We start from the raw sequence: 57671 nt of genomic DNA on the forward strand, positions 1-57671 counted from the left end.
TGGTACAGCGGTCGTCGTTTTCCCCAGAGTGACCAGCACATGATGCAGTTACTGGATGACCGGGAATTGCACATGGCGATCAGTTTTAACCCGGCTGAAGCCGCTGCGGCAGTGAATCGTGGCAGTCTTGTCCATTCCGTTTCCAGTCACGCTTTTCAACAGGGGGCGTTGACCAATATCCATTTTCTCGCCATTCCCTATAACAGCAGCGCAAAAGAGGGCGCACAGGTGGTCATTAACTTTCTGATGTCGCCACAGGCTCAGCAACGCAAGGCTGATTTGGCGGTATGGGGTGATCCACCGGTTCTGCAATCGTCATTGCTGGATGTCAGCCCTGAAGCAACGGCACGGTTTGATGCCATTCCCGAGCCGCATTTCAGCTGGCATGGCGCACTGGTGGATGGCTGGCTAAAACGGTATGGGTACCAGTGATGTCAGACGTTAACCGATCTGTTTTTTCAGTTCAGGCAGTATTAAAAGCAGGCACGTTTATGGTAGTGCTGTGCTGTCTGGTGCCTCTGTTTGCGGGTGTTGCCGGTCTTGTTCTGCCCGCAATGGGTTATTATCCGGCACTGGGCTTTGACGCCTTTTCAACGACAATGTTACACCAGGTGTGGCAACAGCTGTTTGGCTGGCCCGGGTTGTCACAATCGGTCTGGCTGAGCCTGTTTACCGGGCTGACGGCTACGTTTCTGGCACTGGTGATTACTCTCACCCTCATAAGCCTGCTGTGGGGCGGGCGCTTCTGGAACTGGGTTACGTTGTACATTGCGCCAGCACTGGCGTTGCCGCATGTGGCTTTTGCCATTGGTCTGGGCTTTCTGATTGCTCCCAGCGGCTGGCTGGTCAGGGTCATGGTTCCTTTCACGGGCTGGAGTGAACCGCCACTGTGGCTAACGGTGAATGACCCGCAGGGATTTTCACTGATTCTGATGCTGCTGATTAAAAGCGTGCCTTTTCTGCTGCTAATGTGCGTGGGTATTCTTCAGCAGTTACAGCCTCAAAGACAGCTGATGATGGCGCAAAGCCTGGGGTATGACCGGATTCAGGCGTGGTGGAAAGTGCTGGTGCCACAACTGTATAAGCAATTAAAACTGCCTTTATATGCAGTGCTGGTTTACGGCGTGACCGTTGTCGATGCCACCCTGATTATCGGTCCCCAGTTACCGGCACCACTGGCTGTACTGGTATTGCGCTGGTTCCAGAATCCTGACCTGAACTTTCGACTGTTAGCCAGTGCTGGTGCGATATTACTGCTGCTGGTAACGCTGGGCGGTTTGTTTTTCTGGGCAATGGTTGAACGCCTGCTGGCACCTGTTGCACACCGGGTGTGGCTCAATGGGCGCAAGCAGGTTCGGCACCCGGTACTCTGGCTGGCGTTTTCAACCCTGCCGGTTCTTGCACTGTTATCGATTGGAGCAAACAGTGTTTTGTTGATCTGGTCGTTTGCAGGGCGATGGCGTTTTCCCGATATTTTGCCTTCTGTCACTACGTTGCAATACTGGCAACATCATTTCGCTATGCTGGCTGATCCGTTGCTGCTGGCCCTGAAACTGGGACTGGTCAGCAGTCTTACGGCGGTAGTCGCCAGTCTGGTGACGCTGGAATATCAAAACCATCGAGGACGCTTCTGGCCCCTGATGCTGCCCTGTATCGCCCTTTTGATTCCACAGATGACGCTGTTTGCCGGTTTGCCTGCGGCAGGTGAATCGCTGTTTGGGGCAGGCATTTACCATTACCCTTTTCTTCTGGTCAGCTTTGGGCACCTGTTGATGGTCTTTCCCTATGTTTATCTGGGCTTGCATGGTGCTTTCAGGACGTTTGATGATCGCTATCAGACGGTTGCCCTGACATTTGGTGTGTCCCGGTCGCGTGCCTGGTGGCAGGTGAAGTGGCCGATGCTGAAACCAGCGATTATTTCCGCATGGGCCGTAGGCTTTTCTGTCAGTGTCGTTCAATATCTACCCACGTTATTATTAGGGGGTGGTCGTGTTTTGACTGTTACAACAGAAGCGGTTGCTGTTGGTGCCGGTTATGACCGTCGTCTGGCTGCCATTTATGGGTTGGCTCAGGCGCTATTGCCACTGCTTGGCTTTCTGTTTGCCCGTTTCATTAACCGTAAAAAACAATGGCAGGGATGATCAGGTATGAACCTTGAACTGAAGCAGGTCGTTATTGGTCTGGACAACCGGAAGCTGTTTGAACCAGTCTGCCTGACGGTGTCTGCTGGCGAGGTCTTCAGCCTGATGGGACCCAGCGGCTGTGGAAAATCGACCCTGCTGTCGTTTGTTGCCGGAACACTGGGTGAGCAGTTTGATGCCAGTGGCGATGTATTGCTGAACAACCAGTCTCTGCGAGCTGAACCTGTGGAAAACAGAAGGGTGGGCATTCTGTTTCAGGATCCTCTGCTGTTTCCTCATATGACGGTAGTGGAAAATTTGATGTTTGCGGCTTCCGCAGGCAGTCTGGCTGAAAAGCGGCAGCAGACCCTGACGTCACTTGCCGACATTGGGCTGGAACATTGTGCTGACTTTTATCCACGACAGTTGTCTGGCGGTCAGGCGGCCAGAGTCAGCCTGATGCGGACACTGGCGGCAAAACCCCGGGCGTTATTGCTGGACGAACCCTTTTCGAAACTCGACCGTGAGACCCGGGAGCATTTCCGGACACTGGTTTTTACTACCGTTGCCCGACGCAACATACCCGCTATTCTTGTCACCCACGATGAAGACGATGTTGCTGACAGAAACAGGGTTTTGCGTTTAAACAATTAAACGATACGTTTTTAGAGGCACAGTTAGAGATATGCTAGATCGCTGGAGTTCTGCGCTGGTCAGACCTGCGTTACACATTGTTGCCACAAGGCTGAATACCTTTGGTGTTACGCCCAACCAGATAACGGTGTCAGGCTTTTTTATTGGCCTTCTGGCTCTGCCTGCCCTGGCTGTTCACAGTTATATGCTGGCACTGCTGTTTATTTGCATAAACCGGACGATGGACGGGCTGGATGGTTCGCTGGCACGCATACAGGGAACAACCGATGTGGGTGGCTTTCTGGACATTGTGCTGGACTTTATATTTTATGCGGCCATTATCGCTGGTTTTGCGCTGGCTTCACCGGATACCAATGCGTTAATGGCCTGCATGTTATTGTTCGGTTTTATGGCAACGGGCAGTAGTTTTCTGGCATTTGCCGCCATTGCTGCCAAGCAGAATATTGATAACCCGGTTTACCGGAATAAATCCATGTATTATCTGGGTGGGCTGGCGGAAGGCACCGAAACCATCCTTTTCTTTATTGCCATGTGCCTGCTGCCGGGTTATTTCCCCCAGATTGCCATGGTGTTCACCATACTGTGTGTGATAACCGCAGTGACCCGTGTGCTGGCAGGTGTGCATACTTTCCGGCAGGTTCCTTGTCAGAATAAATAACAGGCTGGTTAGTGATTGCCACCCCCCGTCAGTGTTTTACTCATTGGCAGTAGCAGAGACAGTACTTATGGGGGAATTGGGTATGATGCAATCAATCAGGCAGGAAGATATTTGCCGGGATCTGTGGAGCGAATCCGGTAACTCAGGTTTTAGCGATGAGCTTGAGGGAACGTTCAGCGCCAGAAAGGTAGTTGTTGGCAGAGATGGAAACCGTCATTTCGGTCTTTTCGATAATGTCGATTCAAAAACCGCCAGCGGAGCCCTTAAAAAATTCGGCAAAATAAAAACCATGAAGCAGATCGGGGTTTATATAAAAGAGCTACTTAAAACAAGAAGCTTCAGGCAGGCCCGGATTGCTGTGAAAGACTGTCGCCTATCCGCAGTGAATAGTTCGATAGAAGTGTCCTCAAAAAAACTTAAGGACAGGAAAACTGAGGCTTTTGCAGCTTATTGCCACATCAACGGTACGCCTGATGATGGAACAGAGGCACCCATAAAGGCATTAGAGCGTCTCAGAAACATGGTTGAAACAGTGAACCAGCTAGACGTCGATCATGGGGTAGTCGATGAGACTGTTCAGAAGTACGAACACTATTTGCAGGCCAGAAAAGAGATGGACGAGCTGCTGGCAGCCAGGACCTTGCTGGAGAGTTCAATAAAAGAATAACGCGAAGACCGACTTTTTTGACTTTTGATGAGGCATGACTACACCAAAATCTGAGTATTTGCAGATTGGCAAAAGTCCGGTGACAGCCATGCCTGAAGAAGAGTTTATCATCAATGTTTATTGTCTGGTCGATGATTTGTTCAAAAAGCTTTTCCCTGACCCCATACGCAACCGTGGTTTTGAACCGCAGACACCTTTTAAGAAAAACATGAAAGACAAGCGTCCTAAACAGTTTGTACGACTGATCATGAGAGTAAGGCGCAGGGTTGAAACGGTCATCGGGCAGTTAGCGCATTATTTCGATATGGAATATAGCGGCTGTCGTAACATGTTGCACATGACTGCAAGGATGGCTCGCAAGCTGCTTGCTTACAATGTGGGCGTATTTCTTAATGTACAGGCGAGCAAACCTGCTACCCAGTTTGAGAACTTGATAGCAGCCTGAAAAAAAGATGTATGACTATGGCAGGCGAGCTGAGGAATCAATAACTTACTGGACGACCGCAAAGTTTAAATTCTTGTCCATTTAGTTAAAAGTCGGTCTTCGCGTGCAGTTCACCATGACCTATACAAGCTGCTCCAATAACGGGATCAGCTTGCGTTTCCGTTTATGCACAACCATTAAATGCTGAAGGTAGGTTTGCCACTCTTCGCTCTGGTTCTGTAAGAGGCAGAGTTCCTTAACATGCTTGAGTATATCGACAGCACCCGGATAGGCATCGACCCTGGTTATGCCAATAGCGTCCTCAGCTTGTTGTTTGGCAAAGGCTTTTACCCACTCTGGCCTTTCCCGCTTCAGAGTTTCAAGCATATCCATTGAGCTCTGTTCAATGCGATCAAACCAGAACCCTCGCTTTTCCAGACTGCCACAGGCCATGTCATATTCGCCTGCGTAAATCATGACGTCCTCACAGTTATAACCAGACTGGCAATGACCCAGATAACGAGAACGAATATCAGGCCATAGCTCAGAAGCAGTATGCTTTTCCCTGCGTTTAAACAGTGATAGGTTCGGGGATGCCTGCATGGCCAGATCTGTCGCTTCAAAAAAAGGTTTTTCTTCGCTGGTATCATCAGGGTTTAAATGCTCTGACAGCCATTTATAGCAATGCCCGGTTCGGTAACGATCAAGGGCTGGTTTTTTCAGGGCAAACTCAGCCACTTGTAAAGCCTCTGTCCGGTGGTGCTCAAACAGAGACTGAATCAGAGTAAGGCAGTCATCAAGGTTGTCCAGGTACTCTGGGTATTGCTCCATGACCTGAGCAACTTTTCCCTGTTTTACCAGGTTCAGCAGGTATTCTTTGTGGAATCCGAAACGATTTGCCAGATCAAGGTAATCCTGATGCTGTCCCCAGCGGTCATAAATCTCGAGGTAGGTCGGGATAAGAAACTCAACATTCTCTGATTCAAACGTCCAGTAGTCCTCCAGTACCCGTAAAGTGTGATCCAGCCGGTATCCCTCATCACCCAGATAGTCTTCAGCCTCACCACCACAGGCATCAGCCGGGCTGGCAAGGTTTTCTATTTCTGCGCACAATTTGTCGATTTCCGGCTCTTTTAGCTCAGCCATTAAAACCGCTTTCGCCAGATATTGGTCCATAAACATAACAAAGGTTGAATAGTCCTCAACCTCTTTAGGCGGGTCTTCCCAGTGCCGATTGAACCAGTATTCATCCTCAGGCTCTTGCCAGTCCTTAATGAACATCCGTGTTAACGTCATCAGAAAATCAAGACCCTGCCGGTACTGTTCATCTTGCCAGAATGACTCCAGCATGCTGACAACGCCGTCTGTTTGATGGTTCACAATGCTGTTGATGTACAGCTGAAAGTGAATTTCGGGCTTTATATCTTGCTGATCGGAGGTTTTCCTGAGATGCAGGGCGACAAAACGACGAATGTCCTTCAGGGACAATGTTCCGTTATCAACCTGTTGTTCTATAAACTCAGCCAGAACCTCTTTTTTAAGCGGTTCCAGTAATGTACGCACAGTATCCATTGGTCTATCGTTCACTCTTTCAGTCATTCCGGAAGGGCAAAATGTCATGATGGTAAATATCGAGCTGACTCCTTACGAAGGCGAACCCGATTGCAAAGAACGTTTACGCAGTATGGCAAAAGACCTGACCACACACAGAAAGAGTGTTCGTGTCGATAGTGATGATGAAGTTAACCGCATCACAACAGTATTTGAATTTCGGGATATGCCTCAGGGAACAGCTGTAAGCCAGATACACAAAGCGTTAAAGCATGCCGTTTGGGAAGGCTGGGAGGATTTTTGTATCAGTTTTGGTGGGAGATAATTCCCCCTGTAAAAGGTATTTCATATGTAATACATTAGATGGAAAGCCCACTCCGTAGTAGAAATGCTCAGACAAACTCATTTTACAAAAGCGGACGAGTATTATAAAAACGAGTGTTTTAAACGCTGCTTTAGCAGGGATGAGGAGTTAAACCTGTTGGAACCTCTTGTTCAGATAGAAGAAGTACTCACAGAACTAAAGCAGGGTTACAGCGGTGTTTTCCGCTGCCTTGGAGCTGATCAGCAGTATTACTACGTCAAGGGTCATAATGTGGGCAGGGATGATCAGGCTCGGGAATGGATCTGTGGCAAGCTTGCCCAGGCCTTTGGGCTGCCAATAGCAGATTTCTGCCTGGCTGAAATCGATGAGTGTTTGCATCAGTACCTACCGGACTCAATGAAAAAAATTGGTAGTGGCGTCTGCTTTGCCTCACGAGAAGTGAAGCATGCTGAGTGGTTGCAGCCGAACTTAATTGCTCACAAAGTGTCAGCTGAGTTGCAAAGCGACTTGCTTGTATTTGACTGGTGGGTAAAAAATGGTGACAGAAATTATGGGAACCCTAATCTGCTTTGGGTCTCTAATGAAGAAAAGCTTGCGGTAATTGATCACAATCTTGCGTTTGATTCCGAAGTCACCGAAGAATCATTCTTCGAGCACCATATATTTTCTGAGGCAAAGCACAGGATTTTTACTGATTTGGCACATATTGCCGAGTATCGCGATAAGATAGCGCAGGCAATATCAGAATTTCAGCCTGCTGTTGATGTTATTAAGGAGGTCTGGCCCTGGCGCGATCTTGAGGAGACACGCCCCTTTGAGCTAGACTCTGCCGCCCTTTTAGCCATACTTGAAGAGTATAAGAACAATGACTTTTGGAGCATGAAATGAATAAGTACGCTTGCCGGTACGCCATAGTACAGTTCATGCCCTACCCCGAAACAGGAGAGTTTGCGAATGTAGGGGTAGTGCTGGCTATTCCCCAGAAAAATATATTTGCTTTCAGGCTTGAAACCAGTAAAACCACCCGATTAACACACTTTTTTAACCATCTGGAACGAAATGTGTACCTGAGCGCCATAAAGGGGCTGGAAGAAGAGTTAGGCTATTACGTACAAGCAATAAGAGATGCTCAAATAACGGCACAGGTAGCTTTTGACAGCCTGGTAAGGCCTCTGGAAACCATTCTGAGGTTCAGTGACGAGCGAGTTAAAATGGTTAATACATTCGACCAGGTTGAAGATGGTCTTTTTGGTCGTTTTGTCATGCACGATTTTGCTAAAGCTCCTGACTATGAGGGCGAGCTACAGCGTAAGATTGGTCAGATGCTGCGAGAAATAAACCTGGAGCATAAATTTAAAAAGCGAACCCTGGGTACTGATGCTTACAGAGTCACAATGCCTTTAGTCCAGAAAAAAGAGGCCAGGTACCGGGCGGTGCAGCCTTTGTTCTTTAACCAGAACAAACCTCAGGCGATCATTGAGCACGGGAACAGGTGGGCCAGCAAACTGGACACCCTGAAGGATTTTGGAGCCCTACCTGAAGAAATTTTGATCCCGGTTAAAAAACCGCTCAAAAAGAGCAGCGACTTTAACCTTGCCTGGAAACTGGTGGAGAAAAAGCTAAAAAATTTCGGTGACCTGATTCAGGCTGGCGATATTGGCATCATAAAATCTTTTGCAAAATCCTGACCCTTCCTCTTCACATGAAGGGGAAACCCCGACTTTTTACCCCGGCCTCGCAATGGTACAAATGTACGGAATAAATGCTTTTGTATTCCGGAGCCGGGGATGTCGAACTTTTCTTTCTTGGATGTTGTTGCTGACCAGTGGGGTGAGCTGCAGGAACTTGCCCAGCAAGCAGAAAGCCAGATCCGGTTAAACCCAAGAGGCGCCTGTTTTTTTGCCCGCTACGCACTTGAGAGAACCGTGCGGGAAATGTACCGCATTGATAAGTGGCTGAAAAAGCCGTACGAAAGCACTCTTAGAATTACAACACCTGATCGATCGACGCTCAGGGCGTTTATCCATCGAAAGCGCTCTGGTCAACAAAGAGATTGCCGGGCGTTACTACCAGGAAGCGGCACTAAAGAACATTGCCACCACCTTCGAGACTCATAATCAGCGCAAATCACTGCTGGTTATGGCCACCGGAACCGGCAAAACCCGTACCTCGATAGCTCTGGTTGAAAAAGTCAAAAAAGTCGGTCTTCGCGTAGGAATAATGATTTTTAACACACAACCACTTCTGTCTGCCCCTGTTTCAGCTGATCCATCAGTGGAGCAGGTGGCTGCACATCGGTAAACAGTGTATCAATGTCTTCTACATGCCCCAGCCGGATCATGGCAGTGCGACCAAACTTGCTGTGGTCTGCGATGGTAAAGGTTTTCTGGGCATTTTCCATCATCGCCTGAGCAACACGTACTTCGTGGTAGTCAAAATCCAGTAATGTACCGTCCAGGTCAATGCCGCTGATGCCGGTGATGGCAAAGTCCATGCGGAACTGACTGATAAAATCCCGGGTGGCCTCTCCCATAATGCCACCATCGCGATTACGGACTTCGCCACCGGCAATGATGACCGTGAAATCATCCCGAGCCAGAAGAATAGAGGCGACGTGCAAATTATTGGTGACAACTTTCAGGTGGTTGTGGTTCAGAAGCGCTCGGGCGACGGATTCAGTGGAAGTGCCAATATCAATAAAAAGCGAAGAACCGTCAGGAATGCGTTTAACCAGCTCGCTGGCAATGCGGTCTTTTTCTGAACTCAGCTGCTTCTTTCGTTCGCTGTACTGAGTGTTTTCAGTGCTGCTGTTGGTCAGTCCGGCGCCGCCATGGTGACGACTGATTTGTCCGAGCCGGTCCAGCTCATTCAAATCCCGTCGTATGGTTTGTGGCGTCACGCTGAAATGCTGAACCAATCCTTCCGTGGTAACAAAGCCTTCCTGCTTTATCAGGTTAATGATCATTTCATGACGGCGGCTTTGTGGCAGTTGGGTAGAAGGTCGGTTGGTTTTCTCGGCATCCATAAGCATTTAATACATGGTCAATGGCAGAAATAATAAACATAAAAGGTCAGCAGACCTGAAAGCATAAAAAAAGCGGGTTTCTAATACTGCTTTTGAAAGCCCGCTTCAGGATCATACTGTCACCATTGATCCTTTTGTTTGGCTCAGGTCAAAGATTGAGCCAAAAGCGTCAATGGATGTAAAACGGTGTGACCTGTATTCATTTCAACCTGCATTTTGCAGGACTCACAGTCGGTAACGACATAATCCACGCCCAGTGCTTCAATCTGGTCAAAAATACCCTGACCAATGCTTTGGGAAGTGTTGTAGTTCTCTTTCTTGAAGCCATAGGTGCCGGACATTCCGCAGCACTTCTGGTCCAGCATAATCACTTCCAGCCCCGGAATGCTGCTCAGCAGTTCCATGGTATGAATCACACCACCGGCTTTAATCAGGTGACATGGGCTGTGATACGCCACGCGCAGCTTCAAAGGCTTCATATCCGGTTGATTGCCCCGGGCAAACTCACGGGCGATAAAGGCTGCGGCAAAGAAAATCCGGTCTTTCACATCGCTGTTATCGACATCCAGCACTTCCGGATATTCATCCCGCAGTGTCATGGTGCAGCTTGGCTCGGTGGCAATCACACATTCGGTTTCTGTGAGTGACCGGGCGAACTGGTTCATATTCAGCTCAGCGTTTTTACGAGCCTTGTCAAAGAAGCCGTTGGCGATCAAAGGCACACCACAGCATTTCTCTTTTTTCATCAGGCTGACGCCAATGTTCATGGCGTTGAGAACGCTGACCAGATGCTTACCCACGGTTGGGTCGTTGTAGTTGGTAAAGCAGCCATGGAAGAAGCTGATTTTCCGTTTGAATTGTTCCTGAGTGCCAGATTGTTTATTAAACCAGCTGCGGAAAGTCTGACCTGTGTACTTTGGCAGTGTACGACGTTCGTCAATTCCCAGGGTTTTATCCAGCAGTTTTTTCACCGGCTTCAGTTTTGTCACCGTATTGACGATGGGCGCTGCCGGTGAAGACAGGCTGCCCATCAGGTCGGTGTGACTCAGCATGAACTCCCTCGGCCCTTTCTTAAAACCACCATGCTTTGCTTTTGCCAGCTGAATAACGGTACCGACGTGAACACCGGAAGGGCAGGCCACCTCGCAGCGCTTGCAATTAGTGCAGTGCTTCAGGGCTTCGTCGTACAGTTCCGGGTTTTTGATTCGCAGTCGCTCACCATCCGGCCCCGCCTGTTTTGGACCCGGATAATCGGGATTAGCTTCTGCCACCGGGCAACGGGTGGTACACGCAGTACACTTGATGCAGTTGTCAAAACTGGTATTAATAAGATTTAACATAACTGCCTCTTACTTCGCTGTCCCGGATGAGTCGCTTCTATGCGCAATAATCTGGTTCGCGGCAAACCATCCCGTACTGATGGCAACACCACCGGCGCTGGCTTCGGCTACCGGGTTGAAACCGCCCAGTACACCACCGGCGCAGTACAGGTTAGTGATTGCGTTGCCGTTCTGATAAGGATTGAACCGTTCGCTGGTTTCAATACCAAAGTAACTGAACCCATGTTGACTGCCATTGAGGAACCGTTCGTTTGACCATTGTTCACGCTGACCGGTTTCCACGACATCCAGGTTGAACGTTTTATCGGTCAGGCTGGACGGATTGCTGTCGAGACCACGGCTGAAAAAGCTGCCGGTTGCCAGAACAAAATGATCAGCCTCCAGCGGCATAGAAGGGTTTAGTCGTGTTTTGATTGAACGCAGCTGATTGTTGTCAAAATAACCCGACAGAACTTCATCGCCCTCCAGCAGCAAGCCTCCGAGTTCACGATAACGCTGCCTCAGGGCGCTCGCCATTCGCATGCCCGGCAGGGAAGGGGGCAGGGTGGCAAGCTCGCAGACAGGCAGTCCGGTATGAGCTTCAAGCTGGCTGATCAGTTCGTTGCCGTTTTCAACCGCCAGTACCGATGGCAGAACCACCAGGTCAGCGTTGCCCGCTGCTTTCTGGATTGCTGACGCAAAAATAGTCAGGCCTTTTGGCTGGCTGAACAGATCACGCTTAAGCAGGCGAGCCATTTCCAGAGAACGCAGTTCGTAGGCATTTCTGGCATCAATTTTGATGGTTTCGGCACTAATGTCTGCCACGGTAAATTCAACACCGGTAAATTCAGGATGCTTTTTCATACCTGCCGCCACCAGTGCTGGCTGAAAATCGCGGAAGCCTGCAATGTTAATAATGGCGACACGACGCAGACCTGCCGCTGGCGCTGCAATAGACAGTGCTTTAGTACCCGGCTGGCTCAGCCAGGCCGGACGAATGGCACCCAGAGCGGTTAAGCGACTGTGGTTTTGTTGTCCATGGCTGGACATCTGGATACCGGCTTTAGCCATTTGCTCAGTAAAAAAGTGCAGGCTCTGTTTAACCTGAGCAGCACCCAGCTTCCGGTAGGGATGGTCTGATGGCAGATGACTGATCTCTTCAAATGGGTATTGCACCAGTGAGTTATTTTGACGAATACCCAGAACATCAATTGAACCGGAAGCGAAGGTCAGGGCGCTGTCACCGGCGCTGATGAGGGCTGTTTTCAGACCCGCTTCGGCACAGCGGATAGCGCTGGTCAGCCCGGCGAGGCCGCCGCCAATAATAATGCTGTTGTATTTCATACGGCCTCCACAGCGACGTGGTCGTTTTGTTCTGAGACAGGGGTTGGAAGGGATTGCAGCTGGTTATAACCCAGAAGATTGTCGTATACCCAATAGCTGAAGTCAGCTTCACGCATGGCATCACCCCAGAGAATGGGTCGAACACCTTTCCAGCGTTCCTGCAGAAACTCTCCAATACTGTCCAGAGCATTTTCTGAGTTGTCAGCGTGTGTCATTTCGCTGACGATGCCTGCCGCACGACAGGAACACATCTCGCCCTGGCAGGGACCCATACCAATACGGGTTCGACGACGAAGGTCTACCAGATCTTTCGCGTTCAGATTGTTAACGGCGTATTCAATTTCACCGCGGGTCACCATTTCACACTCGCAGATAATGGCGTTCTGCTTTTTATCGTCAGACAGGAATTTAGCGGCTCGTTCACCGTGACGGTATTTCGCAGAACCGGAAACCGGGATAGACACCTGGGGTGCATGCACATCTGCATCTTTTCCTTTGGCTCCGGGCAGTGGGGTTTCTGCGGTTTCGCAGCGTTTGGTGATACCAAGATTTTTTGCCACAGCGTCGGTGGCCATTTCTGCCATCAGGCGATAGGTCATCAACTTACCGCCGGTGATGGTGATCAGACCGGGTAGAGCGTCGGCTTCACCGTGATTAACCAGAACAATCCCGCGGCTGATGTTTCGACCGGATGGATCGTCACCCAGAGACACCAGCGGGCGGACACCGCAATAAGCACGCAATACACGGGTTTTCGCCATAATCGGGCAAAGCTTCTCACCTTCTGCCAGAAGGGTTTCGACTTCGTTTGGAGTGACGCGGATATTTTCGATATCGCTGTAAGGAATTTTTTCTGATGTGGTACCAATCAGGGAAATGGTGTCGCCCGGAACCAGAATGTCGGCATCCGCTGGTTTACGACAACGGTTAATCACCATGCTGTTAATGCGATAATCAACAATCAGCAGAGAGCCTTTAGCGGGGAACATTCGAATGGACAGGTCTGCGTATTCGGTAATCTGCTGTCCCCAGATACCCGCAGCATTTACTACCTGCAGGGCTCGGATATCAATGAGTTCGCCGGTTTTAATATTCATGCAGTGGACACCACATACACGACCATTTTCAATAATAAGACCCGTTACCCTGGTGTAATTCATCAGGCGACCGCCGTGTTCTTCAGCATCCAGAATGTTAGAGGCCGTCAGGCGAAAAGGGTCAATGGTGCCATCCGGAACCCGTACCGCACCCAGCAGTTGTGGGTTGACGTTAGGTTCTATACGCAGGGCTTCTTTTGGTGTCAGGGCTTCTGCACGGATGCCAGCGGTATGACATGAGTTGATGAATTTGTCCTGAAAAGAGAGTTCGTCTTCCGGCAGAGTAATAAACAGACCGTCGGTTTCTTCAATGCAGTGACCGGCGATCTTTCTCAGGATCTGGTTTTCTTTGATGCATTCAACCGCTGAGTGCTGGTCTGTTACGGCATAGCGAGCACCTGAATGAAGCAAACCGTGGTTGCGACCTGTTGTACCATTCGCAATATCGTCCTTTTCTACCAGAATGGCACGCATACCACGCTGTGCGCAGTCTCGCAAGACTCCAGCGCCTGTTGCGCCACCGCCAATAATTACGACATCGGTCTCTATTTGTCTCATTCGGTACTCTTTCGATAACGTTTAACGGTGAGGTGTCTTTTAATGTTCGTTTATGATCGTTGGTGCGCACTATAAATAAGCAACTGAAATTAAAAAATGATCTGGATCAATGTTCGTACTTGTTCGTTTGATGTTCTATTGGATGCACTAATGATTACATTGTTAATGTTTGAAGTTTTTTTATGAAAAAATAAGAACTTTCTATCAACGAGAGCTCATTCGATTGGTAAATAATGTTATTTTAATGCCCTTTTTTGTGAGTGATTTCCGAAAAAGCGCACATTTCCTGAACATTGATTGATTTAGATCAATTTTGAAGTATTGATAAGGTTTGTTGCTGTTTGTAAAAATACACCCCGTATTAAGACCACTTTGAATTTATTAGAAGACAGGTCTGAATTAACCAATGTCATAACCTGGATGGGTGGAACTTATTATTATGCGTAAATCACTGTTAGGAGAATGCCTTGCCGAATTTATTGGTGCAGGGCTTCTGATTTTCTTTGGTGTTGGTTGTGTGGCCGCACTGGTTCTGGCTGGCGTTGATTTTGGTCAGTGGGAAGTATCCATTGTCTGGGGTCTGGGGGTTGCCATTGCCATTTATGTGACCGGTGGCGTTTCCGGCGCTCATCTTAACCCTGCTGTTACTCTCGCTTTGACCGCATTCAAAGGCTTTGAGAAGCATAAAGTTCTGCCTTATATTCTGGCCCAGGTACTGGGTGCGTTCTGTTCCGCTGCTCTGGTTTATTTCCTCTATAGCAGCCTGTTTGCAGACTATGAACTGGCTAACGGTATTATTCGTGGCTCTGAAGAAAGTCTGGCAACGGCTGGTATATTCTCTACTTACGCTCACGCTTCCCTGAGCAATATGCAGGCATTTGCAGTTGAGTTCATGATTACTGCCGTATTGATGGCTGGCATTCTGGCTATTGGTGATGATAACAACGGTGCTGTCAACGGCGCCCTGTCTGCCCTGCTGATTGGTCTTTTGATTGCTGTTATTGGCGCTTCTTTCGGCCCTCTGACCGGTTTCGCCATGAACCCTGCCCGTGACTTTGGTCCCAAGCTGTTTGCCTTTTTGGCTGGCTGGGGCGAGGTGGCTCTGACCGGCGCTCGTTCTAACCCTTACTTCTGGGTTCCAATTGTTGCTCCAATCGCTGGCGCAATGGCCGGTGCATGGACCTACATCAACCTGCTGGGTAAACAGGTTGAGCCGGTTGAGTGTGCAACGCCGGGCTGTGAAATCAAGACAGCCTGAATCAATAAATAAAATGAGCGCTGCCTTTCTCAACCCCTGAATAACAGTGTGTTGAATGTGGCGCGCTCCCTGATTAGCCCGAAGTTTGATTATTCAGGGCTGAACAATAAGGAATTAAGATTATGACCAATGAAAAAAAATACGTTGTTTCTCTGGATCAGGGTACAACCAGCTCCCGCGCCATCATTTTCAACCACGATGGTGATATTGTAGGGTCTTCCCAGCGCGAATTTACTCAGTACTACCCTCAGCCAGGCTGGGTTGAGCACGACCCGATGGAAATCTGGGCGACTCAAAGCTCGGTTCTGACAGAAGTGCTGGCTAAAACGGGTATCCCTTCTGATGAAGTGGCTGCTCTGGGCATCACCAACCAGCGTGAGACAACCGTCGTCTGGGACAAGAACACGGGGCGTCCGGTTTATAACGCGATTGTATGGCAGTGCCGTCGTACGACAGATATCTGTGAACAACTGAAGAAAGCGGGTCTGGAAAGTCATATTCGTGAAACCACTGGCCTGGTACTGGATGCTTACTTCTCCGGCACCAAGATCAAGTGGATTCTGGATAATGTGGAAGGCGCTCGCGAAAGTGCCGAGAAAGGTGATCTGCTGTTCGGTACTATTGACACCTGGCTGACCTGGAAGCTGACCAATGGTCGTGCGCATGTCACCGATTACTCCAATGCTTCCCGTACCATGCTGTTTGATATTAACAAGCTGGACTGGGACGAAACCATGCTGGACGCTCTGGGTATTCCCCGCAGTATGCTGCCGGAAGTGAAGTCCAGCTCTGAAGTGTACGGACAGACCAACATCGGCGGTAAAGGCGGTACCCGTATTCCTGTTGCCGGTATGGCTGGTGATCAGCAGGCAGCCCTGTTCGGTCAGATGTGTCATGAAAAGGGTATGGCCAAGAACACATACGGCACTGGTTGCTTCCTGCTGATGAACACTGGTGAGGAGCCGGTTAAATCTGAAAATGGTCTGCTGACCACCATTGCTTTCGGCCTTGATGGCAAAGTTCAGTACGCCCTGGAAGGTTCTGTATTTATGGGCGGCGCTTCTGTTCAGTGGCTGCGTGACGAGCTGGGTCTGGTACGTGATGCGTCTGATACTGAATACTTTGCCAGCAAGGTAAAAGACACTAACGGCGTTTATGTGGTACCTGCTTTTGTCGGTCTGGGTGCGCCTTACTGGGATCCTTATGCCCGTGGTTCCATTTTCGGCCTGACCCGTGGTTCCAACCGCAACCATATTGTGCGTGCAACGCTTGAATCGATTGCTTATCAGTCCCGTGACCTGCTGGAAGCGATGCAACAGGATTCTGGTATCGAAATGAAGCAGCTGCGTGTTGACGGTGGTGCGGTTGCCAACAACTTCCTGATGCAGTTCCAGGCTGACATTCTGAAGACAGAAGTGGTTCGTCCAACCGTCACTGAATCCACAGCAGCCGGCTCTGCTTATCTGGCTGGTTTGGCAGTTGGCTTCTGGGAAAGTACTGACGAACTGAAAGACAAGGTGTCTGTTGACCGCACTTATGCGCCTGTCATGGAAGAAGAACAGCGTGCAGACCTGTATAAAGGCTGGAAGAAGGCTGTTGAGCGCAGCCTGAAGTGGGAAGAACAGGAGTAATAGCCGACGACAGACTAACGATAAAGTGTAGAGTTAAAACTCTGATGAAGTGAGTGGGAACCGGGTCGCAGTGGCATCAGTCATTGTGGCCCGTTTTTTACTGGTCTTTGAAAGATCGATTGGCATTATCATTCATCATGAATACTCCTTTATGTGGCAAAAAAAACCGGCAGACCGCCGGTTTCATAAAATTTTGCACAAATGATTGGAAACGCTCCGTATCAAAACCGTTTTGTGGTTTATGACACCGGGTCAGAATCAGGACTTCTCCTTAGGCTTTACATAAAGCACAAGATTGTGATCCACAATTTCATAGCCATGCTGGTCGGCAATCTCTTTCTGCCGACGTTCAATTTCTTCATCAATAAACTCGATGATCTCTCCGCTTTCCACGCACACCATGTGGTCATGGTGTTCTCCACGAGCCAGCTCAAACACGGAGTGGCCGCTGTCGAAGTTGTGGCGCACCACCAGGCCAGCGCCTTCAAACTGGGTTAATACCCGATAGACCGTAGCAAGGCCTACATCCTCTTCTGCCTCCAGCAAAGCCTTGTAGACATCTTCGGCACTCATATGAAGACCCTGGGAGCCTTCCAGAATCTGCAGGATTTTAACTCGCGGAAGCGTTACTTTCAGACCCGCTTTGCGCAATTCTTGATTTTCCAACACGTTTCCCTAACCTTTAACAGGTGAACCCTGCTATTATCACATTTTCGTGTAAGTATTTCATTTTGTGCAAGAAGATAGTGGAAGTCTGATACCGATGCAAAAAACTCTGGCTCTGACCGCAGCACTCCTATCTGCCGCCCTTCTGGCTGGATGCGCCAGCTCCACAGACAGCGGCTCAAGGCTGATTAGTTTTCCAGGCGCCTACAAAATCGACATTCAGCAAGGCACAGTGATCACCCAGGAAATGGTGGATCAGCTGCGTCCCGGCATGACTCGCAATCAGGTGCAGTTCGTTATGGGTACTCCCCTGCTGGAAGATGCCTTCAACCGGGATCGCTGGGATTATGTCTACAGCATGCAGCCCGGAGGCAAAAAGCGTACTCAGCAGACCGTGACTATCTTCTTTAAAAACGATCAGCTGGTGTCTGTTAAGGGCGACCTTCGCCCAACACCTCAATAATATCCATTGCAACAATAATATCGCGCTTAATTTCTTCAAGAATCACGACAGAAAAATCAGGCGGAAGCCTCTTTCTTCTGTTTTGCTTCAGCCGCACGACGCTTTCGCACCTCTTTCGGGTCAGCAACCAGGGCACGATAGATTTCTATCCGGTCTCCTTCACGAACAGCCTGTTCGGTCGGTTTGGGAACAACCTTGCCAAAAAGCCCCAGTTTCGGGGCATCAAGGTCGATCTCCGGAAAAAATGACTGAATTCCGGATTGTCTGACCGCTTCCAGCAGGCTGGTTCCTTCTTCGACCTGAATGTGCAGGATTTTCTGTTCGTAAGGTTTGGCATACGCCACTTCTACCCGGATCCGAGGCTTAGAGTTTTCACCGGTCATTATTCAGAACCTTTATCCGCTCCATACAACACATGAGCACGCAGGCAAAAAGCATCTATCATTTTGTCCATAGCCTGCTCAAACACAGCACCGACGGTTGCCTTCAGAACAGGATTAGACAGTTCAAACATCAGCTCCAGAGACACCTTGCAACCATCATCCATCAGAGCCTTGAATGTCCAGACGCCCTGAAGGCGAGAGAAAGGGCCACTCAACAACTGTATTTCTATGGACTCATTCCGGGTCATCAGGTTCCGTGTAGTAAAATCACAACTTAAACCACCCATGGCAAGACTGAGTGATGCATCGATCACATTCTCTTCAGAGGAGAAAATGTGAGCCCTCTGACACCAGGGTAAAAATTCGGGATAAGACCCCACATCAGCAATCAGATCATACATCTGTTCAGCAGAGTGCATAATCAGTGCAGAACGAGACACCTTAGACATAGCTTTCCTCATGCCATCAGCTGATTAAATAAACAAAGGCCGGATAGAATAACCCAATCCGGCCTTTCAGGAACAGTCACATTAGTGCTAGTCCTGTCAGACCAGCCCCTGATGCATTGTTATGTCAGTGCAGAGATCAGCACCAACAGCACACTGACAGGCACAACGATTCGAATCAATGCCAGCCAGATGTTGAACATTCCAGAATCCATAGTCAGTTCGTTCACCAGTATAGAGCGTTTCATGACCCAGCCCGCAAAGATCGCCGTCAACGCACCGCCCAGAGGCAGCAGAATCAGGTCAGTCGCATCTGCAAACAGGTCAAAGAATCCGCGTCCCAGAATCTTCACTTCCGACCAGTGGTTGAAGGACAGAACGTTGGCCAGACCTACGAACCACACCAGACCGCCAATCAGGACAGTCGCAGCCGCACGGCTCATAGAGAAACGCTCAGTCACCCAGGCCAGACTTGGCTCAAGCAGGGAAATAGCAGAACTCAGCGCCGCAATACCCACCAGAACAAAGAAAATAAAGCCCACCACAGAACCACCGGACATGCTGGCAAAGGCTGAAGTCAGGGATACAAACAACAGTCCTGGCCCCGCAGAAGGCTCCATGCCATGAGCGTAAACAATCGGGAATACGATCAGGCCGGAAATAATCGCCATCAGCGTATCCAGGAATGCAACATTCAGAGCGGTACGGGGAATGGAGTTATTCGCTGGCATGTAGGCACCGTAAGCCATCAGGGCACACATCCCCAGACTCAGGGTAAAGAACGCCTGCCCCATGGCAGCCATCACCGCTTTACCGGTCAGGTTGCTGAGATTGAAGTCAAACATAAAGTGGAAACCGCGCATGAACTCGCCAGTGGCAAACATGCTGTAGCCCATCATCACAATCAGCAACAGGAACAGGGTTGGCATCATCACCTGCAGGCCTTTCTCCAGACCTTTGTGAATACCACGGGCGGTAACAAAAATAGTGATTCCCATAAAGACGGTATGCCAGAAAGTCTGGCGCGAAGCAGACATCACCAGACCATCAAACTCAGAACCGACTTCAGCGGGCGACATACCGACAAAATGCCCCGTCAGCAATTCAAAAGCATAAGACAGGGTCCAGCCTGCGATCACACTATAAAACGTCAGGACAACAAAGCTGGTCAGCATACCCAGCCAGGCAATACCGTTCCAGGCAGGACTGATACCCAGATCACTGGTCAGCTTGCGCATGGCATTCAGCGGGCTCAGTCGTGCGCTACGACCAATGACGGTTTCAGCCATCAGCAGCGGAACGCCAATCAAGACAATAAACAACATATACATCAGAACGAATGCGCCACCGCCATACTGACCGGCGATGTAGGGAAACTTCCAGATATTACCCAGACCAATAGCGGAGCCAGCGGCTGCGAGAATAAAGGTCCAGCGACTATTCCATGTGTTTTTCGATGTAGTTGGATTTTTTCCTGACATAAGATTCCTCAAAAACGTGCAGCAATTATCGTCTTTTTGAATGTATCGCCCCGAGCCGGGCCTGAAAGGAAGTCACAGTCTGTTCGCAGATAGTGGGAAACTTTTCAAATCGTACGCAGTATAAATACGGAGCAAGTACAGCATTCTATAGGCCTAAACGCAACGTGCAAGATTTTTTTTCTGCACACTCAAACAAAAACATGTCTTTCATAGGTTTTTCAAACAAAAACATGAAATTCAACTACATGCGAACACAAAACAGCAACATTGACTCACGCAACTGGTTTTATCAGTAAGTAACGTTATAATCCGCCCATGGCTAAGAAATCGAAAAAGGGCGGTAAGAGCGACTCCTCTATCGTCGTTAACAAAAAAGCTCGCCACGATTATCACCTGGATGAATCGTTTGAGGCGGGTCTCTCTCTCTCAGGCTGGGAAGTTAAAAGTCTCCGGCAGGGTAAAGTGCAGCTGGTCGACAGCTATGTACTGCTGAAAGACGGCGAAGCCTGGTTAATTGGTGCCCAGATCACACCGTTGAACACGGCGTCCACACATGTGATTGCCGACCCTCTGCGCGACCGGAAACTACTGCTGAACAAACGTGAGCTGGCAAAGCTGTTCGCTGAAACCCAGCAAAAAGGTTACACCTGTGTGGCTGTAAAACTGTACTGGAAACAACATCTGATCAAATGCCAGATTGCTCTGGCACGAGGCAAGAAAGAGTTCGACAAACGCGCTGCCAGCAAAGAGCGTGAGTGGAATATAGAGAAGCAGCGAGTCATGCATCGCGGCTAAACCTTCTGCCCATAAACAGCCATGAGCGCAAGAAACATTTTTTCGTCACCCTCGGTGATGAAAAAATTTTCACGGTAAAAAAAACCACTCATAGCAATAAAGCCTGAGTGGTTTTTTATAAAGCATCTCACATCACCGTTTACGCAAATTATTCAGCCTGTTCTGCAATTCAACAAACCCAGACTTGTTCATGGTCACTTTGGAAGAAATGACCTTTCGTCTGAAGGTATCAGGAATCATTTTCCTGAGATGAACGTCAGAGATCTGATCAGCCTGCTCAGGATCTTTTGAAACTTTTACCAACATACTCACACAGCGATCTTTGAGCAGCGACAGTTCCAGGCTCGAAATTTCACCTTTAATACCTTTGGTCGTCAAGGCATTCCAGGTTTCCAGCAGATCCTTTGTTTTAGTAATTTTACCAATATAGTCAGACAGACCACGGAAAGATGAAGGCAGTATTATCGCTTTCGCATCAGCTTTCATCATGCCTGATGAACGACTGTTGCCTTTTGGTTCATGGGTTGGTGGCGAAGGAAGATTTGCTAAATCCTGTTCCAGCTTTTTTTGACGAGCGTCGTTTTGTCGACGCATCTGTTTCAAAGCGGCGGGCTCATCCATTGATTTTTTCTGAGCCTGGGTCTGACGCGCCCCGGGACGAGGCAATCCGGGAGAGGCCTTCCTTTGAGGTAAAGCACCCACTCTTCTTTTATTTAACGGTGAAGCCTTAAAGGCTTTTCGATTGAGCCCTGCCCTGACAACAGGCTTACCCGCTAAAGCAGAAACATTACGATGTTGAAACCGATCCGTAGCCTTTCTGCCAGTTTTACCAATCCTGTCATTAGTCGACTGTGGCTGAAAATTTGAAGTTCCTGTGTTTCCGACGCCGCCTGCCTGTGCCATAAATGAACTCCTGTACCAAATTCAATTAAGTATACAAAAGCACCATACAGCTGAAATTTTGTACCGCTAAAGCACTATTCATGTCGCACATATATATCAATTAGAAATTATTTATTGACTTTTACCCTACAAAATAGAATAGAATGGCGGCAGGTTTTTCCGGGGGCGATTAGGATTCGACGACGGTTACAAAACCTGAGGTGCATGTCGAGCGCGTAGCTGCTCTCGTTAAACCAATAGCTACAACTTTTTAGTTGCAAACGAAGACAACTACCAAGGAGCTATGGCAGCTTAAACCCTGCCTCCTCCCGATCACTCTGGCTTGCCTGTTGGCTGGTACTGATCGCAAATGCAAACTGGATCGCCATGAAGTATGCCTGAGGCGGATTGGTTAAAACTTTTCAGGATCGCGTAGTGTCACCCTGACCGTTGGGTCGTTCTGCGTTAACCTAAAGACGGAATCTAAACATGTAGAGCCGAAGGCGGAGAATCGGCGGACGCGGGTTCAAATCCCGCCGCCTCCACCATTTCCTTAAACCATCTCAAAAAGAAACAGACAGCCTGACTCTCAGACACAAAAAGCTGATCTGATTTCTTCAAACCTCACGAATGCTACCCCTTGCCTCTCTGCGTCTCGTGACCCTGAATAGCGGGTCACAGCGTTTACGAAAAATGATGCACAGCGACACAAAAAACACAATCCCGGCACCACCAATAATCATACCCAGTTCCGGTTCCAGACAACTCTTCTTATCAACCCCACGACACACCGAATAGGCATAGGCACCACCTATCAGCATTGTGACAAAACTAATGATCAGTGACGCAAACACTCCGTAAGAACTCCCCCATAGCGTTAACCTATGCATCTCCTGAAGACTGGAAGCTCCTCTTGAAATGGCCTCCATCTGACCAATCATACCTTCCAATTGTGCAAGCAAGCCTAAAAGGTCGTTAATTTGTGGCTGAGTAAGGTTCCGGACCGCCTCATAGGAAAAGCCATTAAGTAGCTCTATCAAATTCTGGTTATGCTTCAGTACTAAAGAGCCTCTTAAATATACGCATCGGTACACCTGGCTGATCACATGGTGCGCACGAAAAAAAAACTCGTGAAGATTCGTCCGCGATGCTGCCTCCGCAACCTGATCGCTTCTCATAAATTCAGTGGACTCGTCATGGAAGACCACATCGTATGATGCACACGCCCCGTATGACCTGACTGATTCGGACAGCCTGTTTGGTTGTGTCCGCTCATGCCGACCCAATAAAGGGGGCGGCTTACACTCAATACTCATCATCACACGATCCAACATCTGATCCCGATTGATAACCAGCGAGTGTCTATTCCAGAAATCAATGATACTCTGCTCTCCATCAGGTCCCAGTCTCAATGCATCCGCGCACTGCTCACACAAAATTTTCAGAGGAATCATAAACACCTCCATAGTAAATAAGCACCGGTGACCTTCAAAACGAACACTTTAACCACATCTGAAAACTCTCCGTTTTGAAATGAGATTTCTTCCACCGGTTTGGAATGACACATTTTCACTGTACTTTTTACCTCAGCTCAACAGTTAAGGTATGTCACAACAACTCCTGCATTGACCATACGGCAGTTAGCATGAAACATATTTAATAACTCTGCCAGCCCTGGAGAACTGCCGCATTTACTGCCTGATCGTCCAGATGTATATGGGACTTTCTTATCAACTGCTTACTAACTCTTACGCAAACACCCTCATATCCGATTTCTGTCCGACAATTCACAGCTTTGCTCTACACTGCCTCCGGGCTGTGCAACAGCCTTTCATCGCACCAGAACCAGATGATCAATCGTAAACGGTTGACTACTGTCGGATAGCAGATGCAGGCTTTGTATCCGGATGCCATTCACCACAGCCAGTTCAGACAACCACTCAACCAGCTGTTCAGGCTCGCCCTGCAATACACTGACTTCAGCTTTCTGCCAGTTCGACTTCGTTATTACGACACCTACCCCATAACTGGCAGCCTGACGACTGATCAGTTCATTCAGCGGTTCATCATAACTTTCAGAAAGAATCGAGTGCGTCTGCTGTTTAGCATTTATTTGCTCCTGCAGTGCATTATTAAACGACTCAGTATTTATAGCAGAGTGGGGAGCCGTTTCTTCCACTGAAGTTGAATAAAAGAAAAAGATAAAAACAGCAACAGCTGCCAGAACCAGGATAATAAGACGTGAACGAAGCACAGACATACCCGTCAGCTCATACAAAGGAAAACAGCGAGTATGCCGACTCTTTCGTTTAACCGCCAGTGATACTCCCCGCCTTGTCAAGGGTTTACGGCATCTGTTTAACAGAGCGCTGAAGGCTTCACCCCTGTCACAGTAATGTAACAAAAATTGATCAAACTTGAGCTTTTCTTGACTTATCTCATGACTATTTTTTTAGCAATCGTGTACCATAAATTATGTACCAACGTGTGGTTTTACCCTCACTCAGCAAGTTTGAAGGGTACAGACTGATAGCAAATGAGTGTCCATGCCCATCGCATTTAAGAAAAACAAGCCTTCTGAATCAATATCTACAATGGCTTCCAAACTGACCCGGTCGTTTAATATTTCCGGGCTCGGTTATCACAAGCTGATCCTTCTGAGCGAGGTATTCCTGGTCATTCTGCTGGCTCACCAGCTGGCAAAAGCCACCTGGCAGCTTATTCCTGTCGAAAACAGAGACTCTGGCAGCTGGAAAAGTCAGTCATTGTCGTCTCAGCAGCAGGTTAACGGCAGTCAGGCTTACCCGGAACTGGCCAACTTACACCTGTTTGGAACACCACCGGCACCAGAGGCCGAAACCGATAACACCATTGATCCGGATTCAGTGCCACGTTCCAGACTCAGCGCCCGTATTACCGGCATTGTTGCCAGCAGCATTCCAGAACGTTCTCTGGCCATTATCAATTTCCGTTCAGCAGACAAAACCTATCGCATTGGGGATCGTCTGGCGGGTGCCAATGCCGAAGTGGTGGACATTTACCCGGACCGGGTGATTGTCAGGAACAATGGACAACATGAAGCCCTGCTGCTTTACCCGAACAGCCCTGACCAGAAGACGGCAGCTCGCCCAACCACAACGCCCACCAAGCCTTCAGAAAACCTTCAGCAGCTGAGTGCAGAGCTCCGAAACAACCCCACATCCATTGCTGAGCTGATCAGCATTTCACCGGTACACAGAGAGGGAAAACTGGCAGGCTATCGAATAAATCCCACGTCACGCCCTGATCTGTTCAGAGCCGCAGGTCTGCAAAATAACGATATTGCCCTGTCCATTAACGGCATCGACCTGACCAACAATACGGAAGCCATGAAGCTGATGCTGGAACTGCCAGACCTCGAACAGATTTCGCTGACCATTGAGCGCCAGGGACAGATTTACCAGATCGACTTATCATCATGAAGAACAACACAGCAATTTCCAGGGGAGCAAACGTCTTACGTCGTTCACTGCGCCCAATCGCAGCCGGTATCCTATTGAGCGCTGGTACTCTTGTCATTAACACGGCACTGGCAGAGCAGGCGTTTGCTGGTGAATACTCCGCAAGCTTTCAGAACGCCAAAGTTGAAGAGTTCGTCAACACCGTCAGCGCCAACCTCAACAAAACCATTATCATCGACCCGTCGGTGCAGGGTTCCATCACCGTTCGTTCCTACGAAACCCTGAATGAAGAACAGTACTACCAGTTTTTCCTGAGCGTGCTGGAAGTCCACGGTTTTGCTGTGGTTGAACAACCCAGTGGCATTCTGAAAGTCATTCGGGACAAAGAAGCCAAAACCTCAGCGATCCGGGTGCTCGATTCCGGCCAGCCAGGGGCCGGTGATGAAATGATCAGCTGGGTTATGCCCGTCAAGAATGTCCCTGTACGTGAACTGTCGCCCATTCTGCGGCAACTGAACGACACTGCCGGTAATGTGGTGCACTACGATCCGTCCAATATCCTGTTGATGACCGGGCGGGCTGCCAATGTCGAAAGGCTGGTTAAAATTGTTCAGCGCATTGATAACGCCGGTGGCAAAACCGTTGAAATTATTAATATGAAATACGGCTCTGCCAATGAAATGGCCCGTATTCTCAAAGCGTTGAGTGCCGAGTCAGGGGGCAAAAGCCGTCTGTCTGGCAAGCCTGCCGTTGTCGCCGATGAAGTGAGCAACCGCCTGATTGTCTCGGGTGAAGCGTCTCAGGTGCTGCGGGTTAAACATCTGGTATCCCGTCTGGATGCCGAGCAGGAAAGTACCGGCAACACCCGGGTCTTCTACCTGCGCTATGCCGTTGCTGAAGACCTGAAAGAAGTCCTTGAAGGCGTTGGACAAACCGTTCTTGCCGAGCAGACCAGCTCCCAGAACCGCACAACTCCCGGCACCAACTTCAGCATCAATGTTCATGAGCAGACCAACGCCCTGGTGGTCACCGCACAGCCCGATATGATGGGTGTGCTGGAAAGCGTTATCCAGCAGCTTGATATCCGCCGCGCCCAGGTACTGGTTGAAGCCATTATCGTTGAAGTGGCAGACGGAGATGGCATCAACCTGTCGTTTCAGCTGGGCAGTGAAAAAGGTGGTCTGATGCAGTTCCAGAATGGTCAGACCGTGCCTATCGGTCAGATCATGCACGGCTTCAAGAAGGCGGAAGGGGAGAAAGGCTCAGTCATTATAGACAAAGATGGTCGTAAAATTACCAACCCCGACAAACCCGGTGACTGGTCGGTTCTGGCAAAAGCCCTTTCCGGAGTATCCGGCGCGGCATTCACAGCAACATCAGGGGACTGGACCGCTCTGCTTCAGGCCGTTACCTCGTCGTCTGAATCCAACGTACTGGCAACACCGAGCCTGATGACGCTGGATAATGAAGAAGCGTCGTTTATTGTCGGTGATGAAGTACCCACGCTGACCGGTGCCACTTCCAGCGCCAACAACGATAATCCATTCCAGACCATTGAGCGTCGGGAAGTGGGTATCAAGCTAAGCATCAAACCCCAGGTCAACGAAGGTAATGCCGTCAAACTGAACATTGAACAGGAGGTGTCCAATATCAACGGTACGACACCGGTCGATATCACCTTTGCCACCCGTCAGGTAAAAACCTCGGTCATGGTGGGCAGTGGTGACACTGTGGTCATTGGTGGCCTGATCGACGATAACGTTCAGGAAAGCGAATCCAAAGTGCCGCTGCTGGGCGATATTCCTTTTATCGGCCGTCTGTTCCGCTCAACCTCCAACACCGTCAGCAAACGCAACCTGATGGTATTTATCCGCCCGACCATTATTCGCGACGACCACACCCTGACTGAAATCAGCGGCAGAAAATACAATTATATGCGTGCCCGTCAGCTGGATCGTGCCGCCAGAGGCATAGACCTGATGCCCAACGCACGTATTCCGATACTGTCTGAAGATATGTCACCACAGGACATTCTGAAAGAAACCCGCCGCCAGATGGACGAAGGCAACAGCGTTAAACAAGCGCGCCGACTGGAAGAGGCCCGCAAGCTGATTGAGCAGGCGGAAGCCGAGCAGCTTAAGAAGAGCGCACAGAAGAAGGGCGAAGGTCATGACGCACAGTCCAACGGCTGAAGCCCCGGAGCAGTCCGCCGGGCTGACAGAGAAGGTCACTTTGCCCTTTTACTTTGCCCAGAAGTTCGGCGTACTGCTGGAGCGTAATGAAACCGGTGGTTACCACCTGCTTTATCACAGTTTGCCTGAACGCCGTGCATTAAGCGAAGTACGTCGTTTAACAGCTAAACCGTTCACCGTTGAAAAGCTGGCAAATAGCGACTTTGATATACGCCTTGCGGCTTTTTACCAGAAGGATTCATCCGCTGCCCGTCAGCTGATGCAGGATATTGGCAACGATGAAGGTCTGCAATCGCTGGCTGAAGAACTGCCCGACAATGAAGACCTGCTGGAAGCCGACGACGGTGCGCCGATCATCCGCATGATTAACGCCATGCTGGGTGAAGCCATCAAGGATGGTGCGTCAGATATTCATATCGAAACCTTTGAAAACAGACTGGTCATCCGTTTCCGGATAGACGGTGTATTGCGGGAAATTCTGCGGCCACAGCGCAAGCTGGCCGCCTTGCTGGTGTCCCGTATTAAGGTCATGGCGAAACTCGACATTGCTGAAAAACGTGTACCCCAGGATGGTCGTATATCTCTGCGCCTCGGGGGTCGGGCCATTGACGTGCGTGTTTCTACCCTGCCCTCCCGCCATGGAGAACGAATCGTACTGCGTCTGCTGGACCGGAGTAGCGTTCAGCTGGATATGACCAGCCTGGGCATGACGGCATCCATTCGTGACACAGTCAGCGAGCTGTTGCTTAAGCCTCATGGCATTCTACTGGTAACGGGGCCCACGGGATCCGGTAAGAGTACGACACTGTATGCCGGTCTCAGCTCTATTAACAGCACCGAGCGCAACATCCTGACCGTTGAAGACCCGGTAGAATTCGATATAGAAGGCGTTGGTCAGACACAGGTTAACCCGAAAGTGGATATGACCTTCGCCCGTGGCCTCCGTGCCATTCTCCGACAGGACCCTGATGTAGTCATGGTGGGTGAGATTCGGGACCTGGAAACCGCAGAAATCAGTATTCAGGCGTCCCTGACCGGTCACCTGGTGCTCAGCACTTTGCACACCAATACCGCCATTGGCGCTGTCACCCGAATGCGGGATATGGGGATTGAACCCTTCCTGCTGTCGTCCAGTCTGCTGGGCGTTCTGGCGCAGCGACTGGTACGAACCCTGTGTCCGGATTGCCGTCAGCCCCGTGAACCCTCTGCCAGCGAGCGAGCCATGATGAGGCTGGCTGACCATTCCCCGGCAACGGTTTGGGATGCTAAAGGCTGTGATGAGTGCAGCCAGCTTGGCTACCGGGGACGAACCGGTATCCACGAACTGTTCCTGATCGACGACAAAATACGAAACCTGATTCACGACAGTGCCGGCGAACAGGCTATTGAGGCAGAAATCCGCAAGCATACTCCGAGCATTCAACAGGACGGTTTCAGCAAAGTGCTGAAAGGTATTACCTCCATGGAAGAAGTGCTCAGGGTGACCAGAGAGGAGTAAGATATGGCTGTTTTTGCTTATGAAGCTCTGGATGCCAAAGGCCGGAAGAAAAAAGGTGTTCTGGAAGCAGACTCGCCCAGACTATTACGCCAGCAATTGCGTTCAGACGGTCTGGCCCCGGTATCCATTGAGCCAGCTACCGAAAAAACAAACACCGGACGTCGTTCATTCTCCATCAATCTGTTTGCAAAGAATGCGACACCGGCTGAAGTTGCACTACTGACACGTCAACTGGCGACTCTGGTCGCCGCCGCCATTCCGCTGGAAGAGTGCTTACAGGCACTGGCTAAACAGTTATCGAAAAGCCACCTGAAAGCCATGATCACGGCGATCCGCTCAAGAGTACTGGAAGGTCAGACGCTGGCCGACAGCCTTGCCAGCTACCCCAAAGCCTTTGATCGCCTGTACCGGTCCATGGTCGCTGCCGGTGAAAAGTCCGGTCATCTGGATGTAGTGCTGGAACGCCTGGCTGACTACAGCGAACAGCAGCAGCAGATTAAAAGCAAACTGATTCAGGCCATGATCTATCCGGTCATTCTGACTGTGGTAGCCATTGGTGTCGTCGCTGCCCTGCTGGCAACGGTGGTTCCTACTGTGGTTGATCAGTTCGCCCACATGGGTCAGGAACTGCCGGATATGACACTGGCTCTGATTGCCATGAGTGATTTTGTACGGGGCTATGGCCTGCATGTTCTGATCACCATTATGGTGTTGCTGGTTATACGACAAAGGCTTCTCAAAAAACCAAATCTGCGCTTGGCACACGACAGACTATTTCTAAAAATACCGGTAGCGGGTGATGTCTCTGCGGGCGTAGATACGGCACGTTTTGCCCGAACCCTGAGCATCCTCACCACCAGCTCGGTCCCTTTGCTGGAAGGTATGAAGGTCGCCAGCGATGTACTGATTAATGCGCATATCCGTCAGGCACTGCAAGAAGCCTCTGAACGGGTACGGGAAGGCTCCAGCCTCTGGACCGCACTGGATAAAACACAATTATTCCCCCCGATGATGCTGCATATTATCGCCAGTGGTGAAAAATCCGGCGAGCTGGAACAGATGCTGGCGCGTGCAGCCGATGCACAGGACAGACAGTTTGAGTCTCAGGTAAACATTGCTTTAGGTGTTTTCGCCCCGTTCCTGATTCTGCTTATGGCGGGCATGGTGCTGTTTATTGTGCTGGCGATTCTGACGCCAATGCTGGATCTTAACTCGCTTGTCAGTGGTTAAAGCAAGCGATTATAAACAACTATCGTCTTATAAAATGGACTAAGGAAAAAATTATGCGTTCAAAAATCCAACGACAAGGACCGGTGCATAAAAAACAGTCCGGTTTCACCCTGCTGGAAATCATGGTGGTGATTGTGATTCTGGGGGTTTTAGCCAGCTTTGTTGCGCCTAATGTTATCGGCAACAAGGAAAAGGCGGATAAGCAGAAGGCGGTTAGCGATATTGTCGCTCTGGAAAACGCTCTGGATATGTACCGACTGGACAACAACCACTACCCGACCACCCAACAGGGACTGGAAGCGTTGATTTCCAAACCAACGGGTTCTCCGGAGCCTACCGGCTACCGTTCCAATGGCTACATCCGTCGTCTGCCAAAAGACCCATGGGGTAACGAGTACTATTTGCAGAACCCGGGTCAGTACGGTGAGATTGATATTTTCTCCGCCGGCCCTGATGGTCAACCAGGCACCGACTCTGATATCGGTAACTGGGATCTACCTTCCTGATACGAGCAATGACTGTAAGGCATCCCCACAAAGGCTTCACACTGCTGGAAATTATGCTGGTTCTGCTATTGCTGGGACTGGCGACCTCGGTGGTGGTGCCCAGGATCACCTTTAACAATGGCAGTGCAGAACTGCAAAGAGCCGCAGAACGTTTTGCCGCCCTGATTGAAACCGCCCATGAAGAAGCCATTATCAGTGGTCGTGATCTGGGCGTGGTGATTAACGACAACGACTATGAATTTGTGCAGTTTGGCGAGGACGGCTGGGTCGCAATAACCCATGATCGCCTGCTGCGTCAGACCACGCTTGAAGACAGCTTCCGAATGCGTTTTACGCCGGGTGAAACCATCTGGCACTCGTCGCTGCAACAGCAGCAACAGGACACTCTGCTGGAAGACTGGTTCTCCAAACCTGAAAAGATGAAAGAACCCGACCTTTATATCTGGTCATCGGGCGATATGACACCGGCAGAGATTGTTTTCAGCCTCCAGTCTTCCCGCTCAGGCAGCCGGTCAGAACGTTCAGAACGTTCAGAACGTTCAGAAAGAGTGACATCCAGTCGGCTTCCGTCGTTTACCATTCAGGTTGAAGAAACCGGCGACGTGCATTTTTCCGGTGACAATCAGCTTTCCGGAGACAGACCGTCGTGACAAATCAAAAAGGCTTTACCCTGCTGGAAGTGATGATGGCACTCGCCATTCTTGCCATTGTCGGCATCAGTATTACCCGGGCTGTTGGTGCGAATGTCAGCAATACGCTTTATATGCGACAGAAAACCATCGCCCGCTGGGTGGCGGATAACGAACTGACGACGATTCGTCTGGAGCATCAGTGGCCTAAGGAGAGTTGGGAGTCCTATACCGTTAATATGGCAAACACTGAATGGCATATCCGTAAACGCAGTGTCAAAACCACTAACGACAATTTCCGCATGGTTCAGGTCGAAGTCAGGAACCAGAAAGACGACAAGGTTGCACCTCTGGAAACCCTGCAAACGTATATGGTGCGTCAGTGAGTTTTTCCGTTGTCCGTTGTCCGCTGTCCGTTCCCCGAAGGGCTATAAAGCGTCAGAAAGGCTTTACCCTGCTGGAAATTCTGGTAGCTATCGCTATTTTCAGTCTGCTGACTCTGAGTGCCCGTCAGTTATTTGTGAGCGTTATCGACGCCAAAGAGATTACCCGTTCAAATCTGCAACGACTGAAAGAAGTGGAATACACCATGCTGGTTCTGGAGCAGGATTTCCGGCAAGTGGTTGACCGCGGTGTCCGTACCGATGGTTATGTATCGACTCAAAGCCTGTTTTCCGATGACACGATGCTGAACACCGATGATCAGGCCATTGCTTTTGTTCGCAGTAACTGGCGCAACCCTGCACAACAACTGCCCCGCTCTGAATTACAGCGGGTTTCCTATCGCCTGAAAAGCAACACACTGGAACGTATGCACCACCCGGTACTCGACCCGTTAGAAAATGCCGAACCAGCAAACCGGGAACTGCTGAATGGTGTGAACAGTCTCAAGTTTCGCTTTTTCTATAACAGCAAATGGCACAATGCATTACAAGACAGTGGACAGCTGCCTGAAGGTCTGCTGATTGAAATGGATCTACAGGATCTGGGTCGGATTGAACGTCGCTTCCTGCTACCTGAGCAGTGGGAGAGTGCCTGATGAAGCTGCCATTAATTACCAGGCATAAGCAACAACAGGGGGTTGCTCTGTTGAGTATCATGCTAATCCTCACGCTAATGACCCTGATAGTGGCGGAAGTAACCTTTTCTTACCGCAACCAGCTGCGTAAAACCACCGGACGACAGCAGTTAGAGCAAGCCCGCTGGTACGCACTGTCGGCTGAAGAGTTAGCCATTCGGGTTCTGAAACAGAGTTTTGACGACGATGATGGTGTTATTCATCTTGGTCAGTACTGGGCAAAGGAAGGCATGGTGTTCCCGGTTGAGAATGGCAGCATTTCTGGTGAGATTCGCGATTCTCAGGGCTGCTTTAATGTAAACGCCATGAATGTCGCCGACAATACGGATGGTTCAACGCCTCTGGTCGTGGAGAGTTTTTCTTACCTGCTGGAACAGCTGGGGATCAGTGCCAGTGAAGCCATAAACATCAGCTGGGCGACCAGGGACTGGGTTTACAATGGCGAAAACTACACCCAGTACGGCGATGACCACTATATGTCCCGCCCGGTGCCTCATCTTGCCGGAAAGACAGCCATGCGGGACATCAGTGAATGGCGAGCGGTAGCAGGTGTTTCCCGGGGCGTCGCCTTGCGGGTGTTGCCTTATCTCTGTGCCACACCATCCAGCGAACTGAAAGTTAATGTTAATACCATTCCCGCAGATCAGCCTGAACTCCTGACAGCGCTGTATAAAGGCGACCTTCCCGTTGACCAGGCACGCAACATGCTGGAACAACGCCCTGTTAATGGCTGGGATACAGTGGATGAATTTCTGAGCAGTTCCCTTCTGGCCAATTACAACAGCAGCAATGTACGATCTTTGCTGACTGTTAACAGTTCTTATTTTGAATTACGTGCTAACAGCGAGTTTGCCGGAACACGTACAGGCTTACACAGTTTGCTAAGACGCAATGACGACAACAGGCTATCGGTTGTCCGTCGTAAATTCGGTGCTTTTTTATGACAAGCGACCCTTTGAACAGTAATACCATAAAACAACCGTCAACAGGCGGCACCGCTAAAAACCTGCTGGTTATTCGTCTGCCTCTGTCAACAGACGACGCTGTTTACTGGTCCACAGACAATGATTTCGGTATGACATCGGTTGCAGAGCTTAGTGAACTGAAGCAGCTGACCAGCACCCATCGCTGTAAAATTCTGGTTCCCGGTGAAGCCGTTGGCCTTCACGCTCTGGAGCATTCCGGCAAACTGAACCGGACGGTGCTGCAAACCCTGCCATGGCATCTGGAAGATGACTTAGCCGCTGAAGTGGAAGATATGCATTTTGCTCTGCTAAGCCACAGCGATGGTAAAGCTTATATGGCGGTTGTCGCCAAATCCTTAATGGATCAGTGGCAGGCATGGCTAATTGATGCGGATATCAATAGTCGGCAATGGCTACCTGATAGTCTGTCTCTGTCGTTTACTGACGGTGAATGTACGGTATTGCAATTAAATGGCCAGTATCTGGTTCGTACCGGAGAGTGGCAGGCTACCGTTTGTGATCCGTCCTGGCTGCCGCTTTATCTGGAAAGCCTGCATTCCGAATCCGATGACGTAAAGGTTCGGGCTCTCAGCCCAATGCCGGATGACACAGAGATTCAAGCCGATACGCTTCATCATGAAAATGCTTTACAACCTCTGCTTGAGCCCGCAGCCCGGAGTTCCCTGAACCTGCTGCAAGGTGACTACCAGCCGGAATCTATGATTATCCGCCACCTGAAGCCCTGGCGAACCGCTGCCGCCCTGTTACTCACCACCTGTACTTTTATGCTGGGCGTCAATATGGTCAGCACTGCCAGACTGGAAAGCCAGGCAGATGCCCTGAGAGCCGAGGCTTACGCCATTTATAACGATCTGTTCCCCGGTGAACGGGTGGTTCGCCTGGAGTATTCCCTTCAGCAGAAACTCAGTGCTTTAAAACAGCCCGGTGACCAGAAGAAAACGGGGCTGCCAGCCTTGCTGAATGAACTGGCCCCGACGTTTAAATCGGAACCAGCCTTAAAGCCTGTGCAAATGGATTACGACCACAGTCGTCAGGAGTTGCGCATGAGCGCGGAGTCAGATTCCTTCAATACGTTTAGCCGTTTTCGTGAAAAAGCGCCTGCCTCCGTTTCCGTTACTGTGCAAACGGTTGAGCAACAGGAAAAGGTTGTAACCGGTGCGCTGGTGATCAGGAGTAACGACCAATGAGTCAACCAGGTATTCAACAACTGAACCAACTGTCACAGCAGGCAAAAGCCTACTGGAGTGGTATTTCAGCCCGGGAACGTCAGCTGATTGCCATTGCGGCTCCCTTATTGCTGGTGTGGATTGTGTGGATGGTTATTGTCCAGCCCGTGCAGGACCAGCATGAGCAGGCACAACAGGATGTTTTGAAGAATCAGCAAATGCTGAACCGGGTAAAAGGCACGGCCGCCGAAATTCTGCGGTTGCAGGAAAAAGGTGCAGTGATCACTGAACGCCCGAATGGTCCGCTGGATCAGTTAATTAATCGTAGCGCCAGTGAGTATGGTTTGCGCGTGACGGGTGTTCGCACACAGCAGAACCGTTTGCAGGTCAGCCTGGCTAATGCCTCTTTTGATCAGCTGATGGCCTGGCTGGTTGAGCTTGAACAGGGCAGCAGCGTGGTCATTGAGCAACTGCGTATTGAACAGACCCAACTACCCGGCATTGTCAGCATTGAACGTCTGGAGCTGAGTGAAGGATGAAGATTAAAAAGATTGTTGGATTAACCTTCACGGGTCTGCTGGCCTGGGCGTTCTTTCTGGTGGTCAACCTGCCCGCTGCTTTTGTTTACCAGATGGCTCCGGTGCCGGACAACGTCAGTGCCAGTAATATCAGCGGTACGCTCTGGTCCGGGCAGGCAGGGGAAGTGACGGTGAACAACGTTACCCTGACCTCAGTGAACTGGGACATCAAGCCATCGGCTTTGCTGGGACAGGCGATTGAAGCTGACATCACGGTGGGAGATTTGCAATCACCGGTGTCAGCAGAAGCCACGGTTCGGGCGACCACCTCTGAAGTCAGCCTGACTGACACCACGGTTGACGTGAGCGCGCAATGGTTGCAGTCCCGGTTCCCCATGCCTGATTTTGTGGCTGTGGACGTACTGGGCAACATCAATCTGGACGTTCAGGCAATGAGCTTTACCGAAGAGGGTTGCCAGAACCTGAATGGTCTGGTCGCTTTGCAGCGCAGCAGGCTGAACAGCCCGTTTGGCGGTGTTCGTCTTGGTGATGCTGGCGCACGCCTGAGCTGTGAAGCCGGTACTCTGACCGCTTCGGTTAATCAGTCTTCCAGCGATATCGCCACAGAAGGGCAGTTTACCCTGCGCCCGAATATGAGTTTTAACCTGGCTGCCACCCTGACGCCGGGTGAAGAGCTGCCAGACCAGATGAAACAGGGACTGGCTTTTCTGGGTCAGCCTGAAGGCGATAATGCTTACTCTCTGCGTTTTTCTGGCAGACTCTGATTGCGATTCGCCTCTGTCTGCTCTATAAATAGGGGACGGGGGCGATTCGGATTCGACGACGGTATCAAACCCTGAGGTGCATGCCGAGGACGTAGTGGTTCTCGTTAATCAAAACACTACAACCTAACTAGTTGCCAATAGCGACAAGTTCGAAGTCGCAGCTAGCGAACCTAAGTTCGCCTTTGCTGCTTAATCGTAACTAAACACTACGAGACTTCCAGTCTGTCCGGTTCGTTCGCTGGCCGGTTTTTCAGACTGTCACCGTAAGCGGACTCGCCACGTTCAGCAGTTCTCTGGCTGACGGGCTAAAACCAGTGAGAATCGCTTTGTAAAACCCCGACCACTGGGTCGTTACGGAGTTAAATTTAAAGGTGGATCTAAGCATGTAGAGCCAAAGGCCGCGAATCGGCGGACGCGGGTTCAAATCCCGCCGCCTCCACCAATACGATCAAAGAGGGTTGAAGAGATTCAACCCTCTTTTTTTGTGCGTGAAAAAGATAGCCTCAACATTAACGTATAAAAAAAAATACGACATCTTCTATAAAGTCGTATGATAAAGTATGAAAATAAGAAAAAGTCCTATAATAATTGCAAGTCACTAGTGCTGGCAAGCGTTTATATCCATACAGCCGTCATTCCCGCGTAGGCGGCTCTTGTAAAGGAGAGAGTACCACGGTAGTGGATCCCCGCCTTCGCGGGGATGACGAAGGTTTTGCGTGCATGGTTTTTAGCGCTTAGCTGCACTAGTATAGGCATTTATGGAAAGATTGCTGACAGAACATCTGACTAACTGGAAGCAGAAGTCAGAACGAAAACCTCTCTTAGTTGACGGTGCTCGCCAGGTTGGTAAGTCCTTCCTGATAGAATATGAGTTTGGCAGGCAGCAGTTTAACCGGGTGCTGAAACTGGACTTTCTGGCCAATCCAAAACTGTCACAGCTGTTTGTAGACAGCCTGATTCCGGCAGATATCCTCCTGAATATCGAACTCGAACTAGGGGTAGATATTGACGCCAGTACCGACCTTATCTTTTTTGATGAGATAGGCGAATCCCCCAGAGCTTTGAGGTCACTTAAATTTTTTGCAGAACAACGGCCTGATCTATACCTCTGCGCTTCTGGTTCCAATATCGGACTACTGGACTCTTTTCCGGTGGGCAAGGTGGAAATTCTGGAGCTGTTCCCCATGACATTTGAAGAATTTCTTATGGCATCTGATAGCCCAAAAATTCTTCAGCTTTTTCGGGAAGGCAGGCAGCTTCAGGCCGCCCATAACAAATTGTGGAACCTGTTACTCGACTACCACTTTGTTGGAGGAATGCCGGAAGCAGTCGCAGCATGGTTTAGGAAACAGGGCGCGCCTGACCAGGCATCAGGAATTAATGAACGCTGCGCAACCGTCCGCAGTATTCATGGAGAACTTATCGCCGGCTACTTGAGGGACTTTGGTAAATACAGTGGTAAAACCAATGCTCAGCACATTGAAAGAGTTTTTCGCAATGTCCCACTGCAACTATCCAAAAATATCGACACCTCTGTTAAACGTTACCGGTTTAACGACGTTATCGAGAAAAAGCGAAGCTATCTTGATCTGAGCGGCCCGATAGAATGGCTGGAAAAAACCAAACTGATATCACGCTGCTATCCCATTCAATGCGAACCCCAGTCACCACTGGCGGCCTACCGTAAAGAAAATTTCTTCAAACTTTTTTTGTCTGATATCGGTTTGCTAGGGTATATGCTGGATATCAGCTATCAGGAACACCGTCAGCAAAATTTTGAATGCAAAGGCTACCTTGCCGAAAACTTTGTTCAAAATGAATTAAGAGCTACAGGGTACTACCCCACTTACTCCTGGGAGTTCAGGCAGGCAGGAATCGAATTTTTGTTTAAAACACCTTCGGGTGAAATCGTTCCTGTTGAAGTGAAATCAGGCCGCCGGACACAGGCCAAAAGCTTGCGTTCGTACAAAGAACGATACAATCCCGGGCGGACAGTAAAACTGGCAGGCACTGTGGGCAGCAGTGAGGCAGAAAAGACCGATATAGTCTGGCCTTTATACTACGCAGCCCGCTTAATGAGTTTGTGATTGTTCTACCGGGCTGCCAGGCAGCGCTCCTAAATCTACAACTGCATCAGGCCAGCATACCCATCGGTGTGTTAATTTTTCCACAGGGATAAAGACACCAAAAATGACTGTAAAGATTAAAAAACAGTTCAATAAACTCCACAAGGTTCTTGTTATATCCCGGGCGAACAGCATTTAATTGATTTAAATAATTACTTATTTATCAACATGTTAATCAGCAAGACTACAGCCCAAAGCATCACTGCTCATTTTTTAACCAATAAAACAATAGTACTAGATGGAGTGGGATCTGCAGGACTATCCCAAAAATGACCACAAGGTTATCCACAGAAGCTGTGAATAACCTTGGAAGAGAAAGTTATGAACAGCTTGTTATCTCGCCGAAACCAGATGGTAACGAAGCAATCCCCGATGCTGCATCCAGCGAATAAACCAGACCAGAAGACGAAGACGAATCCAGACCTTTGAACGGGTTACCGAAGACAAGTGTCCGTAATGCTGGGAAAACCAGAAGCAGAAGCCCGAAAGGACATCTTCACTGATGTCAGTCATCTGAACATCTTCAAAGCCACAAGTGTTCAGCATGGATTCATAAACCTGTTTCACATACAACCCTGTTACAGGGATACCACAGGTTCTTGCCATCAGGGTCACCAGCCGCTGTTCAAAGCGGTCTTTAAAAGGCCGGGCCAGCATCATATCGGTTAACGTCACTGAACCACCCTGGCGCAGCACCCGTCGAGCCTGTTGAAAAAACGCTTTCTTGCTTTTCATGTGGTAAGCGCAGTCCAGTGCCAGAACCTTATCGAAGCATCCATCTTCAAGGCGCTGCATAACCGGGACACTGCCACGCTCCAGATGTAACTGGCTGAAGTGACCACAGTAGTCATGTGCGTCGACAAGAATTTGCTCTGATTCTGTAGCCGCTGTGAGCGCTTCGACCTGATAGTAGTCGAGCCAGACCAGTAACTGGTCATAACTGGTAAAGCCCATATCCAGAACTTTGTCCTGATTCGACAGGCAGGCTTTATCAGCCAGTAAACCTGCCAGTTCTGAACAGGCCTGGCGATAACTGGAAGTGTCGTGCCAGTATCCCAGCAGACGCCAGCGGGAAGACGTGGAAACACCACTGTTGAGAAGCCACTGATCATCAATGACTCCCTTTTCAGAGCGAGAAGAAGGAATCCAGATACGAACCAGCAGCATGATAATCTGGGACAATAAACCGGACATCACCAGCCAGGTGATACCAATACCCAGAAAAAACGAAAGTATCGCCATAAGATGAAATTATTATTTCCTTGATTTATACATGACAGCGACGAACAAAGCAGTATTCGCACGACCATTCACGACTAAATCATAGAGAGATCAACAGGCGAATTCCAGCGCATTATCATGACACTAAACCATTTCTTCCCTTTGCTGACGCTTTCCAGAGACCTTAAGAATAAACAGCAGACCAGCAGTCAGGGCAACCAGTACACCAGCAGGCCAGGCAACTGATGAGGACAACGCAAGGCCTTCAGGCGCCATCAGAATATAGGTTGAACACACTCCAGTCATAAACACAGCCGGAGCCAGAGGAATCCAGAAGTTTCTGTCCTGAGTGACCATATAAACGGCTGCTGTCCATAAAACAACGGTAGCCAGTGCCTGGTTGGAAAAGGCGAAGTAGCGCCAGATAATTGAAAAGTCGACCAGCGTCAGCAGGTAACCCGCCAAAAAAACCGGAACTGCGAGAACCAGTCGGTGAAAGATATGAATTTGGCATATGTTCAGCATATCAGCAAAAATCAGCCTCAGGCTTCTGAACGCCGTATCGCCTGAGGTAATCGGACAGGCAATAACTCCGAGGATAGCCAGCATGCCACCAAGGCTTCCCATCAATCCAATTGCCACTTCATTGACCACCAGTGACGGGCCGCCTTTATCCAACACTTCTGACAGCCCTTCAATGCCGTTCGGGAAAAATGCCATGGCCGCAGCTGCCCATATCAGCGTCACGATGCCTTCAGCAACCATTGCACCATAAAACACTCGCCGACCAATAGTTTCATTGGGAATACACCGTGCCATTAAAGGTGACTGGGTCGCATGAAAACCACTGATGGCCCCGCAAGCTATGGTGATACACAGCATCGGCCATACCGGCAAACCGGCAGGATGGTTGGAAACTGCTCCGACCTCCGGTACCGGCAGGTCATTGATGACCAGCATGACAGCAATCCCCACCGCCATAAATAACAACGCCAGTGCAAACAGTGGGTAGATTCTGGCAATCAGCTTATCGACCGGCAAAATGGTGGCAACGAAATAGTAACCAATAATGACCGCCAGCCAGAATGACTTGTCAGCGAACACACCTCCAAAGCCCAGATTACTCAGCAGTGACGCAGGCCCCACCATAAAGACCACTCCGACCAGCAGCAGCAATATAATGGACATAACCCTCATAAACTGCCGGACGTGTGAGCCAAGATAAATGCCTACGACTTCCGGAATGCTTTTGCCTTCATGACGAAGCGACATCATGCCAGAGAAATAGTCGTGAACCGCACCGGCAAAAATGCAGCCAAAGACAATCCAGATAAACGCTGCCGGACCGTACAGCGCTCCCAGAATGGCACCAAATATTGGACCAAGCCCGGCAATATTAAGAAACTGAATCAGAAAGATTTTTGGCCAGCTTAAAGGAACAAAGTCAACACCGTCTGTTAGCTTGTAAGCCGGTGTTGTGCGGGTAGAGTCGGCACCAAACGCTTTTTCCACCACCGCCCCATACAATAAATAACCCGTTAACAATGCCAGTAAGGCACAGAAAAAACTCATCATAACCAGAACCTCCGGAATACATAAATGGAGGCTCGGGTTCTCTGATTCCGGCACTTCCACTCGCCACGGTCTTCAAAGATACCAATGCCTTCAGCTCCGGATTCTGGATGAAATGGCTTCCAGTAATCTCAGGCTAATAACGAAAGCATGGTCTCAATCAGCATGCGTATTAATAGTTTGTCGTGTAAAAATAGTCGTTTAAACGGTGAGGTCTGATAAAAATTAGGAACTAGAAATAGACAATTAATAATCGTTTGCTATTAATCCGCGTAGCTTTTCAACTCACTGGAACAATCGGTCAAATTCTATCTGCTAAGCTTCTCGGGTGTTGAAATATCGGGATACATTCATGAGCGGTATGATTGATGCCATCACATCAGTACTCTGGGGCTACCTTCTTATCTATCTGCTACTGGGTGCAGGTGTCTATTTTACACTGCGTAGCCGCTTTGTTCAGATTCGCTACTTCATTCACGCCTGGAAAATCATGTTTGCTTCCAGGCGGACCGAAAAAAACGAAGTTTCCTCCTTTCAGGCATTATGTACGAGCCTTGCAGCTCACGTAGGTACCGGTAATCTTGCCGGGGTGGCTATTGCTATTTATATCGGGGGGCCGGGTGCTGTTTTCTGGATGTGGGTGGTGGCTCTGCTGGGCATGTCTTCCAGCTATATAGAAAATACGCTCGCCCAGCTTTATAAGACCAATAACAATGATGGTACTTTCCGTGGTGGTCCCGCCTACTACATCCAAAAGGCTCTGGGGCTGCGCTGGCTGGGTATGCTGTTTTCATCCCTGCTACTGATTACTTTTGGCTTTGTCTTTAATATGGTGCATGCAAACTCGGTGGCTGCATCCGTTTCTGTTTACACCGATATCAGCATCGAGTACATCGGGCTGTTTTTTGCCTTGATAACCTGCCTGATTATCTTCAGGGGCATTCATACCATCACCCGATTTGCCGAGATAGTGGTGCCATTTATGGCACTGGGTTATTTCCTGATCGCAATGGTCGTCGTCCTGATGCGTCTGGAAGATATCCCTGCCGTGCTTTCCCTGATTATCAGCCATGCCTTTGGTCTTGAGCAGGCTGTTGGTGGGGGGATTGGCTACTCCGTTGCCCAGGCCGTTATGCAGGGGGTAAAGCGGGGGCTGTTCTCCAACGAAGCAGGTATGGGCAGCGGCCCAAACGCTGCTGCAACAGCAACACCCTGGCCACATCACCCGGCAGCTCAGGGTATTATTTCCATGACCAGCGTGTTTATCGACACCATTGTCATCTGCACTGCAACAGCTGCCATCGTATTGTTATCGGGACAACTGGAAACAGGCAATACTCTGAATGGTATTCAACTCACTCAGGCTTCACTGGGCAGTATCGTCGGCCCCTGGGGTGCATGGTTTATTACCGGTGCTGTTATTCTGTTTGGTTTTACATCGGTTGTCGCCAATTATTACTACGGTGAATCCAACCTGCTGTTCATGAAGAACAACCGGAAACTGTTATTTTTATACCGCCTGGCTGTAGTAACACTGGTTTATCTGGGCGCTGTCAGCAGTCTGGAATCTGTATGGATTCTGGCAGACCTTTCCATGGGGCTTATGGCATTAATTAATCTGGTGGTTATTGTTTTACTGTCAGGTCCCGCACTGCAAGTGCTGAAAGATTACGACCAGCAGTTACAGGCAGGAAAAACACCGGTTTTTAATCGTAAGCACTTTCCCTTCCTGAATCAGACAATAGATAGCGATGTCTGGACTTCCGGCTCTGATGAGCCAGATGACCTGGACGAAGGAAGCGACAGCACGTCATCCGAAGCGACTCCACCCGAAACAGCTTTACCCAAAGCTGCCGATGACACAAACCAGCTTCCTGACCGTTCCTGAATAATTGACAAGACAACAAATAAAAACCATTCCTGCGACACATGTTAACAAGGTGCCACAGTAATGGTTTCCATCTGTATTTTTTTTATTCTCAATGGTTTATTGTGGCTCAGTCACTAAATGCAGTTTTTTTAACCAGAAATTACTCAAAAGCATAATTTATTGCTCTGTACAGTTAATATACACACCTTGTCTACCCCGCCTGCATTACTTACATCTCTAGGCATATATACCGATACAGGCAACAATTGACGTATAAATATTTTTTGCTGTTCAAACCGCATTACCTGCAGCATACCCCGTTTTCATTAATAAAAATCCATGCGACCACCCGGTAAGTATCTTCACTAAGATGCTCGCGGTTATTCCCTAATGTTTTAAAAAGCTATTTGAAATAAAACTCTGAGGTTATTAATAACTCCGAGAACCTTATGAACGAATTTATTGCACCAATCATCGATTCGCTGAATAACTTGCTTTACGGCAGCGTGCTGATCTACCTGCTGGTGGGTGGTGGTATTTTCTTCACTGTTCGCACCCGATTTGTTCAGTTCCGTCGCTTTGGCCTTGCCATCAAAACCATGATGGGGAGCCGAACCACCGCTAACAAATCCCAGATCTCTCCTTTCCAGGCTTTCTGTACCAGTCTCGCAGCCCGTATCGGTACCGGTAACATGGCCGGTGTAGCCGTAGCAATCTATCTCGGTGGCGCAGGTGCAGTATTCTGGATGTGGTTCATTGCGCTGCTGGGCATGGCAACCAGTCTGGCAGAAAACGTTCTGGCACAGATTTACAAAACTAACAATGGCGACGGCACCTATCGTGGCGGCCCGGCTTATTACATTGAAAAAGCCCTGGGCCAGCGCTGGCTGGGTGTCACTTTCTCCATTTCCCTGATCATTGCGTTCGGCTTTGCATTCAACAGTGTTCAGTCTAACTCCATCGCTGCAGCATTCAGCAGTTACGGCATTGAGCCAAGTCTGATTGGTATTGCTCTGGCTGTTGTCAGCGCACTGATCATCTTCGGTGGTATTCGTTCTATCTCAAAAGTAGCCGAAATGATCGTTCCTGTGATGGCCCTGAGTTATCTTGCCATTGCCCTGATTGTTGTTCTGATGAACGTCACTGAACTGCCAAGTGTATTCAAGCTGATTTTCTCCAGTGCTTTTGACTTTACCTCCGCGACCGGTGGTGCCATTGGTGCAGCAGTGGTGAACGGTATCAAACGCGGCCTGTTCTCCAACGAAGCGGGTATGGGTAGTTCTCCAAACGCTGCTGCTGCCGCGCATTCGACGCACCCGGTTAACCAGGGTCTGATGGGCATGCTGGGTGTATTCGTCGATACCATCGTCGTATGTACTGCAACCGCTGCTATCATCCTGATGTCCGGAATGCTGGACAGCGGACTGACCGGTATCGAACTGACTCAGGCAGCCCTGTCTTCTCAGGTGGGTTCCTGGGGTGGCCATCTGGTAGCACTGGCTATCCTGCTGTTTGCCTTCACGTCTATCATTGCTAACTACTACTACGGCGAATCCAACCTGCGCTTCATCAACGACAACAAAGGTATCCTGATCGCTTACCGCGTTGCGGTGCTGGCTATGGTAATATGGGGTTCTGTCAGCAGTCTGCCCACCGTGTGGAACTTCGCTGACGTCGCCATGGGTGTTATGGCACTGATCAACATGGTCGCTATCTGCGTTCTGTCCAGTATCGTGATCCAGGTTCTGAAAGACTACGACGAACAGCTGGACAACGGTATGACTCCGGTTTTCAACCGCCGCAAGTTCCCGTTCCTGGATAAAACCATGGATAAGGATGTCTGGCAGGAACATAACAACGGTTCTACAACTGACTCTGAAGCAATTGACGTAAAACCTGCTTTCATCACTGACTGACAGAATCGTTTAATTCGTGACGTTTGAAAAAAGAAAAGGGTGCCATTGCACCCTTTTCTTTTGCCTTTTAAAAAGCGACTACTTTCGTACAGCTCTGACCGAGAACTTCGCTTTACTGAGATCCACATCCGCAATCGTCAGCTCTTCGTACTCCTGGGTGACCGAAGCCCGGATGCGCAGATGCTCAAATCTTAGCTCGCCCAGTGAACAGGGTATCCTCAGCCGAATCGAGCCATCTGCACGAATCTCAGCCCTTGCATCATACGGATCGTACTCCAGCGCCTGAAAACCATCGGCCGTCGTCAGTGAGTTAATCAGAGGTGCGATAAGCCGGGTAAGCTGATCCGTCCCTTGTATCGCTTCATCCGAATCATCTTCACCCTGTAGCCCGGCCAGTGACTGCAACGGTTGCAGCAGGGCAATAGCCAGAGACGACGCAAAACGAATCCGGGTCTGGTTGGAAAGCGCCCTGCGTAACTGAAAAAGGGAAATATCCTTCATCTCAAGCAATACCTCTCCCAGCCGCTGCCCGGTCTGTTTCTGCAGTTCAGTAGCCTTTTTCAGCTGCGCCTCCGAAACATAACCCCGTTTTAACAGAATCCGCCCAAGCCTTGATTTGTGGTATGCTTCTGCACGATTTACATTATCCATAACTGATGCAAACTCCCGTTTTTGCAAGAATACGGAAAAGTTATCGACCAACCGGGTGACAACTGTTGTCATCCGGTTGACTGCCGGAACGACGAACAGGCTCTCAGCATGCCAGAAAAAAACCAGGGCTTTGCCTTCGAAAAATCGCTCAGTGAGCTGGAATCTTTGGTTCAACAGATGGAGTCCGGAGACCTGACACTGGAACAGTCACTCAAAGCTTTTGAAAAAGGCGTCAGGCTTACCAGAGAATGCCAGCAGGCTTTAACCGAGGCAGAACAGACGGTTCAACAACTGCTGGACAATAACGGTCAACTGGAAACCCGTCCTTTCGAACCTCTTGAAGGAGGGGTAGGACAGGGGGAAGAGAAATAAGCCATGACGCTTAAGGATTACATGGCTCGCTGCCAGCAGCGGGTCGATGACAAACTGCGACAGGTCATTCCTGCCAGCAGTGATATCAGCCTGCAACTGGTTGAAGCCATGGCCTACTCGGTCTTCAATGGCGGCAAGCGGATTCGTCCGGTGTTAGTCTATGCAGCCAACCGGGCAGTGGGGGGCGATCACTCGTCTGCCGACGCGCCCGCCTGTGCGGTTGAATTGATTCATGCTTATTCACTGGTTCACGATGACCTGCCCGCCATGGACGACGATGACCTGCGCCGTGGCAAACCCACCTGCCATAAAGCCTTTGATGAAGCCACTGCGATTCTTGCCGGTGATGCTCTGCAGACCCTGGCGTTTGAAACCCTGTGCAACCCTCTTCTGATACCGGAAGACGACTATTCGGCCGAATCCAGGCTGAAACAACTGCGCTGTCTGGCAGAAGCCTCTGGCTACGCGGGCATGGCGGGTGGCCAGTCGAAAGACCTTCACTCTGTTGGCAAACCTCTGACTGCCGATCAGCTGCAGCACATGCACAACCACAAAACCGGCGCCCTGATTCGCGCCAGCGTGCAAATGGGCGCCCTGAGCCATCGCTTTACACCTGTGGACCAGCTGGAACAACTGGATCACTACGCCAAAGCCATTGGCCTGGCTTTTCAGGTACAGGACGACATTCTGGATGTTATTGCTGATACCAGAACCCTGGGAAAACAACAGGGTGCAGACCTGGCACTCGACAAGCCCACTTACGTTTCCCTCATGGGACTTGAAGAAGCTCAGGCTTATGCCCGGTCACTGTATGACAGCGCCATTGATGCCATCAAAGACTTCGACGAACGGGCTTTGGTGCTTCGTCAGTTGGCGGAGTATATTATCCACCGCTCTCATTAGTGCATGAACCCAAACCGATGTAGCAGATTTCTGCTCCTGATCTGAGAGTGCCTTATCGACAAAGGTTCAGGTACAATCGACAGTAATGAGCTATAAAAATCGGATTCAACCGATTTTTTCAATTTCCTGAGCAGGAAGTTTATTCATACCAGCTCTTCCCCAAACCCTACCTACAGGCGTATGGTGGATACATAGAAGGGGTATCTAAGCCAGAATGAACTCAGGAAAAAACTGACTGATGTTCAACTGGCAGCCACCCCCTGTTAGGCAGAAGAAGTCCGAAGAAGCCCGAATCGCAAACGACAACATGTTTCACGAAATACCCAAGACCAGGCCCGAAACGCCCTTACTGGACAACATCGACACGCCCGAGCAACTTCGCGCTCTGAATGTGTCCGACCTGCCTGCGCTGACCCGGGAACTGCGTGAGTTCCTGCTCTACTCGGTCGGTCAGACCGGAGGACACTTTGGTGCAGGCCTCGGTGTTGTGGAGCTGACTGTAGCTCTGCATTACCTGTTCAACACACCGGAAGACCGTCTGGTCTGGGATGTAGGTCATCAGACTTACCCCCACAAAATCCTTACCGGTCGTAAAGGGCGCATGGATACCCTGCGCCAGAAAGACGGCCTGGCCGCCTTTCCCAAACGCAGTGAAAGCCCTTACGATACCTTCGGTGTTGGACATTCCAGTACCTCCATCAGTGCAGCCCTGGGCATGGCGATTGCTGCCAAGCTCAAGGGGGATCATCGTCGTACTGTAGCGGTTATTGGTGACGGTTCGATGACAGCCGGTATGGCGTATGAAGCCATGAACCATGCTGCTGACGAGAAGGCCAATGTACTGGTGATACTGAACGACAACGATATGTCCATCTCACACAGCGTGGGTGGGTTGTCCAATTATCTGACCAAGATACTGTCCAGCAAAACCTATCACCATATCCGTGAAGGCAGCAAAAAGGTACTGAACTCCATCCCCCATGCCTGGGAACTGGCCCGCCGTACCGAAGAACACGTTAAAGGAATGATCATTCCCGGCACGCTCTTCGAGGAAATGGGCTTTAACTATTTTGGCCCTATCGATGGCCATGACCTGCCCATGCTGCTGCATACGCTGGAAAACCTGAGAGATCTGGAAGGTCCGCAATTTCTGCATGTAGTAACACGCAAGGGTAAAGGGTTTAACCCGGCAGAACAGGACCCCATTGGCTACCACGCCATTACCAAGCTGGAACCTCAGAAGCAGCAAGCCCTCTCTCCAAAACCCGCTGTTCCGAAAAAGCCCAAGTACGCCAATGTATTCGGGCAGTGGCTGTTTGATATGGCAGGGCAGGATGACAAACTGGTTGGCATTACGCCTGCCATGTGCGAAGGCTCGGACCTGCTCCGCTTTGCCGAACACTATCCGGATCGTTACTTTGATGTCGCCATTGCCGAGCAACACGCTGTCACACTGGCAGCAGGCATGGCCTGTGAAGGCATGAAACCGGTGGTGGCTATTTATTCCACCTTTCTGCAACGGGGTTATGACCAGCTGGTACACGATGTTGCTGTTCAGAACCTGGATGTACTGTTTGCCATTGACCGCGCTGGCATGGTAGGAGAAGACGGCCCGACCCATGGTGGTTGCTACGACATTGCCTATCTGCGCTGCATCCCCAAGATGCTGATCATGGCACCCGGTGATGAGGATGAAACCCGCCGGATGCTCACCACTGGTCATCAATATAACGGCCCGGCATCGGTTCGTTATCCTCGTGGTACGGGGCCAGGCGCAGTAATCAGTAAAGCCCTGGAACCACTGGAAATCGGTAAGGGTGAAATTCGCCGTCAGGGTAAACGCGTGGCCATTCTCGCGTTTGGTACCGTTCTGACCAACGCGCTTAAAGCCGCCGAGCAAACAGGTGCAACTGTCGCCAATATGCGCTTTATCAAGCCTATGGACACCGGGCTGATTAATGAACTGGTGAAAAACCATGAGCTGCTGGTCACCGTTGAAGAAGGCTGCATCAGTGGCGGGGCAGGTTCTGCGGTAAACGAATACCTGAATGAACAGGCGATGAATGTACCGGTGCTGAACCTGGGTATTCCTGATCGTTACATTGAGGCTGCCAGCCATGCACAACAACTGGAAGAGTGTGGGCTTGATCCTCAGGGTATCGTCAATTCAATTAATGACCGCCTGAGCAGGGACGTTCGTCAGACTGTCGCACTGGCACAGGTTGCCAGATCTTAGAATCTGGTGCGCTTTCCAGAACGAAACAACCACCAGCTTTAGCCGGTGGTTTCACATTCAGACCAGAAAATCCGCCTATAAATCCCCCAAACACTTTTCTCTATCTCAACTGAAATTCAGTCATCCCTGTCTCCTGAATTGCAAAAAATGAAAATTTTGAAAACATTTTCATCATTGATATAAGTCAAATTACCGGACACGGCTCTCCGCTACGATATTCACAATATTAAACAGGCACGGACAATAATGAGATGAGTATTCTGGTCACAGGTGGAGCCGGTTATATTGGCAGCCATACATGCCTTGAGCTGCTGAAGGCTGGCTATGATGTTGTTGTCGTTGATAATTTATGTAACGCCAAGGAAGAATCCCTGAAACGGGTGTCACATCTTGCCGGTCGAGAAGTCGCTTTCAGAAACGTTGACATTCGGAATATTTCAGAACTGAGAAAAGTCTTTTCAGCATTTTCTATTGATGCTGTCGTCCATTTTGCTGGCTTGAAAGCTGTAGGCGAGTCAACAAAGGTGCCAATGAAGTACTACGACAACAATGTCAATGGTACCCGTTGCCTGCTGGAAGTCATGAATGAATTCGATGTACGTCACCTTGTGTTCAGCTCATCAGCCACCGTGTACGGAGATCCTGAAACCGTTCCTGTCCGCGAAGACTTTCCTACCGGCACACCCACAAACCCTTACGGCCGCACCAAGCTGGTTATAGAGGAAATGCTGAAGGATTTGTCTGCTTCGGATGAGCGCTGGAACTTCAGCCTGCTGCGCTACTTTAACCCGGTCGGCGCTCATGAAAGCGGCATCATTGGCGAAGACCCTAACGGCATTCCCAACAACCTGATGCCCTTCATTGCCCAGGTCGCCGTTGGCAAACGGGAAAAGCTGAATGTGTACGGCGGTGACTATCCAACCGAAGACGGCACTGGCATCCGTGACTATATCCATGTCGTGGATCTGGCCGAGGGACATCTGGCAGCCCTGAAAACCCACTGGAACGATACCGGCGTTCATACCTACAACCTGGGAACCGGAAACGGCAGCAGCGTTCTGGAAATGCTGAGTGCTTTTGAAGTCGCCTGTGGTCACAGCATTCCTTACGAAATCGTTGCACGCCGACCAGGCGATATAGCGGAATGTTTCGCAGACCCATCGTATGCCAACGAAAAGCTGGGCTGGACAGCCACCCGGACGATTGCCGAAATGACCGCTGATACCTGGAAATGGCAAACCGCAAACCCGGAAGGCTACAGCGAATAAATAGCTACTACGAAAAAATAGCTACTGCGAAAAAATAGCTACTGCGAATAAAGGAAGTAAAGAGTGAGTTCTATGGAATTTAATCCGGTCGATCATCCACATCGCCGTTACAACCCACTGACCGGTGACTGGATTCTGGTTTCCCCTCATCGTGCTAAACGACCATGGCAGGGACAGGTAGAAAAGACCGCCACCGACAATCGTCCAACCCGCGACCCGAGCTGCTATCTCTGTCCGGGCAATGAGCGAATTACCGGTGACAGCAACCCGGACTACACCCGGCCTTATGTGTTTGCCAATGATTTTCCGGCCCTGCTGACCGATACGCCAGACGCTGCCGGTGACTCTGACCTGTTCAGGTCTTCCGGAGCCCGTGGCGAGGCAAGAGTGATCTGTTTTTCTCCGGATCACAGTAAAACTCTGCCACAGTTAAGTGTCGAAGACATTCGTCAGGTGGTGGATGTCTGGTCTGAACAGGTGACCGAGCTGGGCAGTAAATACCCATGGGTGCAGCTGTTCGAAAACAAGGGTGCGGTAATGGGTTGCTCCAATCCACACCCCCATGGACAGGTATGGGCCAGCAGTTTTCTGCCCAATGAAGCCCGTAAGGAAGACGACAACCAGAGGCAATGGCTGACCGACAAGCACAGCAATATGCTGGTTGAATACGCCCGCCAGGAATCAGAGTCCGGTGAACGGACAGTGGTGGAAAATGATGACTGGATTGCAGTTGTTCCGTACTGGGCAGCCTGGCCATTTGAAACCCTGTTACTGCCTAAGCGGCATATTCTGAGAATGCCGGATTTGAAAGACAGTGAACGTACGACACTGGCAGATATTATCAAACGCCTGACGACCAAATACGACAACCTGTTCCAGACTTCTTTCCCATACTCCATGGGCTGGCATGGTGCGCCTACAGACGACGATAATCGAGAGCACTGGCAACTGCACGCGCACTTCTATCCGCCACTGCTGCGCTCAGCCACTGTGCGTAAATTTATGGTGGGCTTTGAAATGCTGGCAGAGTCCCAGCGGGATCTGACGGCTGAACAGGCTGCTGAACGGCTGCGCAACTTATCCGAAACACACTATCTGAACGCCTGATAGAACGATTGGATTAAACGATTGGATTGAAATAAAAGTCATGGAAATGAAACAACAACTGATTGCCCTGTTTGAAAAAACCTTTGGAGAACAGCCTGAGTTATTCTTTCAGGCACCCGGTCGGGTTAACCTGATTGGCGAACATACCGACTACAACGACGGTTTTGTATTGCCCTGCGCCATCGACTACCAGGCGATCATTGCAGCAACCCCAAGAGATGATCAGAAGGTTGTTGTAACCGCAGCGGCATTTGATGGACAAACCACCGAGTTTGAACTGGCTCTGCCTGTAGAACCCAGCGAAGATGCTACCTGGAGCAACTATGTCAGAGGTGTGGCAACCGCTCTGCTGGAACGCGGACTGACACTGAAAGGTGCCAACATGGCTATCATCGGCAATGTGCCACAGGGTGCTGGTCTCTCGTCGTCAGCCTGTCTGGAGGTTTGCACCGGCCTGGCACTGACCCGTATGTCTGGTCACGATATCAGCCTGAAAGACCTGGCTTTAATTGGTCAGGAGGCTGAAAACAAGTACGTTGGCGTTAACTGCGGCATTATGGATCAGATGGTGTCAGCCCGTGGCGAGGAAGGCCATGCCATGCTGCTGGACTGCCGCAGTCTGGATACCCGCTCCATTGCCATTCCACAAGGCGCTGCGGTGGTGATTATCAACTCCAATAAAAAGCGCGGTCTTGTTGATTCAGAATACAACACTCGTCGTCAGCAATGTGAGGCAGTGGCTAAACACTTTGACGTGAAGGCATTGAGGGATATCACCGTTGAGATGCTGGAAGCCCGTAAAGATGAGCTTGATGAAGTGGCTTATCGCCGGGCTCGCCATGTGGTAACAGAAGACGTACGAACTCTGGAAGCCGCTGAAGTGATGCCACAGGGCAACCTGAAGCGTATGGGTGAATTAATGGCAGCGTCTCACATCTCCATGCGTGATGACTTTGAAATTACCGTACCGGAAATTGACACCATTGTTGATATCGTCAAGGACGTTATTGGTGCAGAAGGCGGCGTTCGTATGACAGGCGGAGGTTTTGGTGGCTGTGTTGTTGCGCTTGCTCCTGAAAGCAAGGTGGAAGCGATCAGGCAGGCGATTGACAACCAGTATAAAACCGCAACCGGGCTGGTTGCTGATATTTATGTGTGCAAAGCCAGTCAGGGTGCCTCGGTACTGTAAGGTCAGCTGACAACTTCCCACAATTAACGCCGGTTCTGACCGGCGTTTTTCTCTGTTTACTTTTTTGCTCGTTATGACAATAGCTATGACAATGACAATCAAGCAAGAGCCCTTCGGTCAAACCTCACAGGGTGAGACCGTCACCCGTTACACACTGACAAACGCTCAGGGTACTGAAGTATCCATCCTGAACCTGGGCGGCATTATCCAAAGCTTGAAAACAGCGGACAAAAACGGCCATTTTGCTGATATTGTGCTGGGCTGCGATAACGTTGCTGACTACGAAAATCAGTCGGCTTACCTGGGCGCCCTGTGCGGTCGTTACGCTAACCGTATCAGGGAAGGTCAGTTAGTGATCGACGGCAGGCATTATCAGCTGGCCTGCAATAATGGCCCAAACCATTTGCATGGTGGCAACCGGGGGTACAATCAGCGTATCTGGTCAGTCAGCGCAGAACATAACGATACTGAAGCCCGGTTGACTCTGCGTTATCAATCACCGGACGGTGAAGAAGGTTATCCGGGCAACCTTGATATACAGGTAACCTACTGCCTGAACAGCCAGAATGAGCTGACTGTCAGCTACTGTGCAACTACCGATAAGACAACTGTCGTCAACCTTACAAATCACTCTTATTTTAACCTTAAAGGCTCAGGGAGCTGTCTCGAACATGAGTTGCAGTTAGTTGCCGATTCGTTCGTGCCAACCAATGCATCGGCAATACCTTTTGGCGATATCAAACCTGTTGCAGGGACACCCATGGATTTCAGAGAGCCAAGGGTGATCGGGCAGGATATTGATGCGGATAACCAACAACTGCTACAGGCTCTTGGATACGATCATAGCTGGGTAATCAATCAAGGGGATTCGCGACTGAAAGAATGCGCAGTGGTCATCGAGCCGGAAACAGGGCGAAGCATGACGGTAAAAACAACCCAGCCCGCTGTACAGTTTTATACGGGCAACTTTCTGGATGACCTGCCCGGAAAAGCGGGGCGTCGCTATAACAAGCGAGATGGTTTCTGTCTGGAAACCCAGCATTTCCCGGATTCTCCCAACCAGGCTGACTTTCCCTCAACCGAACTGAAGCCCGGCGAGGTATACGATCACACAACCGTATTTGCTTTTGGTTTAAGTGAATAATTGAGCAAGACAAGGCACTGTATGCCCAGTGCCTTTAATTATGATGAATATCAGGAACTCTTCCCTTAATACACAGTCCAAAGGCTAACTATAAGAAATAGAGGAAGAAAAATGTTTTATAGAATATTCAAAAAAATAATGCCCGTTTTAGCCGTAACAGTTCCCTTGTGGTGCTCTACAACGCTGGCTGATGATCAGATAAACGAACAATTGATCACTCGTATTAAGGAAAAAATCAGTTTTTCCGAAAAAGCCGGTTATCATGTCCCAACGGAAGAGACCATAATTGAGCACATTAAGCCGTTGCTTTCCCAAGGAGCTGACATTAATTACCAGGAAGAAAACATTGCGGTTCCCAGAACCTATTCCAGCTTTATTCAATACCTGGGTTATATTGAATGGTTAATGAGCAAAACTTGCATGTGGATAGACTACATATCATTTGGAGACGGCTCCGAATGTACGCCATCTCAAAAAACAAACGAACCCTCTTCAGCCTGGACTGCTCTTATGTACGCTTCCTATAAGGGGCTGCCTGATGTGGTAAGTTTTCTTTTAAAACAGGGTGCCAACCCTGATTTCACAGGAGCTCAAGGCTGGAATGCCTATACGCTGGCAGAATATTATCGTGACCGATATGAGCAAAGTAATGATGAATCCCAGAAAGAACATGCTAATAAATATAACCGGATTGTCTGCGAACTGGAGCCATTGACAACAAATACTGCAATGCCACCCTCGTTATACATAGGAAAAACACAAGCGCGTTGCAAACCCTGAGCCAAGGGCACCCCGGAAGCTGGTCAGCACAACCCAAACTCCAGAGTGCCATCAATACAAGCCGCTGCCATGGCATCGCTATAGAGAACTCAGGCAGTTTCCAGCAGATGCCCCAGCTTCCACACTTTGGTGGTTAAATACTTTTCATTATGAGGATTCTGACCCGTCTGGTGCTGCTGCCGCTCCACCACCTCAATACCCTGTTTCGTCAGGGCATCCACTTTGCGGGGGTTATTAGTCATTAGAATCAACTGGCTGACACCCAGGTGATCCAGCATGGTTTTGCACATATCGTATTTGCGCATATCCGCCGCAAAGCCTAACTCTTCGTTGGCCTCTACGGTATCACGCCCTTCATCCTGAAGATGATAAGCCCGAACCTTGTTCATCAGGCCGATACCACGCCCCTCCTGACGCAGATACAGAATAACGCCACGACCTTTCTCAGCAATCTTGCGCATGGCAGCCTCCAGCTGAGGGCCACAATCACAACGCATACTGAACAGGGCATCGCCCGTCAGACACTCCGAATGAACCCGCGCAAGAACGGGATCGCCCTGACTCACATCACCCATGGTGAGAGCCAGATGCTCTTTGCCAGTGCCACTCTCCTCAAATCCATGCATGATGAATTCACCAAAAGGGGTGGGCAGGCGAGACTCTGCGACAAACCTTACAGACACTCACTACTCCTTAAAACAGTCGTGCGGGCAGATTGTAACAGTCCTTGGCAATACAGGCGAGTAACCATAGAGGATCAGCTGACAAACAGCCATGAGCCGGTTTTTATAGCATAAGCGCAGCTCACCACAAGCATGAAAATAGGGACAAATGCCGGAAGGTCAGGTTTTTCGCAAGAAGAAGGTAAGAAATGCCCTCATTACGTAGTGCCTGCCGTTCAGATTGACGATTACCGGAGTGTTCTCTATTTTTCAAGGCGGTATCACTCTATCGATACGATGTCGTACTAACAAAATACATCCTCAAGTGTACAGGGGACGAATGAAACTGGAATTAATTATTAAACCAGCACTTATAAGTGTTCTTCTGCTTTGCCTGTTGCCAGTATCCGGCATTGCTGCCGAATGGAAAACAGGCGACTTAAATACGGGCGAACTTAATGATGTACACCGTAAGTTCATCCAACAGGTTCTTGATAAAGGTTACTTTGCTATTCACGGGAACCGTATTTACTCTGGACAACAAGAGTTACCTGGAGCGGTTATGAGGGCACTACCCACCCCACCGTTACCTGAAGGAGTTGTTCTGGGTTACCAGCCTGACGGCGAACAGATACAGCTCATAAGCTTCCATGCACCGGATCACTTTCAGAGCAGGCTGAACAACATTTCATTACTGGCTCAAGGCAATACCAGGCTTATCAGGCACGAAGGCCTTCGTCAACAGATTGATCAGTTATTACAAAGGCCGTCACAAGTTGTTATAGACAGGCGTTTTTATTACACATCGTCTACCGAAGTACCTGTAACAACACAGCAAATTCAAAATGCACTTATAAACAACCTTCAACATCCCCCCAATAACAACTCAGCCCTCAGAGTTGCCACTGTTAACTCAGGCCAGCTTACTCCTTTTGTATTAGTCGACACGCCCGGAAACCATAACGCAGATCAATTTATTAATGCTTATGAGCCACTAAACGACAACTCAGATGCTAATTACTCAACAGAGGGCGGCCAGTATTTTTATCATGGATACACACAAGAGATCACAAACCCAGTTGCCCGATGGTTTATTGAAAGTCTGCTTAATACCGGTTACGTAGTCATCTATGACAGGACTGCTTACTTCTCCAATGCAGTTGCTGACCCGCAGCAACTGCTGAGTATGATCAATGAAGGTTCAATTCGACCGCTAGCTACCCGGGACCACGTAAGGGTTTTGACATTAAATGACCACAGCCAGATAGCCTGGTTAAATCTGGCAGTGCCTGCCATTATGCATAGCTCATACAATAATTATGGCCAACTGACAGTTACTGCTGACAACATTCTGAATTTGCAGAGCACTTACGCCCTCGCTGCTGAAGTGATTCAGAATTACCTTAACCAGGGATATATGGTGATTTTTCAGGGCAGGCTTTACTCACTGACAGACCTGGTGCTTAATCCGCAGTACATTTACCAACTATACGCAAACGCCGTACATGCCAGCGGGATGATTAACACTGAAAATACTCTATGGGTATTCATGCATAATGGTTCTATCGTCACGCATTACGTAGTACTCGATCTTTTTGAACAACTGCCCTGGCCTCGTATCACTCAATTACCAACATCTACCACTCAAAGGTCATCGTCAGGATTTGATGCGGCTTACCAGCCTTCCTCTATGCAACTCTCTCCCCTGCAAACACAGGCGCTACTCCCGACAACGCATCAATCCTCCCCATCCCTTCCATCAAATTCAGATTATGAAACGACAGAACCGGATCATGCGAGATTAGTGAATGACGCTCAGGCTGCACTATCTCGACTAAGCGCCAGCTTTAACGAATATCCTGTTATTATCCCTTCCGCAGTTTCCGGGCAGCCTGGCGAGGAGCAGGATCACTTTAAACAACCCAGGCCGTCTACTGATTCTTCCGAAAAAAAAACATCTGACGAAGAAGATCCAAATAACCAGGATAATTCTAACGAGCCAGACAGCGCTGAAAAATCTGCGAAACAAAAAGAAGCTAAATTAACCAAACGAACCCGTAAAAAATCAAAAAAAAATAATTCAGCCACACCTACTGACAAAGCTTACCCGGCAAACTCGTGGCCACATTTTAAGTATTATCTAGTGCCTGCTGTAATTACTGTATTTTCTGCAATAGGTGCTCCGCTGTTTTACGCTATCACGAACTATCTGCAACAAAATAAACCAGTCGAAGAAAAACCACCAACATCTGCTGATAATACTCAGCAAGAAAGGCAGTTAAACAAAAAAACGCTCCCTGTAACATTCAAAAACAATAACCATGAACAAGTTGATAATACACTTAAAAACGAACTGGATTTTATTAAATCCCTTATGATACAGAAAGAGAAAATCAAGCAAGAACTTTCAGACCCTGTGCTATCAGAACTCACAGAAAAGCTATTTGATCACATGCCTGCCATCCTGAAACCTGTTATTCACCGCAAGGGGGAGCTATTTGATGCCGGTCTGTTTAAAACCAATGTAAAGACCTATCGCAACCAAGATTACAAAAAACCAGACAAGGCTCTCCACTTCATTCCGCTTAAAAAAATCAATACTTTCGAACAGCTCACCCTTAAAGAAAAAAAAGAAATTATTGAATTGACAGGTGCTTTAATAAATCAATCCTTAGGCAAATCCGGTCTCGATATTTTCACCACATTTCAGTGGCATATGGCTCTATGTGGTAAACCAGAAAAACTAAGCGGTTTACCCTGCCATAAAAGAGTATCAAAACTATTAATTGACCAATGGCATAACAAGCCATCCTCTGAGGCTTTACTGGTCAGTTATACGAAAATATCTGATCACGAAAACAAGCCATACTGGTTAACGG

General features: G+C 49.5%; 55 protein-coding genes and 2 other RNA genes (2 of these 57 running past the window's edge). 41 read left to right on the forward strand and 16 right to left on the reverse strand.

Annotation, left to right across the window (positions count from 1 at the left end; all coding sequences use genetic code 11):
* From NX722_RS25600 to NX722_RS25625, 6 genes are all read left to right on the forward strand, one after another.
* Window positions 1-432 carry the end of an ABC transporter substrate-binding protein gene (locus NX722_RS25600; protein WP_262565675.1) on the forward strand. Its footprint begins 768 nt before the window's first position, so 432 of the gene's 1200 nt are visible here — the last part of the coding sequence; the start codon falls outside the window, past its left edge; it ends in the stop codon at window positions 430-432.
* A complete protein-coding gene (locus NX722_RS25605; RefSeq protein ID WP_262565676.1) occupies window positions 432-2141 on the forward strand; it encodes an ABC transporter permease in 1710 nt (569 codons plus the stop codon). The genes NX722_RS25600 and NX722_RS25605 overlap by 1 nt, the downstream gene beginning before the upstream one ends.
* A gap of 6 nt (window positions 2142-2147) precedes the next feature.
* Entirely contained in the window at window positions 2148-2774 is a 627-nt protein-coding gene (locus NX722_RS25610) for an ATP-binding cassette domain-containing protein (protein ID WP_262565677.1), read from the forward strand.
* Window positions 2775-2805: 31 nt separating this feature from the next.
* Window positions 2806-3432 (forward strand): CDP-alcohol phosphatidyltransferase family protein, encoded by a 627-nt coding sequence (locus NX722_RS25615; protein ID WP_262565678.1) that lies wholly within the window; start codon window positions 2806-2808, stop codon window positions 3430-3432.
* A gap of 82 nt (window positions 3433-3514) precedes the next feature.
* Entirely contained in the window at window positions 3515-4099 is a 585-nt protein-coding gene (locus NX722_RS25620; RefSeq protein ID WP_262565679.1) for a hypothetical protein, read from the forward strand.
* A gap of 34 nt (window positions 4100-4133) precedes the next feature.
* Entirely contained in the window at window positions 4134-4544 is a 411-nt protein-coding gene (locus NX722_RS25625) for a hypothetical protein (protein WP_262565680.1), read from the forward strand.
* Between the two features lie 120 nt (window positions 4545-4664).
* On the opposite strand, the gene NX722_RS25630 is transcribed toward NX722_RS25625, so the two are convergent.
* Window positions 4665-6110, reverse strand: coding sequence for a hypothetical protein (locus NX722_RS25630; protein WP_262565681.1), 1446 nt, complete (start codon window positions 6108-6110; stop codon window positions 4665-4667).
* A gap of 31 nt (window positions 6111-6141) precedes the next feature.
* Between NX722_RS25630 and NX722_RS25635 the strand changes: the two genes are divergently transcribed.
* From NX722_RS25635 to NX722_RS29020, 5 genes are all read left to right on the forward strand, one after another.
* Window positions 6142-6399 (forward strand): hypothetical protein, encoded by a 258-nt coding sequence (locus NX722_RS25635; protein ID WP_262565682.1) that lies wholly within the window; start codon window positions 6142-6144, stop codon window positions 6397-6399.
* A gap of 156 nt (window positions 6400-6555) precedes the next feature.
* Window positions 6556-7287, forward strand: coding sequence for a HipA family kinase (locus NX722_RS25640; RefSeq protein ID WP_262565683.1), 732 nt, complete (start codon window positions 6556-6558; stop codon window positions 7285-7287).
* A complete protein-coding gene (locus NX722_RS25645; protein ID WP_262565684.1) occupies window positions 7284-8087 on the forward strand; it encodes a DUF3037 domain-containing protein in 804 nt (267 codons plus the stop codon). Before NX722_RS25640 ends, NX722_RS25645 begins: the two co-directional genes overlap by 4 nt.
* A 99-nt stretch (window positions 8088-8186) precedes the next feature.
* The gene (locus NX722_RS25650; RefSeq protein WP_262565685.1) at window positions 8187-8516 is read left to right on the forward strand and encodes a hypothetical protein; all 330 of its coding nucleotides are present in this window, start codon (window positions 8187-8189) and stop codon (window positions 8514-8516) included.
* A complete protein-coding gene (locus NX722_RS29020; protein WP_407648083.1) occupies window positions 8491-8700 on the forward strand; it encodes a DEAD/DEAH box helicase family protein in 210 nt (69 codons plus the stop codon). The genes NX722_RS25650 and NX722_RS29020 overlap by 26 nt, the downstream gene beginning before the upstream one ends.
* Here NX722_RS29020 and NX722_RS25655 read toward each other — a convergent pair.
* The 4 genes from NX722_RS25655 to glpA all read right to left on the reverse strand — a co-directional run bounded on the left by NX722_RS25655 (window position 8627) and on the right by glpA (window position 13742).
* On the reverse strand, window positions 8627-9424 hold the full coding sequence (locus tag NX722_RS25655) for a DeoR/GlpR family transcriptional regulator (RefSeq protein WP_407648043.1): 798 nt from the start codon (window positions 9422-9424) through the stop codon (window positions 8627-8629). The genes NX722_RS29020 and NX722_RS25655 overlap by 74 nt on opposite strands.
* A gap of 143 nt (window positions 9425-9567) precedes the next feature.
* The gene (glpC, locus tag NX722_RS25660; protein ID WP_262565686.1) at window positions 9568-10764 is read right to left on the reverse strand and encodes an anaerobic glycerol-3-phosphate dehydrogenase subunit GlpC; all 1197 of its coding nucleotides are present in this window, start codon (window positions 10762-10764) and stop codon (window positions 9568-9570) included.
* A 9-nt stretch (window positions 10765-10773) separates the two neighbouring features.
* The gene (gene glpB, locus NX722_RS25665; RefSeq protein ID WP_262565687.1) at window positions 10774-12087 is read right to left on the reverse strand and encodes a glycerol-3-phosphate dehydrogenase subunit GlpB; all 1314 of its coding nucleotides are present in this window, start codon (window positions 12085-12087) and stop codon (window positions 10774-10776) included.
* Window positions 12084-13742 carry an anaerobic glycerol-3-phosphate dehydrogenase subunit A gene (gene glpA / locus NX722_RS25670; RefSeq protein WP_262565688.1) on the reverse strand — a complete coding sequence of 553 codons (1659 nt, stop codon included), beginning with the start codon at window positions 13740-13742 and terminating at the stop codon, window positions 12084-12086. The genes glpB and glpA overlap by 4 nt, the downstream gene beginning before the upstream one ends.
* A 439-nt stretch (window positions 13743-14181) precedes the next feature.
* Here glpA and NX722_RS25675 point away from each other — a divergent pair, with 439 nt between their 5' ends.
* Together NX722_RS25675 and glpK are read left to right on the forward strand one after the other, a co-directional pair.
* Complete coding sequence (locus NX722_RS25675; RefSeq protein WP_262565689.1) at window positions 14182-15000, forward strand: MIP/aquaporin family protein; 819 nt, start codon at window positions 14182-14184, stop codon at window positions 14998-15000.
* Window positions 15001-15122: 122 nt separating this feature from the next.
* Entirely contained in the window at window positions 15123-16631 is a 1509-nt protein-coding gene (gene glpK / locus NX722_RS25680) for a glycerol kinase GlpK (RefSeq protein ID WP_262565690.1), read from the forward strand.
* Window positions 16632-16889: 258 nt separating this feature from the next.
* On the opposite strand, the gene fur is transcribed toward glpK, so the two are convergent.
* Entirely contained in the window at window positions 16890-17297 is a 408-nt protein-coding gene (fur, locus tag NX722_RS25685) for a ferric iron uptake transcriptional regulator (protein ID WP_262565691.1), read from the reverse strand.
* A gap of 97 nt (window positions 17298-17394) precedes the next feature.
* On the opposite strand from fur, the gene NX722_RS25690 reads away from it, so the two are divergent.
* The gene (locus NX722_RS25690) at window positions 17395-17760 is read left to right on the forward strand and encodes an outer membrane protein assembly factor BamE (RefSeq protein ID WP_262565692.1); all 366 of its coding nucleotides are present in this window, start codon (window positions 17395-17397) and stop codon (window positions 17758-17760) included.
* 56 nt (window positions 17761-17816) lie between these two features.
* Here the strand turns inward: NX722_RS25690 and NX722_RS25695 are convergent, their stop codons facing one another.
* The 3 genes from NX722_RS25695 to NX722_RS25705 form a co-directional block, all read right to left on the reverse strand.
* Window positions 17817-18143 (reverse strand): RnfH family protein, encoded by a 327-nt coding sequence (locus NX722_RS25695; protein WP_262565693.1) that lies wholly within the window; start codon window positions 18141-18143, stop codon window positions 17817-17819.
* The gene (locus NX722_RS25700; RefSeq protein ID WP_262565694.1) at window positions 18143-18592 is read right to left on the reverse strand and encodes a type II toxin-antitoxin system RatA family toxin; all 450 of its coding nucleotides are present in this window, start codon (window positions 18590-18592) and stop codon (window positions 18143-18145) included. Before NX722_RS25700 ends, NX722_RS25695 begins: the two co-directional genes overlap by 1 nt.
* Before the next feature lie 119 nt (window positions 18593-18711).
* The gene (locus NX722_RS25705; protein ID WP_262565695.1) at window positions 18712-20070 is read right to left on the reverse strand and encodes a sodium-dependent transporter; all 1359 of its coding nucleotides are present in this window, start codon (window positions 20068-20070) and stop codon (window positions 18712-18714) included.
* 315 nt (window positions 20071-20385) lie between these two features.
* Between NX722_RS25705 and smpB the strand changes: the two genes are divergently transcribed.
* Complete coding sequence (gene smpB / locus NX722_RS25710) at window positions 20386-20865, forward strand: SsrA-binding protein SmpB (RefSeq protein WP_262565696.1); 480 nt, start codon at window positions 20386-20388, stop codon at window positions 20863-20865.
* 132 nt (window positions 20866-20997) lie between these two features.
* On the opposite strand, the gene NX722_RS25715 is transcribed toward smpB, so the two are convergent.
* On the reverse strand, window positions 20998-21768 hold the full coding sequence (locus tag NX722_RS25715) for a hypothetical protein (protein WP_262565697.1): 771 nt from the start codon (window positions 21766-21768) through the stop codon (window positions 20998-21000).
* Between the two features lie 161 nt (window positions 21769-21929).
* Between NX722_RS25715 and ssrA (NX722_RS25720) the strand changes: the two genes are divergently transcribed.
* Window positions 21930-22295, forward strand: a transfer-messenger RNA (tmRNA) gene (gene ssrA, locus NX722_RS25720).
* Between the two features lie 69 nt (window positions 22296-22364).
* Here ssrA (NX722_RS25720) and NX722_RS25725 read toward each other — a convergent pair.
* A complete protein-coding gene (locus NX722_RS25725) occupies window positions 22365-23201 on the reverse strand; it encodes a hypothetical protein (RefSeq protein WP_262565698.1) in 837 nt (278 codons plus the stop codon).
* 377 nt (window positions 23202-23578) lie between these two features.
* Complete coding sequence (locus tag NX722_RS25730) at window positions 23579-24088, reverse strand: hypothetical protein (RefSeq protein ID WP_262565699.1); 510 nt, start codon at window positions 24086-24088, stop codon at window positions 23579-23581.
* Window positions 24089-24293: 205 nt separating this feature from the next.
* Between NX722_RS25730 and gspC the strand changes: the two genes are divergently transcribed.
* The 14 genes from gspC to NX722_RS25800 all read left to right on the forward strand — a co-directional run bounded on the left by gspC (window position 24294) and on the right by NX722_RS25800 (window position 37862).
* Window positions 24294-25208, forward strand: a complete 915-nt coding sequence (gene gspC, locus NX722_RS25735; RefSeq protein WP_262565700.1) for a type II secretion system protein GspC — start codon at window positions 24294-24296, stop codon at window positions 25206-25208.
* On the forward strand, window positions 25205-27379 hold the full coding sequence (gspD, locus tag NX722_RS25740; protein ID WP_262565701.1) for a type II secretion system secretin GspD: 2175 nt from the start codon (window positions 25205-25207) through the stop codon (window positions 27377-27379). Before gspC ends, gspD begins: the two co-directional genes overlap by 4 nt.
* The gene (gene gspE, locus NX722_RS25745; RefSeq protein WP_262565702.1) at window positions 27357-28877 is read left to right on the forward strand and encodes a type II secretion system ATPase GspE; all 1521 of its coding nucleotides are present in this window, start codon (window positions 27357-27359) and stop codon (window positions 28875-28877) included. Before gspD ends, gspE begins: the two co-directional genes overlap by 23 nt.
* A 3-nt stretch (window positions 28878-28880) precedes the next feature.
* Window positions 28881-30107, forward strand: a complete 1227-nt coding sequence (gene gspF / locus NX722_RS25750; RefSeq protein WP_262565703.1) for a type II secretion system inner membrane protein GspF — start codon at window positions 28881-28883, stop codon at window positions 30105-30107.
* 53 nt (window positions 30108-30160) lie between these two features.
* Window positions 30161-30613 (forward strand): type II secretion system major pseudopilin GspG, encoded by a 453-nt coding sequence (gene gspG, locus NX722_RS25755; RefSeq protein WP_262565704.1) that lies wholly within the window; start codon window positions 30161-30163, stop codon window positions 30611-30613.
* An 8-nt stretch (window positions 30614-30621) separates the two neighbouring features.
* On the forward strand, window positions 30622-31263 hold the full coding sequence (gene gspH / locus NX722_RS25760; RefSeq protein ID WP_262565705.1) for a type II secretion system minor pseudopilin GspH: 642 nt from the start codon (window positions 30622-30624) through the stop codon (window positions 31261-31263).
* Window positions 31260-31628, forward strand: coding sequence for a type II secretion system minor pseudopilin GspI (gene gspI, locus NX722_RS25765; protein WP_262565706.1), 369 nt, complete (start codon window positions 31260-31262; stop codon window positions 31626-31628). Before gspH ends, gspI begins: the two co-directional genes overlap by 4 nt.
* Window positions 31625-32281: a type II secretion system minor pseudopilin GspJ gene (gspJ, locus tag NX722_RS25770; RefSeq protein ID WP_262565707.1), complete on the forward strand. Its 657-nt coding sequence runs from the start codon at window positions 31625-31627 to the stop codon at window positions 32279-32281. The genes gspI and gspJ overlap by 4 nt, the downstream gene beginning before the upstream one ends.
* Entirely contained in the window at window positions 32281-33264 is a 984-nt protein-coding gene (gspK, locus tag NX722_RS25775) for a type II secretion system minor pseudopilin GspK (RefSeq protein WP_262565708.1), read from the forward strand. The genes gspJ and gspK overlap by 1 nt, the downstream gene beginning before the upstream one ends.
* Window positions 33261-34493, forward strand: coding sequence for a type II secretion system protein GspL (gspL, locus tag NX722_RS25780; RefSeq protein WP_262565709.1), 1233 nt, complete (start codon window positions 33261-33263; stop codon window positions 34491-34493). Before gspK ends, gspL begins: the two co-directional genes overlap by 4 nt.
* Window positions 34490-35011 carry a type II secretion system protein M gene (locus tag NX722_RS25785; protein WP_262565710.1) on the forward strand — a complete coding sequence of 174 codons (522 nt, stop codon included), beginning with the start codon at window positions 34490-34492 and terminating at the stop codon, window positions 35009-35011. Before gspL ends, NX722_RS25785 begins: the two co-directional genes overlap by 4 nt.
* On the forward strand, window positions 35008-35775 hold the full coding sequence (locus tag NX722_RS25790) for a type II secretion system protein N (RefSeq protein WP_262565711.1): 768 nt from the start codon (window positions 35008-35010) through the stop codon (window positions 35773-35775). Before NX722_RS25785 ends, NX722_RS25790 begins: the two co-directional genes overlap by 4 nt.
* A 37-nt stretch (window positions 35776-35812) precedes the next feature.
* Window positions 35813-36217, forward strand: a transfer-messenger RNA (tmRNA) gene (gene ssrA / locus NX722_RS25795).
* A gap of 316 nt (window positions 36218-36533) precedes the next feature.
* A complete protein-coding gene (locus NX722_RS25800) occupies window positions 36534-37862 on the forward strand; it encodes an ATP-binding protein (RefSeq protein ID WP_262565712.1) in 1329 nt (442 codons plus the stop codon).
* Window positions 37863-38234: 372 nt separating this feature from the next.
* Here NX722_RS25800 and NX722_RS25805 read toward each other — a convergent pair whose 3' ends face one another.
* The gene (locus tag NX722_RS25805; RefSeq protein ID WP_262565713.1) at window positions 38235-39143 is read right to left on the reverse strand and encodes a methyltransferase domain-containing protein; all 909 of its coding nucleotides are present in this window, start codon (window positions 39141-39143) and stop codon (window positions 38235-38237) included.
* 123 nt (window positions 39144-39266) lie between these two features.
* Window positions 39267-40697, reverse strand: coding sequence for a carbon starvation CstA family protein (locus tag NX722_RS25810; RefSeq protein ID WP_262565714.1), 1431 nt, complete (start codon window positions 40695-40697; stop codon window positions 39267-39269).
* 349 nt (window positions 40698-41046) lie between these two features.
* Here NX722_RS25810 and NX722_RS25815 point away from each other — a divergent pair, with 349 nt between their 5' ends.
* Together NX722_RS25815 and NX722_RS25820 are read left to right on the forward strand one after the other, a co-directional pair.
* Window positions 41047-42582 carry an alanine/glycine:cation symporter family protein gene (locus NX722_RS25815; protein WP_262565715.1) on the forward strand — a complete coding sequence of 512 codons (1536 nt, stop codon included), beginning with the start codon at window positions 41047-41049 and terminating at the stop codon, window positions 42580-42582.
* A gap of 431 nt (window positions 42583-43013) precedes the next feature.
* Window positions 43014-44480, forward strand: coding sequence for an alanine/glycine:cation symporter family protein (locus NX722_RS25820; protein WP_262565716.1), 1467 nt, complete (start codon window positions 43014-43016; stop codon window positions 44478-44480).
* Window positions 44481-44558: 78 nt separating this feature from the next.
* Here the strand turns inward: NX722_RS25820 and NX722_RS25825 are convergent, their stop codons facing one another.
* Window positions 44559-45131 carry a hypothetical protein gene (locus NX722_RS25825; protein WP_262565717.1) on the reverse strand — a complete coding sequence of 191 codons (573 nt, stop codon included), beginning with the start codon at window positions 45129-45131 and terminating at the stop codon, window positions 44559-44561.
* A 108-nt stretch (window positions 45132-45239) separates the two neighbouring features.
* Here NX722_RS25825 and NX722_RS25830 point away from each other — a divergent pair, with 108 nt between their 5' ends.
* From NX722_RS25830 to NX722_RS25865, 8 genes are all read left to right on the forward strand, one after another.
* Window positions 45240-45503, forward strand: coding sequence for an exodeoxyribonuclease VII small subunit (locus tag NX722_RS25830; RefSeq protein WP_262565718.1), 264 nt, complete (start codon window positions 45240-45242; stop codon window positions 45501-45503).
* A 3-nt stretch (window positions 45504-45506) separates the two neighbouring features.
* On the forward strand, window positions 45507-46406 hold the full coding sequence (gene ispA, locus NX722_RS25835) for a (2E,6E)-farnesyl diphosphate synthase (RefSeq protein WP_262565719.1): 900 nt from the start codon (window positions 45507-45509) through the stop codon (window positions 46404-46406).
* 307 nt (window positions 46407-46713) lie between these two features.
* The gene (gene dxs / locus NX722_RS25840; protein ID WP_262568722.1) at window positions 46714-48642 is read left to right on the forward strand and encodes a 1-deoxy-D-xylulose-5-phosphate synthase; all 1929 of its coding nucleotides are present in this window, start codon (window positions 46714-46716) and stop codon (window positions 48640-48642) included.
* 251 nt (window positions 48643-48893) lie between these two features.
* Entirely contained in the window at window positions 48894-49910 is a 1017-nt protein-coding gene (galE, locus tag NX722_RS25845; protein WP_262565720.1) for a UDP-glucose 4-epimerase GalE, read from the forward strand.
* Between the two features lie 72 nt (window positions 49911-49982).
* Window positions 49983-51017, forward strand: a complete 1035-nt coding sequence (locus NX722_RS25850; protein ID WP_262568723.1) for a UDP-glucose--hexose-1-phosphate uridylyltransferase — start codon at window positions 49983-49985, stop codon at window positions 51015-51017.
* A gap of 40 nt (window positions 51018-51057) precedes the next feature.
* Window positions 51058-52206, forward strand: coding sequence for a galactokinase (gene galK, locus NX722_RS25855; RefSeq protein WP_262565721.1), 1149 nt, complete (start codon window positions 51058-51060; stop codon window positions 52204-52206).
* Window positions 52207-52291: 85 nt separating this feature from the next.
* Complete coding sequence (locus tag NX722_RS25860; RefSeq protein WP_262565722.1) at window positions 52292-53350, forward strand: aldose epimerase family protein; 1059 nt, start codon at window positions 52292-52294, stop codon at window positions 53348-53350.
* A gap of 111 nt (window positions 53351-53461) precedes the next feature.
* Window positions 53462-54130 (forward strand): ankyrin repeat domain-containing protein, encoded by a 669-nt coding sequence (locus tag NX722_RS25865; protein WP_262565723.1) that lies wholly within the window; start codon window positions 53462-53464, stop codon window positions 54128-54130.
* Between the two features lie 89 nt (window positions 54131-54219).
* Here the strand turns inward: NX722_RS25865 and ribA are convergent, their stop codons facing one another.
* On the reverse strand, window positions 54220-54813 hold the full coding sequence (ribA, locus tag NX722_RS25870; protein WP_262565724.1) for a GTP cyclohydrolase II: 594 nt from the start codon (window positions 54811-54813) through the stop codon (window positions 54220-54222).
* Between the two features lie 319 nt (window positions 54814-55132).
* On the opposite strand from ribA, the gene NX722_RS25875 reads away from it, so the two are divergent.
* Window positions 55133-57671 carry the 5' portion of a hypothetical protein gene (locus NX722_RS25875; protein WP_262565725.1) on the forward strand. The gene runs 1259 nt beyond the window's last position, so 2539 of the gene's 3798 nt are visible here — the first part of the coding sequence; it begins with the start codon at window positions 55133-55135; its stop codon lies beyond the right edge, outside the window.

Origin of the sequence: Endozoicomonas gorgoniicola, from assembly GCF_025562715.2 — a bacterium.
Classification (GTDB): Bacteria; Pseudomonadota; Gammaproteobacteria; order Pseudomonadales; family Endozoicomonadaceae; genus Endozoicomonas_A; species Endozoicomonas_A gorgoniicola.

Coding starts and splice junctions, on each gene's coding strand:
- NX722_RS25605 (WP_262565676.1), top strand. CDS start 432: ATGTCAGACGTTAACCGATCTGTTTTTTCAGTTCAGGCAGTATTAAAA.
- NX722_RS25610 (WP_262565677.1), top strand. CDS start 2,148: ATGAACCTTGAACTGAAGCAGGTCGTTATTGGTCTGGACAACCGGAAG.
- NX722_RS25615 (WP_262565678.1), top strand. CDS start 2,806: ATGCTAGATCGCTGGAGTTCTGCGCTGGTCAGACCTGCGTTACACATT.
- NX722_RS25620 (WP_262565679.1), top strand. CDS start 3,515: ATGATGCAATCAATCAGGCAGGAAGATATTTGCCGGGATCTGTGGAGC.
- NX722_RS25625 (WP_262565680.1), top strand. CDS start 4,134: ATGACTACACCAAAATCTGAGTATTTGCAGATTGGCAAAAGTCCGGTG.
- NX722_RS25635 (WP_262565682.1), top strand. CDS start 6,142: ATGATGGTAAATATCGAGCTGACTCCTTACGAAGGCGAACCCGATTGC.
- NX722_RS25645 (WP_262565684.1), top strand. CDS start 7,284: ATGAATAAGTACGCTTGCCGGTACGCCATAGTACAGTTCATGCCCTAC.
- NX722_RS25650 (WP_262565685.1), top strand. CDS start 8,187: ATGTCGAACTTTTCTTTCTTGGATGTTGTTGCTGACCAGTGGGGTGAG.
- NX722_RS25655 (WP_407648043.1), bottom strand. CDS start 9,424: ATGGATGCCGAGAAAACCAACCGACCTTCTACCCAACTGCCACAAAGC.
- glpC (WP_262565686.1), bottom strand. CDS start 10,764: ATGTTAAATCTTATTAATACCAGTTTTGACAACTGCATCAAGTGTACT.
- glpB (WP_262565687.1), bottom strand. CDS start 12,087: ATGAAATACAACAGCATTATTATTGGCGGCGGCCTCGCCGGGCTGACC.
- glpA (WP_262565688.1), bottom strand. CDS start 13,742: ATGAGACAAATAGAGACCGATGTCGTAATTATTGGCGGTGGCGCAACA.
- NX722_RS25675 (WP_262565689.1), top strand. CDS start 14,182: ATGCGTAAATCACTGTTAGGAGAATGCCTTGCCGAATTTATTGGTGCA.
- glpK (WP_262565690.1), top strand. CDS start 15,123: ATGACCAATGAAAAAAAATACGTTGTTTCTCTGGATCAGGGTACAACC.
- NX722_RS25690 (WP_262565692.1), top strand. CDS start 17,395: ATGCAAAAAACTCTGGCTCTGACCGCAGCACTCCTATCTGCCGCCCTT.
- NX722_RS25695 (WP_262565693.1), bottom strand. CDS start 18,143: ATGACCGGTGAAAACTCTAAGCCTCGGATCCGGGTAGAAGTGGCGTAT.
- NX722_RS25700 (WP_262565694.1), bottom strand. CDS start 18,592: ATGTCTAAGGTGTCTCGTTCTGCACTGATTATGCACTCTGCTGAACAG.
- NX722_RS25705 (WP_262565695.1), bottom strand. CDS start 20,070: ATGTCAGGAAAAAATCCAACTACATCGAAAAACACATGGAATAGTCGC.
- smpB (WP_262565696.1), top strand. CDS start 20,386: ATGGCTAAGAAATCGAAAAAGGGCGGTAAGAGCGACTCCTCTATCGTC.
- NX722_RS25715 (WP_262565697.1), bottom strand. CDS start 21,768: ATGGCACAGGCAGGCGGCGTCGGAAACACAGGAACTTCAAATTTTCAG.
- NX722_RS25725 (WP_262565698.1), bottom strand. CDS start 23,201: ATGATTCCTCTGAAAATTTTGTGTGAGCAGTGCGCGGATGCATTGAGA.
- gspC (WP_262565700.1), top strand. CDS start 24,294: ATGCCCATCGCATTTAAGAAAAACAAGCCTTCTGAATCAATATCTACA.
- gspD (WP_262565701.1), top strand. CDS start 25,205: ATGAAGAACAACACAGCAATTTCCAGGGGAGCAAACGTCTTACGTCGT.
- gspE (WP_262565702.1), top strand. CDS start 27,357: ATGACGCACAGTCCAACGGCTGAAGCCCCGGAGCAGTCCGCCGGGCTG.
- gspF (WP_262565703.1), top strand. CDS start 28,881: ATGGCTGTTTTTGCTTATGAAGCTCTGGATGCCAAAGGCCGGAAGAAA.
- gspG (WP_262565704.1), top strand. CDS start 30,161: ATGCGTTCAAAAATCCAACGACAAGGACCGGTGCATAAAAAACAGTCC.
- gspH (WP_262565705.1), top strand. CDS start 30,622: ATGACTGTAAGGCATCCCCACAAAGGCTTCACACTGCTGGAAATTATG.
- gspK (WP_262565708.1), top strand. CDS start 32,281: ATGAAGCTGCCATTAATTACCAGGCATAAGCAACAACAGGGGGTTGCT.
- gspL (WP_262565709.1), top strand. CDS start 33,261: ATGACAAGCGACCCTTTGAACAGTAATACCATAAAACAACCGTCAACA.
- NX722_RS25785 (WP_262565710.1), top strand. CDS start 34,490: ATGAGTCAACCAGGTATTCAACAACTGAACCAACTGTCACAGCAGGCA.
- NX722_RS25790 (WP_262565711.1), top strand. CDS start 35,008: ATGAAGATTAAAAAGATTGTTGGATTAACCTTCACGGGTCTGCTGGCC.
- NX722_RS25800 (WP_262565712.1), top strand. CDS start 36,534: ATGGAAAGATTGCTGACAGAACATCTGACTAACTGGAAGCAGAAGTCA.
- NX722_RS25805 (WP_262565713.1), bottom strand. CDS start 39,143: ATGGCGATACTTTCGTTTTTTCTGGGTATTGGTATCACCTGGCTGGTG.
- NX722_RS25810 (WP_262565714.1), bottom strand. CDS start 40,697: ATGATGAGTTTTTTCTGTGCCTTACTGGCATTGTTAACGGGTTATTTA.
- NX722_RS25815 (WP_262565715.1), top strand. CDS start 41,047: ATGAGCGGTATGATTGATGCCATCACATCAGTACTCTGGGGCTACCTT.
- NX722_RS25820 (WP_262565716.1), top strand. CDS start 43,014: ATGAACGAATTTATTGCACCAATCATCGATTCGCTGAATAACTTGCTT.
- NX722_RS25825 (WP_262565717.1), bottom strand. CDS start 45,131: ATGGATAATGTAAATCGTGCAGAAGCATACCACAAATCAAGGCTTGGG.
- NX722_RS25830 (WP_262565718.1), top strand. CDS start 45,240: ATGCCAGAAAAAAACCAGGGCTTTGCCTTCGAAAAATCGCTCAGTGAG.
- ispA (WP_262565719.1), top strand. CDS start 45,507: ATGACGCTTAAGGATTACATGGCTCGCTGCCAGCAGCGGGTCGATGAC.
- dxs (WP_262568722.1), top strand. CDS start 46,714: ATGTTTCACGAAATACCCAAGACCAGGCCCGAAACGCCCTTACTGGAC.
- galE (WP_262565720.1), top strand. CDS start 48,894: ATGAGTATTCTGGTCACAGGTGGAGCCGGTTATATTGGCAGCCATACA.
- NX722_RS25850 (WP_262568723.1), top strand. CDS start 49,983: ATGGAATTTAATCCGGTCGATCATCCACATCGCCGTTACAACCCACTG.
- galK (WP_262565721.1), top strand. CDS start 51,058: ATGGAAATGAAACAACAACTGATTGCCCTGTTTGAAAAAACCTTTGGA.
- NX722_RS25860 (WP_262565722.1), top strand. CDS start 52,292: ATGACAATGACAATCAAGCAAGAGCCCTTCGGTCAAACCTCACAGGGT.
- NX722_RS25865 (WP_262565723.1), top strand. CDS start 53,462: ATGTTTTATAGAATATTCAAAAAAATAATGCCCGTTTTAGCCGTAACA.